Annotated in this window: 54 protein-coding genes (2 of these 54 running past the window's edge); 31 read left to right on the top strand and 23 right to left on the bottom strand. The window is 53.8% G+C overall.

The window, feature by feature from the left end; genetic code table 11:
* From BM395_RS09460 to BM395_RS09425, 8 genes are all read right to left on the bottom strand, one after another.
* Positions 1-60: part of a transposase coding region (locus BM395_RS09460; RefSeq protein WP_141124085.1), annotated on the bottom strand (this coding region is incomplete at its 3' end). Its footprint begins 202 nt before the window's first position; the window shows 60 of its 262 annotated nt.
* A gap of 640 nt (positions 61-700) precedes the next feature.
* Positions 701-856, bottom strand: a complete 156-nt coding sequence (locus BM395_RS23595) for a tyrosine-type recombinase/integrase (protein WP_244528965.1) — start codon at positions 854-856, stop codon at positions 701-703.
* Positions 857-1218: 362 nt separating this feature from the next.
* Positions 1219-1494, bottom strand: coding sequence for a site-specific integrase (locus BM395_RS23590; RefSeq protein ID WP_244528961.1), 276 nt, complete (start codon positions 1492-1494; stop codon positions 1219-1221).
* A 475-nt stretch (positions 1495-1969) separates the two neighbouring features.
* On the bottom strand, positions 1970-2338 hold the full coding sequence (locus tag BM395_RS09450; RefSeq protein WP_090511002.1) for a hypothetical protein: 369 nt from the start codon (positions 2336-2338) through the stop codon (positions 1970-1972).
* Positions 2339-2962: 624 nt separating this feature from the next.
* On the bottom strand, positions 2963-3184 hold the full coding sequence (locus tag BM395_RS09445) for a hypothetical protein (RefSeq protein WP_090510999.1): 222 nt from the start codon (positions 3182-3184) through the stop codon (positions 2963-2965).
* A gap of 334 nt (positions 3185-3518) precedes the next feature.
* Complete coding sequence (locus tag BM395_RS09435) at positions 3519-4160, bottom strand: ParA family protein (protein WP_170860574.1); 642 nt, start codon at positions 4158-4160, stop codon at positions 3519-3521.
* A 74-nt stretch (positions 4161-4234) separates the two neighbouring features.
* The gene (locus BM395_RS09430; RefSeq protein WP_335724045.1) at positions 4235-4546 is read right to left on the bottom strand and encodes a hypothetical protein; all 312 of its coding nucleotides are present in this window, start codon (positions 4544-4546) and stop codon (positions 4235-4237) included.
* An 11-nt stretch (positions 4547-4557) separates the two neighbouring features.
* Complete coding sequence (locus BM395_RS09425; protein WP_090510990.1) at positions 4558-5541, bottom strand: site-specific integrase; 984 nt, start codon at positions 5539-5541, stop codon at positions 4558-4560.
* A 1384-nt stretch (positions 5542-6925) separates the two neighbouring features.
* On the opposite strand from BM395_RS09425, the gene BM395_RS23330 reads away from it, so the two are divergent.
* The gene (locus BM395_RS23330; RefSeq protein ID WP_170860573.1) at positions 6926-7090 is read left to right on the top strand and encodes a hypothetical protein; all 165 of its coding nucleotides are present in this window, start codon (positions 6926-6928) and stop codon (positions 7088-7090) included.
* An 80-nt stretch (positions 7091-7170) separates the two neighbouring features.
* Positions 7171-7950 carry an SDR family oxidoreductase gene (locus BM395_RS09420; RefSeq protein ID WP_090510987.1) on the top strand — a complete coding sequence of 260 codons (780 nt, stop codon included), beginning with the start codon at positions 7171-7173 and terminating at the stop codon, positions 7948-7950.
* Here BM395_RS09420 and BM395_RS09415 read toward each other — a convergent pair.
* The 5 genes from BM395_RS09415 to BM395_RS09395 all read right to left on the bottom strand — a co-directional run bounded on the left by BM395_RS09415 (position 7947) and on the right by BM395_RS09395 (position 14468).
* Complete coding sequence (locus tag BM395_RS09415) at positions 7947-8354, bottom strand: VOC family protein (RefSeq protein ID WP_090510985.1); 408 nt, start codon at positions 8352-8354, stop codon at positions 7947-7949. The genes BM395_RS09420 and BM395_RS09415 overlap by 4 nt on opposite strands.
* A 39-nt stretch (positions 8355-8393) precedes the next feature.
* Positions 8394-8951: a GTP cyclohydrolase I FolE gene (gene folE, locus BM395_RS09410; protein WP_090510982.1), complete on the bottom strand. Its 558-nt coding sequence runs from the start codon at positions 8949-8951 to the stop codon at positions 8394-8396.
* The gene (locus BM395_RS09405; protein ID WP_170860572.1) at positions 8948-9622 is read right to left on the bottom strand and encodes a TetR/AcrR family transcriptional regulator; all 675 of its coding nucleotides are present in this window, start codon (positions 9620-9622) and stop codon (positions 8948-8950) included. The genes folE and BM395_RS09405 overlap by 4 nt, the downstream gene beginning before the upstream one ends.
* Positions 9622-10803, bottom strand: a complete 1182-nt coding sequence (locus BM395_RS09400; protein WP_090510976.1) for an acetyl-CoA C-acetyltransferase — start codon at positions 10801-10803, stop codon at positions 9622-9624. The genes BM395_RS09405 and BM395_RS09400 overlap by 1 nt, the downstream gene beginning before the upstream one ends.
* A gap of 110 nt (positions 10804-10913) precedes the next feature.
* Positions 10914-14468 (bottom strand): indolepyruvate ferredoxin oxidoreductase family protein, encoded by a 3555-nt coding sequence (locus BM395_RS09395; RefSeq protein WP_090510970.1) that lies wholly within the window; start codon positions 14466-14468, stop codon positions 10914-10916.
* A 293-nt stretch (positions 14469-14761) separates the two neighbouring features.
* Between BM395_RS09395 and BM395_RS09390 the strand changes: the two genes are divergently transcribed.
* From BM395_RS09390 to BM395_RS23585, 3 genes are all read left to right on the top strand, one after another.
* Entirely contained in the window at positions 14762-15688 is a 927-nt protein-coding gene (locus tag BM395_RS09390; protein WP_090510968.1) for a quinone oxidoreductase family protein, read from the top strand.
* Positions 15689-15757: 69 nt separating this feature from the next.
* On the top strand, positions 15758-16669 hold the full coding sequence (locus BM395_RS09385; protein WP_090510963.1) for a LysR family transcriptional regulator: 912 nt from the start codon (positions 15758-15760) through the stop codon (positions 16667-16669).
* Positions 16670-16841: 172 nt separating this feature from the next.
* Positions 16842-16994, top strand: a complete 153-nt coding sequence (locus BM395_RS23585; RefSeq protein WP_244528960.1) for a hypothetical protein — start codon at positions 16842-16844, stop codon at positions 16992-16994.
* A gap of 1133 nt (positions 16995-18127) precedes the next feature.
* On the opposite strand, the gene BM395_RS09370 is transcribed toward BM395_RS23585, so the two are convergent.
* The gene (locus BM395_RS09370) at positions 18128-18970 is read right to left on the bottom strand and encodes an SDR family oxidoreductase (RefSeq protein ID WP_090510961.1); all 843 of its coding nucleotides are present in this window, start codon (positions 18968-18970) and stop codon (positions 18128-18130) included.
* A 408-nt stretch (positions 18971-19378) separates the two neighbouring features.
* On the opposite strand from BM395_RS09370, the gene BM395_RS09365 reads away from it, so the two are divergent.
* The 8 genes from BM395_RS09365 (at position 19379) to BM395_RS09330 (ending at position 30615) form a co-directional block, all read left to right on the top strand.
* Positions 19379-21028: a DUF1302 domain-containing protein gene (locus BM395_RS09365; RefSeq protein WP_090510957.1), complete on the top strand. Its 1650-nt coding sequence runs from the start codon at positions 19379-19381 to the stop codon at positions 21026-21028.
* A gap of 30 nt (positions 21029-21058) precedes the next feature.
* Complete coding sequence (locus BM395_RS09360) at positions 21059-22423, top strand: DUF1329 domain-containing protein (protein ID WP_090510955.1); 1365 nt, start codon at positions 21059-21061, stop codon at positions 22421-22423.
* A gap of 130 nt (positions 22424-22553) precedes the next feature.
* Positions 22554-23675 carry a WD40/YVTN/BNR-like repeat-containing protein gene (locus BM395_RS09355; RefSeq protein WP_090510952.1) on the top strand — a complete coding sequence of 374 codons (1122 nt, stop codon included), beginning with the start codon at positions 22554-22556 and terminating at the stop codon, positions 23673-23675.
* A gap of 36 nt (positions 23676-23711) precedes the next feature.
* A complete protein-coding gene (locus tag BM395_RS09350; RefSeq protein WP_090510949.1) occupies positions 23712-26243 on the top strand; it encodes an efflux RND transporter permease subunit in 2532 nt (843 codons plus the stop codon).
* A 47-nt stretch (positions 26244-26290) separates the two neighbouring features.
* The gene (locus BM395_RS09345) at positions 26291-27262 is read left to right on the top strand and encodes a VOC family protein (protein WP_090510947.1); all 972 of its coding nucleotides are present in this window, start codon (positions 26291-26293) and stop codon (positions 27260-27262) included.
* Positions 27259-28077, top strand: a complete 819-nt coding sequence (locus tag BM395_RS09340) for an enoyl-CoA hydratase/isomerase family protein (protein WP_090510944.1) — start codon at positions 27259-27261, stop codon at positions 28075-28077. Before BM395_RS09345 ends, BM395_RS09340 begins: the two co-directional genes overlap by 4 nt.
* A gap of 31 nt (positions 28078-28108) precedes the next feature.
* A complete protein-coding gene (locus BM395_RS09335; protein WP_090510942.1) occupies positions 28109-28930 on the top strand; it encodes an SDR family NAD(P)-dependent oxidoreductase in 822 nt (273 codons plus the stop codon).
* 83 nt (positions 28931-29013) lie between these two features.
* Positions 29014-30615: a phytoene desaturase family protein gene (locus BM395_RS09330; protein ID WP_090510940.1), complete on the top strand. Its 1602-nt coding sequence runs from the start codon at positions 29014-29016 to the stop codon at positions 30613-30615.
* A gap of 80 nt (positions 30616-30695) precedes the next feature.
* On the opposite strand, the gene BM395_RS09325 is transcribed toward BM395_RS09330, so the two are convergent.
* Positions 30696-31340, bottom strand: a complete 645-nt coding sequence (locus tag BM395_RS09325) for a TetR/AcrR family transcriptional regulator (protein ID WP_090511054.1) — start codon at positions 31338-31340, stop codon at positions 30696-30698.
* A gap of 395 nt (positions 31341-31735) precedes the next feature.
* Here BM395_RS09325 and BM395_RS09320 point away from each other — a divergent pair, with 395 nt between their 5' ends.
* From BM395_RS09320 to BM395_RS09300, 5 genes are all read left to right on the top strand, one after another.
* On the top strand, positions 31736-33013 hold the full coding sequence (locus tag BM395_RS09320) for a cytochrome P450 (RefSeq protein ID WP_170860571.1): 1278 nt from the start codon (positions 31736-31738) through the stop codon (positions 33011-33013).
* A 48-nt stretch (positions 33014-33061) separates the two neighbouring features.
* Positions 33062-34093, top strand: a complete 1032-nt coding sequence (locus BM395_RS09315) for a hypothetical protein (RefSeq protein ID WP_090510931.1) — start codon at positions 33062-33064, stop codon at positions 34091-34093.
* 80 nt (positions 34094-34173) lie between these two features.
* Complete coding sequence (locus BM395_RS09310; protein ID WP_090510929.1) at positions 34174-34959, top strand: SDR family NAD(P)-dependent oxidoreductase; 786 nt, start codon at positions 34174-34176, stop codon at positions 34957-34959.
* Positions 34960-34964: 5 nt separating this feature from the next.
* Positions 34965-36236, top strand: coding sequence for an MFS transporter (locus BM395_RS09305; RefSeq protein WP_090510926.1), 1272 nt, complete (start codon positions 34965-34967; stop codon positions 36234-36236).
* A 22-nt stretch (positions 36237-36258) separates the two neighbouring features.
* Positions 36259-36609: a nuclear transport factor 2 family protein gene (locus BM395_RS09300; protein ID WP_090510924.1), complete on the top strand. Its 351-nt coding sequence runs from the start codon at positions 36259-36261 to the stop codon at positions 36607-36609.
* Between the two features lie 69 nt (positions 36610-36678).
* Here BM395_RS09300 and BM395_RS09295 read toward each other — a convergent pair whose 3' ends face one another.
* The 4 genes from BM395_RS09295 to BM395_RS09280 form a co-directional block, all read right to left on the bottom strand.
* Entirely contained in the window at positions 36679-37521 is an 843-nt protein-coding gene (locus tag BM395_RS09295) for an oxidoreductase (RefSeq protein ID WP_090510921.1), read from the bottom strand.
* 79 nt (positions 37522-37600) lie between these two features.
* Entirely contained in the window at positions 37601-38836 is a 1236-nt protein-coding gene (locus tag BM395_RS09290; RefSeq protein ID WP_090510919.1) for an NAD(P)/FAD-dependent oxidoreductase, read from the bottom strand.
* A 20-nt stretch (positions 38837-38856) separates the two neighbouring features.
* Entirely contained in the window at positions 38857-39177 is a 321-nt protein-coding gene (locus BM395_RS09285; RefSeq protein ID WP_090510916.1) for a 2Fe-2S iron-sulfur cluster-binding protein, read from the bottom strand.
* Between the two features lie 28 nt (positions 39178-39205).
* A complete protein-coding gene (locus BM395_RS09280) occupies positions 39206-40468 on the bottom strand; it encodes an MFS transporter (RefSeq protein ID WP_090510913.1) in 1263 nt (420 codons plus the stop codon).
* 386 nt (positions 40469-40854) lie between these two features.
* Between BM395_RS09280 and BM395_RS09275 the strand changes: the two genes are divergently transcribed.
* The 6 genes from BM395_RS09275 to BM395_RS09250 all read left to right on the top strand — a co-directional run bounded on the left by BM395_RS09275 (position 40855) and on the right by BM395_RS09250 (position 46299).
* Positions 40855-41091, top strand: a complete 237-nt coding sequence (locus tag BM395_RS09275) for a ferredoxin (RefSeq protein WP_090510911.1) — start codon at positions 40855-40857, stop codon at positions 41089-41091.
* A 50-nt stretch (positions 41092-41141) separates the two neighbouring features.
* Positions 41142-41900 carry an SDR family NAD(P)-dependent oxidoreductase gene (locus tag BM395_RS09270; protein WP_090510908.1) on the top strand — a complete coding sequence of 253 codons (759 nt, stop codon included), beginning with the start codon at positions 41142-41144 and terminating at the stop codon, positions 41898-41900.
* Between the two features lie 65 nt (positions 41901-41965).
* Positions 41966-42916, top strand: a complete 951-nt coding sequence (locus tag BM395_RS09265) for a VOC family protein (RefSeq protein ID WP_090510906.1) — start codon at positions 41966-41968, stop codon at positions 42914-42916.
* A gap of 1 nt (position 42917) precedes the next feature.
* Positions 42918-43802: a fumarylacetoacetate hydrolase family protein gene (locus BM395_RS09260; RefSeq protein ID WP_090510903.1), complete on the top strand. Its 885-nt coding sequence runs from the start codon at positions 42918-42920 to the stop codon at positions 43800-43802.
* 37 nt (positions 43803-43839) lie between these two features.
* Positions 43840-45408 carry an MFS transporter gene (locus BM395_RS09255; RefSeq protein WP_090510900.1) on the top strand — a complete coding sequence of 523 codons (1569 nt, stop codon included), beginning with the start codon at positions 43840-43842 and terminating at the stop codon, positions 45406-45408.
* 105 nt (positions 45409-45513) lie between these two features.
* Positions 45514-46299, top strand: a complete 786-nt coding sequence (locus tag BM395_RS09250; RefSeq protein ID WP_090510897.1) for an IclR family transcriptional regulator — start codon at positions 45514-45516, stop codon at positions 46297-46299.
* A gap of 8 nt (positions 46300-46307) precedes the next feature.
* On the opposite strand, the gene BM395_RS09245 is transcribed toward BM395_RS09250, so the two are convergent.
* Positions 46308-47498 carry a thiolase family protein gene (locus tag BM395_RS09245; RefSeq protein ID WP_090511051.1) on the bottom strand — a complete coding sequence of 397 codons (1191 nt, stop codon included), beginning with the start codon at positions 47496-47498 and terminating at the stop codon, positions 46308-46310.
* A complete protein-coding gene (locus tag BM395_RS09240) occupies positions 47498-47896 on the bottom strand; it encodes a Zn-ribbon domain-containing OB-fold protein (RefSeq protein ID WP_090510895.1) in 399 nt (132 codons plus the stop codon). Before BM395_RS09240 ends, BM395_RS09245 begins: the two co-directional genes overlap by 1 nt.
* Positions 47897-48034: 138 nt before the next feature.
* On the opposite strand from BM395_RS09240, the gene BM395_RS09235 reads away from it, so the two are divergent.
* The 4 genes from BM395_RS09235 (at position 48035) to BM395_RS09220 (ending at position 51930) form a co-directional block, all read left to right on the top strand.
* The gene (locus tag BM395_RS09235) at positions 48035-48736 is read left to right on the top strand and encodes an SDR family NAD(P)-dependent oxidoreductase (protein ID WP_090510892.1); all 702 of its coding nucleotides are present in this window, start codon (positions 48035-48037) and stop codon (positions 48734-48736) included.
* Complete coding sequence (locus BM395_RS09230; protein ID WP_090510889.1) at positions 48733-49722, top strand: fumarylacetoacetate hydrolase family protein; 990 nt, start codon at positions 48733-48735, stop codon at positions 49720-49722. The genes BM395_RS09235 and BM395_RS09230 overlap by 4 nt, the downstream gene beginning before the upstream one ends.
* Positions 49723-49858: 136 nt before the next feature.
* Positions 49859-51259: an aromatic ring-hydroxylating dioxygenase subunit alpha gene (locus tag BM395_RS09225; protein ID WP_090510885.1), complete on the top strand. Its 1401-nt coding sequence runs from the start codon at positions 49859-49861 to the stop codon at positions 51257-51259.
* Between the two features lie 95 nt (positions 51260-51354).
* Positions 51355-51930, top strand: coding sequence for an aromatic-ring-hydroxylating dioxygenase subunit beta (locus BM395_RS09220; protein WP_090510883.1), 576 nt, complete (start codon positions 51355-51357; stop codon positions 51928-51930).
* A gap of 182 nt (positions 51931-52112) precedes the next feature.
* Here the strand turns inward: BM395_RS09220 and BM395_RS09215 are convergent, their stop codons facing one another.
* On the bottom strand, positions 52113-52862 hold the full coding sequence (locus tag BM395_RS09215; RefSeq protein ID WP_090510880.1) for a DUF2889 domain-containing protein: 750 nt from the start codon (positions 52860-52862) through the stop codon (positions 52113-52115).
* 98 nt (positions 52863-52960) lie between these two features.
* Between BM395_RS09215 and BM395_RS09210 the strand changes: the two genes are divergently transcribed.
* The gene (locus tag BM395_RS09210; RefSeq protein WP_090510877.1) at positions 52961-53761 is read left to right on the top strand and encodes an SDR family NAD(P)-dependent oxidoreductase; all 801 of its coding nucleotides are present in this window, start codon (positions 52961-52963) and stop codon (positions 53759-53761) included.
* A gap of 644 nt (positions 53762-54405) precedes the next feature.
* Here BM395_RS09210 and BM395_RS09205 read toward each other — a convergent pair.
* On the bottom strand, positions 54406-56037 hold the full coding sequence (locus BM395_RS09205) for an ATP-dependent acyl-CoA ligase (RefSeq protein ID WP_090510874.1): 1632 nt from the start codon (positions 56035-56037) through the stop codon (positions 54406-54408).
* Positions 56038-56219: 182 nt separating this feature from the next.
* On the opposite strand from BM395_RS09205, the gene BM395_RS09200 reads away from it, so the two are divergent.
* Both BM395_RS09200 and BM395_RS09195 read left to right on the top strand, forming a co-directional pair.
* Positions 56220-56951 (top strand): TetR/AcrR family transcriptional regulator, encoded by a 732-nt coding sequence (locus BM395_RS09200; protein WP_090510869.1) that lies wholly within the window; start codon positions 56220-56222, stop codon positions 56949-56951.
* Between the two features lie 334 nt (positions 56952-57285).
* Positions 57286-57671, top strand: the start of a protein-coding gene (locus tag BM395_RS09195) for an amidohydrolase family protein (protein ID WP_090510866.1). 679 nt of this gene lie beyond the right edge of the window; only the first 386 of its 1065 coding nucleotides appear in the window; it begins with the start codon at positions 57286-57288; its stop codon lies beyond the right edge, outside the window.

Below are 57671 nucleotides of genomic sequence, written 5' to 3'. Positions count from 1 at the left end.
CACGAGGTCAGCAGCCTCGCGTTTGAACTCAGGGGAAAAGGTACGGCGTTGCTTGGTCATATGACACCTCGTTCTGGCGAGTATTCTCGCCTAAATGAGTGTCCGGTTTCATTAGACCACTACAGGTATACCGTTTCGGGGGGAGCAGACCGCATCCGTTCAGAGCGGATATGAGATGGCGATAGGATCGTTCTGGACATGGCATACCTTGGCTGACTAGATTTTAGTGGCGGATGATAGAAGTAACTTTCAAGCGCGCAGTATTGGCCACAGAGTGATGCTGGTTAGCAGGCACGCACATGTCCATGTCGCAAGCGGGAGCCTTAGCAACCTCATTGAGTCGTGTAGCGGAATATGCAGGCGTTTGTGCATGTAGCCTTTGAGTAGAAATACACACCAAGCCAGTGGGGCCGTATGAAATGACACGAGCAGGGCGACGCGCCAAACTGCCTTCTCAATTAACTCAGCCGCTGATGTAGAGGGTGGGTACCCAAGGTAGCCAAGTCGCAGTGTTATGGCGGAGGCCATGATCACGATTGATTGGCCGCTATAGAACAGCTGTCTCCAAAGCGCGGCGCGAACTGCTTCTGTTGTCCGATACATTATTGATGGCCTCAAGACTTGGGGCCTTCAGGAGAGCATGACCTCTCGGATATGCAACCTGCTCAAGAGTGAGGGGGTGTGCCAAAACCAGATAGTTTTAGAGTTCGTATTGAATTTTGAATGAGGGCGAGTCGCTCGCACGATTTTGGCGGCGATCGTAGAGTCTGGTCATGCTGATGTTGGCGTGCCCAAGCCAGTGCTGAACCTGAGCAATGTCGGCGTGGTGCTCCAATACAATAGTAGCTGCGGTCACGCGCAGGCCATGCACGCCTAATCCAGTTACATCAATTCCTGAGAGTTTCTCTTAATGGCAAACGGCTTTATAAAGTCTGTCGGCGCTGGGGGTTTGACCAGATTTGCTGTCTCTTAGGCTGGTAACCATAAAGCTACTTCTGTCTGCACCATTTCTAGCGTTCTCCAAGTACGCGGCGATGCATTTAGCGGCATCAAACTGAAGCGGAATATAGCTTAGCCGTCCACCTTTACCTTGTATCCGTAAATGCTGAAACCCCTCCCTCTCTGTAGATCGTTATTTTTCAGTAAAGTCACTTCTTGCCGTCGTAGGCCTTGGAATAGCAGCACCGCAAGCATGGCCCTGTCGCGCAAACCTTTCGTTCAATAACGGTCGGGTGCGTTTAGAAGTAACTTCTCCTGTGCATTGTTCAGGGCAGGCGTCTTGCCCACGTAGCTTTCGATACGTGGCCGCCTAATACCGTGCACTGGGTTGCGTGTGTGGCGAGGGCCTCGCTCAATCAGGTAGTCGAAAAGGCTCGCCAGCGCAGCAAGCTTTCGTCTGCTTGTGGCAGAGGATAAACCGGCACTCTCCAAGTTGGCCCGCCAAACCAATACGCGGCTACGTGATATTTCGTGTAGATCTTTGACGGCGCGCACGCCGAATAAAGCAAAAAAGTCTCGAATATCGCAACGATAGGCGCGCCGTGTCTGCTGGTTGTGTAGGTTGGCGAGCCATTCTGAAACTAAGCAGACGACGGAAGAGAGTTTCGTCTGAATTAAATCCGTGTGGTTGGTGCCCTAAAGTTGCTTTTCTGGCTGCATGGCTGGTTATGTCCTGTTTGCAAAGTAGCTTTATGGTCGATGAAATAGGTACCAAGGCAACTCTTGATAACGTGTTCCATCAAGAGTTTTGAGTTACTTACTCGCTATCAAACAGGCTCAGTAATGCTCGCCACAGATGATCAAGTAGCGTGGGCTATGCCAGTGTCGGGAGGGAGAGTTGCGGTGAGGTTTGGAGTCCGATTTCTAGAGCTTTACTGGGAACGGTAAATCAAACGGAAGTGGGGGGACCATTTTTGATGTGGCGTGCGGCTCTGATATAAAAAGTGTATCAGAGCCGCAGTGCGGCTATTTAACAGCAGACCTCATCGTGGAGGCTCTCCAATTTTTCCTGCACCTGTAAAATTCGACGAAGCACCCGTAGTTGTGGTTCGAACTCGAGGAAGATCTCTTTCTGCTCAGCAGTGAGCTCAATGCTGAAGTCGTTGAGCGTGTGATCCAAAATGACTTCGTTAGAGTCGTTCACGTCGTCTAGGAAGTCGATATAGATGTTGCCATCCGTTCCTGTGGTCGAAAATTCCCAGTACGCAATTATTTGACCGTCCTCATGGGTATCGGTACGAAGCCCAAAACAAGTTGTATCGATGCCCATCGCTTGACTCTTCATTTTGAAGGCATCAGCGATTCCTTGAATAACGGGGTTAGTTGCAATTTTAATCATTTTTCACTTCCTATTTGGTTATCTATAAGCACTGCCGATCGGCAATGCTTGAAACCATGGTGCCGAAGAAACTCTGGGAAAAATGGCCAATTGCGTACCGTTTGTGGGTCAGGTGACGAGAAAAGCTTGAAAAGTAGTTTTAGTGTGTCTCCCAGTGATGCCACCTACCGGCTCCAGTGATGTTGAACCGCCGTTGTCGACGATCCCGCATCTAGGTCTATGGCGCATTCACTCTCAGTTGTCGTTGCCCATAGCTGTCATAGGGGCGAGCCTCCCAGGTGCGGTGACTGTGTCAGGGTCCTGCATTTTGCAGTGGATCTATTGCGTGTGATTTGCTAGGACAAAGGACTGCTTAGGTAGCTTCGCCATTATTTCGAGAGTTCAGGTGATCGAGGGTTGATTTCTGATGCATCTCTTAAACTGATCTTTGGTGACGCGCTATTCGAGTACGCTAGGCGGACGTACGACTTTTTCTCCCCTGGGCTATCCACCTTGTGACGATTTGAGCTCAGGTGCATAAACGGGCAGCTGAGGAACTGACTAAAATTCATCGTTATTAATCCACCAATCTTTGCTTGGTAGAAAATGTCAGCCCAAACGTCGAGCTCCTCGTCGCTCATGCCATCAGTTGTATTCATCACTTTTACCTCTCGCATAAAGTTTGAGGAACCCAGAGCGTATAGCCTCACCAGTGGCGAACTCACCGGCAATGAGTGTCGCTGGTTTCCACTTAGCGATCTGGGCTTCTGAACTCATTAAGAACATGGTTCCAGGTGCTGCTACTGCAGCGAACCCAACTGGATAAGCCAACGTTTCCTTTGTTTTTAAGCTCATTTTTGCGGGCATCTTCAACTTCCGAGAGAGTTCCCCCAAATGTGACCTGTGACCTGTGACCTGTGACCTGTGAAGTCATGTTTCCCGTTTGACATTCCCGGCCAGTACGCCTGACTCTATGAGTGCAAGCCGAATCAGCGCGCTAACAGATCTGTTGGGCGCGCTGCTGCGCTTATTCTTCAGTGCCGACTCCTCCAACTGGTGAACCATCCAAGTGGGCAAATTGATCGTTATAGGGCGCATCTGCGATTTGGATGGGTAGTCTGTTCCGCTGTAAGACCTGTCGGCGAGTGTCCGTGAAATGGCCTCCACTTCAGCGGCCAGTTGGGTTGGTTTTCGAGGAGGATTAACCATTCAGGATCTCCGAGAGCAGTTGTTGAATCTCATCAGCTGCAAGGGGGTTCCTACTTTCGAGAACCCCAATTCCCTCGGATATGCATTCGCGATATGCCAGGCGTTGAAACCCTGATGAGTTTGCTAGCAGGAGATTTTCAAACGCGCTGACATAGCTGCAAAAATCACTTCGTTCACGTTGTCGAATCGCTGGGTTGGTTGTCCCCATCGATTGGTAAATCAAGACCTTTAATTCGGGATTCAATTGGCGAAGAGCGCGAACTTGGTCCTCACATTCTTGCAGTGTTTCTAAGTCAAGCTGGGTGCACGCGTGAGGAGAGATAACTACGTCCGCAACGGACATTGCACTAATCAGCTCTGGGCTGTTTCTGCCGGGCACATCAACGATTACAACTTGGTTTTGGCTGCTTAGAACCTTCAGGGCGTCGACCAGGTTTCCTCGTCGCGGTACAACATGAACAAGTGGTGTATGTTGTTTTTGCTGTCGTATTGACCCCCAATAAAGTGCTGATCCCTGCGGGTCCGCATCAACGAGCATCACCTTGTTCATCCGGATTGCAAATGCTACGGCCAAGTTGGTGGCGAGCGTTGTTTTTCCAACGCCGCCTTTATTGCTACCAATAACGATGATCAAGAGTTGATCTCCTATGAGTTGTGATTTATGAAGTCATAGGCATCGTGTCAAGTTTTTTGAAAATGCAACTGTTGCTACAGGCCGCAATCATTGTCAGAGCTGGTACGGCTTATCCAGCTGCCTTGGAGTCTCGGTTCCCAATCCCTGGCTTTCCCGGTCCGCAGAAAAATTATTCTCAGGGTCAGCCAGTATCGATAGCGAGTCTCCTGCGATGAATTTTTGAGGTGGATATCTAGAAACCAGTGCACGTGTTTCCACTTCCATCGTGTTGGATGGTCACGTTTCCAGCGCTCGTTAATAGCCTCTTGAATATTAGTGGCCTGCATGATGTGGCGTTTTTTTGTTTCAGGTGATCCGCTTAGCACGCCATCAAGAAATTCTTTCATGCACATAGCCATTAGGATTTCTTCCCTAAATATGCATTGGTGACTTCCAACCGCTCATGTCCAAGCTCTCGGCTGACGATCTGGCGTGCCTCTCGATTGCACGACCTCGGTAGAATGGATGATTCATCGTCCGATACGCACACGGGAGCGGGAATCCCAGTTAATGCGTGATACCGGCTGCAGGCATAAGCTGCGCGCAGATCATGAAAACGCTGAAGACCATGACCCTTGACGATATTGCGTGCGGCATTAACTGTGCCCCTCAAAAACTCAACGTAACTTTCGGTAGGGGATAGTAGGTTTCGACTGCCTGGTGGGGAGGCACTAATTGCGAACTCTATTGCTGAAAGAACTATGTCCGTTGCGGGTATCCAGCGAGGTGCAAATGCACCAGAGCGTCCACCTTTACAGCCGTCTTGGATGTTGATCTCCCCTAGAGTCAAGGCCTCACGCTTCAGACGTGGTAGGTCCGCAAGGATGGCCTCTCTCAACCGCATACCTGCAGTCCTTGCAAGCATGATTATTGCGGCAACGCGATGAAGGTTGGTATTGATCAGTTCTTCTATCAATGGGTCGAGCTGTTCGAAAAGTAATCCTTGAGGGGCCTTGGTTCGAATGTGACAGCGCTTTTCTCCTAGAACCTTTCCTATCTTGGAGATATGGACATTTGTATCGCCACGAAGAATTTTCATGACCACATTTACACTGGAAATTCTATTTGTTGCAGTACTTACGGAGATGTCACCGTTTTCTAATAAGGCGCGAACATGGGCTGCATACGCATAGAAAATTTCTTGGTTGATACGACGAGCATCTGCAATTTGATGCGTTGTCAACAGCCAGTCGCAGAACAGGCGACAGCGCTCAGAGTGTGCCTGCACCGTCGCGTAATGCCCATCCCCGAAATGTGTGCGGAGGCAATTTTTCATCGAGTAATGCAGCTTGCGGCCGAAGCCGTAGTTTCTGGTATCACGAGAGCCATTTATTTTTGACATGGATATTCCTTGCCGGGTTAAAGGCGAACATTCAGGAAAGTGGTTGTTCAGGTAGAACAGATAACAGTCAGCCAACTCCCGCCGGGGATGTTTAGTGTTAACGCGATATGCGCACTGGCTGATGAGCGAAACTGCGGAGCGCCGATATGCGCCCCTTTGCAATGCATGGCCCTGAAAGCCCATAACGGGCGGCGGGAAGGCTGGCTGCCTGACAAGAACAGCCGCAAAGCTTTTTGAGAGCAGCACAACTGCGGGTCTACGGGTCAGGTAGAGGTCCTCTAGGGACGCAGTTTGTGTTTTGGCACCTTCTAGCTAGCTAGGAACAGGTGATTGTCAGCAGAAATGTCTGAGTAGTGGATGGGGGAAAGCTATAGCCTGCGTGGCTTTGAGCTTTTCCGACCAAGGCCGTCTCTGTCTAAGACAAGTCATTTTCTAGCGTTAGTCGAGACCATGGCTAGGATGGCTATCTAACAGCTTTTTGTAGGAGCTGGCATTTTCCAGGAGATGAAAAAGCCACATTGATGGTCGTTGACGATTGTCAGAACAACGCTGTGAGTATAAGGCTGAATAGGAACGGCGCATTCAGCATGCTGCAGCGTCAGAATATTACCGTTTAGTAGGCAAAATCTTTATTAGGATTGCTATCACGCCGATTGATATCGTATGTGAGCAATTTGATAGGTGCTGGCCCCAGCTCGGGTTGACGATTGCACATGCGTCGTCATTACAGGTCAATACTTTCACAATACTGCAGTTTTTGACAAGCGAAAAAAGCTCAGTTGCACGCTGCTCATATTCTTGGTGATAAGTACCAAAAGGTTCACTTTTGTGCACTTAAATTGTCTGTGAGCAAATGGCTGAAGCTCTGGGAAACCACTCTAGTGCATGGAAGGTTCACATTTGTGAATTTCCTCCTGTGTTCAGCGTTTTGTTAACTGGGCGCGCGGTGAGCAGTAGTCGATTCAAGGGAGATCGGCCAGTTTATTTGACAACTTGACGTGCTGTCTCCTGAAAAGGAATAACTAACTGAGTGAGTCGTCCTCATAACACTGGTCTGGACTGCTCCCGCCTCTTAGACATTTACAGCCTATGCTTGCGGTTAGTTGCTTTCGTATTTGCAGGTCAATAAATGTGAGCAAATTTTACATATATGTTTATATTTAGTGGCCTGGTTAGCGGTATAGTGCTTCCGCTAAAAAGCTAATAACAATGAGGCCAAACCTAATGAGCACTTTTGGCTGGTGGGCGGTGACACTTTCTGACTCTGTGGGTGATAAACGTCGTTGGCTGTGACTTATGGTTACGAGCAATTGATGCTATTTCGCAATACCCAAGGTCAAGCATTTGCGCTCGAAGATCGGTGTCCATACCGACGTGTAGCTACATGTTCGAATCGCAGGACCACGCTGTAGTGCGGCCGCAGAAACAGCGCTACTTCGAGTCGGGTGAACACTCCGACGTGCATTTGCGTTTATACCGGCCGGGCACTCGCTACCGTTATCGGATGGAGCAATTGGCTCAGCGCCAACACGCGAGTGTTCTCGCTTAAGGCAGTGATGCAGAGCCTGGCCACGATATTTCAGACTTGCTTGGCATGAACGATTAACGCATCAAAAAAGGAATACCTCCATGGATTTAGCTATTAGTGGGCGTGTCGCAGTGGTCTGCGCATCTTCCCGGGGGTTGGGCAAAGCCTGTGCATTTGCTTTAGCCCAAGAGGGCTGCGAGGTGTTGATTAATGGTCGCGATGAGGCAACGCTGGCGGCAACTGCTGAGGAAATCTTTCAAGCCTGCGGGCACTTGCCGCGTACGGTAGTGGCGGATTTATCAACAGTAAGCGGTCGTGCAACTTTGTTGGCGCATTGCCCGGTGATCGACATACTGGTGACTAATAATGGTGGCCCAGAGCCTGGACGGCTAGAGGACTGGGATCATGCTGCCTGGATCTCAGCGCTGGAAGCCAACATGCTTTCTGCAATTTTCTTGATTCAGGCAGTGGTAGGCGGGATGCGTGAGCGTGGTTTTGGCCGCATTGTTAATATCACCTCGGCGATGGTCAAGTCGCCGCGTCTACCTTTAGGGTTGTCCACCGCCGCTCGTGCGGGCCTCACGGCCTTTAGCAAAGCGCTGTCGGTTGAGGTGGCGCGCGATAATGTCACTATCAACAATCTGCTGCCCGAGCGCATTGAAACCGACCGCTTGCGCTACATGACAGGGGCATTGGCTAAGCACCGACAACTTACGCTTGAGCAGGCTCGAATCGAAATGCTCAAGCCCATAGCGGCTAGACGCTTTGGTCAGCCAGAGGAGTTTGCTGCTGCTTGCGCATTTTTGTGCTCGGCTCAGGCCGGTTATATCACAGGGCAGAATTTGCAGGTTGATGGGGGTAGTTATTCGGGCTTGATCTAGAGGCTTAAGCGCACTTTCCAGTCGGCTGGTGGTGCTTCGTCGGGGTCAAAGTCTAGCTCTACTTCGGCGCCATTAGGGTCCTGCATAAACAACTGCCATGTGCGCTGGGTGCCCGGCGCACGTATCACTGAAAAAGCCACGCCGTGTTGCTCTAGCTTTAGCCACACTTGCTGTAAGCCCTGAGCACGGAAGGCCATGTGATCGAGCACGCCGCGCAGTGGTTGCGGCATTTTACTCACCAGCACTACGTGCAATACCGCTTGCTTGCCTGCATAAAGCCACAGCCCAGGAACAGGGAAGGGGGGCCGTGGCCCTTCAGTTAAACCCAATATATCGACATAGAACTGCCGTGTTTTATCAAGCTGGTCAGTGACAATGGTGAAGTGATCCATGCGGCTGATCATATGTAGGGCTCACCGTTGTTTGCGGGGTAAGTATGCCAACTAGCGGCTTCGGATGAGCTGCAGGAACTCTTGACGCGTATTGTAAGACTCGCGAAAGCAGCCGAGCATTACCGACGTACACATGTCTGAGTTCTGTTTTTCTACGCCGCGCATCATCATGCACATATGTTTAGCTTCTATCACCACGGCGACCCCAGCAGCTTGGGTGATTTCAGCAATGGCTTCAGCAATCTGTCGGGTGAGGTTTTCCTGGATCTGTAGGCGGCGGGCAAACATCTCGACAATCCGCGCCACCTTCGATAGACCCAGCACCCTGCCGGTGGGTATATAGGCGATATGGGCTTTGCCGGTGAATGGCAGCAGATGGTGCTCACACAGCGAGTAAAGTTCTATGTCGCGGACAATGACCATCTCATCGTTATCTGACTCAAACAAGGCACCATTAACAATTTGGTCAATATCTTGCTGGTAACCATGACACAGGTACTGCATGGCTTTGGCGGCGCGCTTGGGTGTGTCTTGTAAGCCTTCGCGTTGCGGATCTTCGCCTAGGCCTTGGAGTATGGCGTGATAATGGTTGGCTAGTTCTTCGCTCATTTGCAGGCCTTCTGGATATTGCTAATGATTAATTGCGCGGACGCTTTTTTAGCTTGGCGCCTGCATAGGCCGTTCAACACCATGCGGCTAAACAGTGCTGCTAAGTTTTCCAACGGTGGCCGGCCACCATTGGGATACCCAGCGACCACACCGTCGAGCAGGATGTGCATGCTTAGCGCAATCAGGTTGCACTCACTGGCCGGTAAGTCACAGTGGCGCAGAATGCTGGCCAAGTGCTGTGTCTGCAGCAGGCGTATGTGCTCAATTTCGCTCTGTTGTTCGCGACTTAAGCAACGAAACTCTAGGCGGGACAGGGTGTGGCGTTGGTCGTGCAGGCAGTTGAACTGCAGCCGCATGCGCACGTAGCTTTCTAATTGCTCTACGCCGTTAGCCTGCGTAGGCACTTCGGTCTGCAGTAGTTCGAGTAAGTCGCTCTCGTGTTCCTCGATCATCTCGAACAACAGGGCCTGCTTATTTTCGATGTGGTGGTACAACGAGCCCACCTGCATCTGCATCGCGGCAGCCAACTGACGCAGGCTAACGCCGTGAAAGCTGAACTCGGTAAACAACTCCAGAGCTACCTGACGCAGCAATTGCTGAGTATCCACTTCATTAGTTCTGCCGCGGGGCCCTTTGGGCAGTGGCGCGGCCAGTTTTGGACGAGTGCTCATCATTGGCGTTCCAATGCGAGGGCCACGCCCATACCGCCGCCAATGCATAGAGTTGCCAAGCCTTTTTTCGCATCACGCTTGAGCATTTCATGCAGCAAGGTCACCAGAACACGGCAACCGGATGCGCCGATCGGGTGACCAAGGGCAATGGCGCCGCCGTTGACGTTGACCTTAGAGATATCCCATTCAAGCTCTTTACCTACTGAAAGCGCTTGCGCGGCAAAGGCTTCGTTGGCCTCAATCAGATCAAGATCCGCCAGCCTCCATTGAGCTTTCTCTAAGCACTTATTACTGGCCGCTACTGGGCCTATACCCATGATTGCCGGGTCTACGCCAGCGCTTGCGTAAGCCTTGATAGTGGCCAAAACCGGCACGCCCAGTTGTTTGGCTTTGCTGGAACTCATGAGCAGTACAGCTGCTGCACCATCGTTGATTGCCGAGGCATTGCCGGCGGTGACGCTGCCGTCTTTTTTGAACGCAGGTTTTAGCTTGGCCAAGCTATCTGCCGTGGTTTGTCCACGGGGCTGTTCATCGACCGCGAATAGCAGTGGCTCACCTTTATGTTGAGGGATGGCAACCGGCGTGATTTCCGCAGCAAAGCGGCCGACTTCAATCGCGGCGCAAGCGAGTTGTTGGGAGCGCAAAGCGTAGGCGTCTTGTTGCTCGCGAGTGAGTTTGTAGCAATCAGCTAGGTTCTCTGCAGTGATGCCCATGTGGTAGTCGTTAAAGGCATCCATCAAGCCGTCTTGCAGCAGTGAATCGGTTAATTGCGCGTGGCCCATGCGCAGGCCGCTACGCGCTTTAGCCAAGGTGTAGGGCGCCAGACTCATGTTCTCCATGCCGCCGGCAATCACCACCTCGGCATCACCGCAGCGAATCGCCTGAGCCGCCAGGCTGATGGTTTTAAGCCCAGAGCCACAGAGTTTATTGATGGTCATCGCCGATACGCTATGCGGCAGCCCGGCATTCAGCGCGGCTTGGCGCGCCGGGTTTTGTCCGCAGCCGGCGGTGAGCACTTGGCCGAGAATCACCTCGTCAACTTGGGTGCCTTCAATGCCGGCTTTTTTCAACAGCGCCTGAATCACTACGCTGCCCAGCTCCACGGCGCTGGTGTTAGCCAGCGCGCCTTGGAAGGTGCCAATTGCGGTGCGGGTAGCGGCAACTATGACGACGTCTTGCATGTTGAACTCCAACTTGGATTAAAAATGGCGTGGTTACTTGGGGTTAACCACTCCTAGCCATTGGCAGTGAACACCGTGCCCTGCGCGCTGTAACGCGCAGGGGGGGCGATTTATAGCTGGGTGACGGCGATTTTTCCGGTGGACTGGCTGGCATCATGAAACAGCTGGGTTTCGCCATTGCGCCATTTATCCAGCAGCTGCGCCTGGCGTTCAGCCGCGTGACCGAGGAAGCGCTCCTTAACTGGGCCGTAACCGCGAACGCTTTCCGGCAGATCGGCCAGTTGCTGAGCCAAGCCCAGTTTGTCGGTGCTCAGACCGCTCAGAAGCTCATCGAGAATGGATTCGTAATTGGCCTGCCAGCTGCGTTCTATCTTGCGCTCGTGGGTGTAGCCGAACGGATCGAGCCAGGTATTGCGCAGGAACTTCATCTTGGCCATCACTTTGAAACCTTGCAGCATCCAAGGACCAAAGCTGCGCTTTTTCGGCGCCTTGTTGTCATTCAGCAACGGGGGCGCCAAGTGGAAGCGCAGACTGTAATCGCCCTCGAAAGTGGCCTGGATTTTTTCCAGAAATTGACCGTTGGTGAACAACCGCGCGACTTCGTACTCATCTTTGATCGCCAGAACTTTGAAGTAGCAGCGGGCCACGCTTGCCGACAACTCGCCCGGCTGACCGAGTAATGCGCTTTCTGCCGCCACAAACTGCTCGACGCGCTGCTGATAGCGTTGGGCATAGGCTTTGTTTTGGTAGTCGGTAAGGAACGCTACGCGCCGACTCAGGGTTTCTTCCAAGCTTTGCGACAGTACGCGATCGGCGTTTTGTACCTTGGCCTCATCCAGCTTGCGCAGTACTCGAGGCAGATCCACCGCGCTGCGGCGACCCCACGCAAAGGCATTAAGGTTGAAGAGCACGGCAGTGCCGTTCAGCTCTATGGCCTGAGTTAGCGCCGCTTCGCCTACTGGCAGCCAGCCTTTCTGGTAGGCGTAGCCGAGCATAAAAGTGTTGGTGGCAATCGAGTCGCCCATCAATGCGGTCGCAATTTTGCTCGCGTCGATGAAGTCTGCCTGGTTGTGGCCGACCGCTTCGGCAATTTGCGCCGACATGCTGGTGGTATGAAATTGTGGATCTGGGTGTTTCAGTAAATCACCGCTTTCGGCTTGCAACGCGAAGCTGCGAACAAAAGCGCTGGTGATACTTTCTTCACTGTTAACCAATGCATGAGTCACGCCATGACGCAGCTTGGACAAGGTTTCGGTATTGGCACTAACCACCAAATCGCAGCCCAACAGCAGGGCGGCTTCACCTTCAGCAATACGCGGGGCGAACAACTGCTCTTGGCGGGCCGCAATGCGAATATGTGACCACACCGCGCCACCTTTTTGCGCCATGCCAGCCATATCCAGGTTCAGCGTGCCTTTTCCTTCGATAAACGCGGCCATTCCCAGCAGCGCGCCGATGGTGACCACGCCGGTGCCGCCGACGCCTGTCACCAAAATACTGTAAGGCTCACTCAGGTCCATGGTGGCCGGTGTTGGCAATTGCCACACGTCGTCCGGGTTTGCCGCCAGTGCCTTAGGTTTACGTAGGCTGCCGCCTTCCACGGTGACAAAGCTCGGGCAAAAGCCGTTGATGCAGGTGAAGTCTTTGTTGCAGGACGACTGATCGATTTCCCTCTTATTACCGTATTCGGTTGCTACCGAAGTCACCGACATGCAGTTGGATTTACTGCTGCAGTCGCCGCAGCCTTCACAAACGGCTTCGTTGATCATTACCCGGCGAGCCGGATCCGGAAACTTGCCGCGTTTACGACGGCGACGTTTTTCTGCGGCGCAGGTTTGGTCGTAGATGATGGCCGACACACCTTTGAATTCGCGCAGTTCGGCCTGCACTTCATCCATCTTGTCACGGCGCAGAACGGGTACGCCGTCAGCTAGGTCGTGGATGTGTTGATATTTCTCTACATCATCGCTAACCACCACCAGTCGCTGCACACCTTCGGCAGCCAGTTGGCGGCTGATTTGCGCCACGCTGAGCGTGCCGTCCACCGGCTGACCGCCGGTCATGGCCACTGCGTCGTTGTAGAGGATTTTGTAGGTGATTTGCACCTTAGCGGCAATGGCGGCGCGAATCGCCAAAATACCGGAGTGGAAGTAGGTGCCGTCGCCCAGATTGGCGAATACATGCTGGGTTTTGGTGAACGGCGCTTGGCCGATCCACGCCACGCCTTCGCCGCCCATTTGGCTGAAGGTTTGGGTTTGTGGATAGATCCAGGCCGCCATGTAATGGCAGCCGATCCCAGCTAGCGCACGGCTACCCTCTGGCACTTTAGTCGAGGTGTTATGCGGGCAACCCGAGCAGTAGTGGGGCACCCGTTCCATCAAGTTGTTGAACTGCCCCTTGCTGGCTAGTTGCGCATCGAGCACGGCAAGGCGGACCTGCAATGGGCCGTTCTGCTGCAGGCGCAAAATACGCTTGGCTAACGCACGGGCAATCATCGCTGGCGTCAGATCGTTGATTGCAGGGAGCAGCCAGCCGGTGTGGGGCATGCTCCATTCACCTTTATCATCAAACTTACCGACGATGCGTGGGCGTACGTCTTCGCGCCAGTTGTAAAGTTCTTCCTTGAGCTGGTACTCGATCATGTGGCGTTTTTCCTCCACCACAATGATCTCTTCCAAGCCTTCGGCAAATTGCCGCACGCCTTCGGCTTCTAGCGGCCAGACCATGCCAACCTTATAGACCCGCAAGCCAATCTGCTGGGCTAAGGCATCATCGATGCCGAGAATCTTCAGCGCTTGGCACACATCAAGGTAAGACTTACCCGAGGTGATAATACCGATTCGTGCTTTGGCGCTATCCATAACCACGCGGTCGATGCGGTTGGCCCGGGCATAGGCCAGCGCGGCGTAGAGCTTGTGCTCCAACAGTCGTTGTTCTTGGGCAAGTGGCGGATCTGGCCAACGAATATTAAGCCCGCCTTCAGGGAGCGGGATGTCGGGGATAATCGGCTGTACGCGATTGATATCGATATCAACAATGGCCGCGCTTTCAACCGTGTCGGCCACAGCTTTAAGGGCCACCCAGCAACCGGAATAGCGCGACATCGCCCAGCCATGCATGCCGTAATCGAGGTATTCCTGCACGCCGGAGGGCGCGAGCACCGGCATCATCACCGCTTTAAAAATGTGTTCAGTTTGGTGCGGCAGTGAAGACGAGCGAGCGCCATGGTCGTCACCGGCAATGGCCAGCACACCACCAAATTTCGAGGTTCCGGCGGCATTGGCATGGCGAAATACATCACCGCAGCGATCCACGCCAGGGCCTTTGCCGTACCACATACCAAAGACGCCATCGTAGGTTGCGCCTTCGAAAATATTGACCTGCTGAGTGCCCCAGATTGAAGTGGCCGCAAGGTCTTCGTTCATACCTGGATGAAATACCGTGTGGTGCTCTTTGAGGTAGTCACGAGCCTTCCACAACGCTTGGTCAAAACCGCCCAATGGAGAGCCGCGATAACCAGAAATAAAACCAGCGGTGTTCAGCCCATTGGCCAAATCGCGTTGGCGTTGCATTAGCGGCAGACGCACCAGTGCCTGAATCCCGGTTAGCAAAACTTTTCCGCTGTGCTGGACGTACTTGTCATCCAAGGTTGGTGTAGCGCTCATGTTGAGCCTCCAGGCTTTGTTGTTGTGGCGTTGCCAGGAGCACGGCGTGGCCTTGTTGTTTGGCGGAGTCTAGGGAGTGCGATTTGCATCGTAAAATCACAAAAACAACGCGCTGGTATTTGAATTTCAAATAGCCAATGGCGAACGCTTTGTGCGCGAATCGCCATGTGATGTGCTCGGGCTATGTGCTCAGCAATGTAAATATATAGACAGAACTGTAAAAAATGTTCAAGTATTAGCTGTGTCGCACTGCCAGAAATCAAATTGACAACAAAACAGACAAGGAGACTGCCATGCGTGCAGCCATCATTACCGAGCGCAATGCACTGCCCATCGTTGGCGAGTTTCAGCAGCCACAAGCGCAAGACGGCGCCGTACTGATTGATGTAGATACCGCAGGTCTTGGCGGCTGGGATGTACTGGGCGCTTATCGTCTGGGTGTTGAATACCCGTGCGTGATCCGCGGCGAAGGCGTAGGGCGTGCTCCTGATGGCCGTCGCGTGTATTTCGGTGAACGTTCAGTTTTGCCATTCGGTGCTTGGGCTGAGCGCACTTTGGTGCCGCAGGCTGAGGTTTGGAATGTGCCTGATGACGTCGATGATAAAACCGCCATCAGCATGGGCATTGCGGCCACCGGCGCTATCGTGCCGCTTGAAAAGGCCGAAATTCAGAAAGGTGAAAAGGTTTTGGTTTTAGGCGCCACTGGCACCCTGGGTCAGATCGCGCTGCAACTGGCGCGAGGCATGGGCGCTGGCAAGGTGGTAGGGGCTGCGCGTTCTGCTGAAGCATTAGGACGGCTGAAGTCGCGCGGTTTCGCCGATGATGTGGTCACCTTAGGCGGCAGCGATGATGTGGCAGCGCTTAAAGATGCCGCTGATGGCGGCTTTGATGTGGTGCTCGATTTGGTTTGCGGCCAGCCCATGCTGACCTCGCTAAAAGCGACCAACTGGGGCGCACGCATTATGACCATCGGCACCGGTGCGGGTCGTCAAATCAACCTCGATATTGCCGACCTATTGTTCCGTAACCTTTCTTGCATTGGTACCGGCCAACGTCCACCGGCGGACCGTGAACAGATTTGGTTGCGCTTGCTGAAAATCGCCAAAGAGCAGCAAATTCAGGTTGATTATCTTGATTTCACCATCGATCAGGCAGCGCAGGCCTGGGCTGCGCAAGTTGATGGACCTCACGCAAAAATAACTGCCAGCATTCGCCGTTAAAGCCCAAGCTATAGGGCGGTACAGCCTCGGCTTGCGCCCTCTATCCTCCTGCCAGTAGTAACTATCCAGATGACCAAGGGCAAAGATATCTCCATGCGTCAGCTGCGCTATTTTGTGGCCGCAGCTGATTCTGGGCAGTTCTCTCAGGCAGCACTGCAGGTGCATGTATCGCAGTCGGCGATTACTGCTGCGGTGCTTCACTTGGAAGTGACTATGGGGGTGAGCCTGTTCGAACGCCTGCCACATGGCGTGGTGTTGACTGCCGAGGGCAATAAGTTTGCTCAGCATGCACGGCATATTCTCGACAGCCTGCAGGATGCACTTAGTGAGCCGCTGTTTCTTAGCCACGCGATAAAAGGCACGGTGCGAGTTGGCGCTTCTTACACAGTGCTGGGTTATTTTTTACCAGCCTTGTTAGCACGTTTTAAACGTAGTTACCCGCAGGTGGATATTGATCTGATCGACATGGATCGCCACAGCATCGAAGTGGCGGTGGCCAATGGTGATCTCGATCTGGGCGTGGTGATTGTCTCCAATACGCTCAAATCGCACGATTTCGCTCGTCATGTGCTAATTAGGTCACGTCGACAGCTGTGGCTGTCCAGCCAACATCCTTTGATGAAGTCGACCTCGATCAATCTCGAAGATGTAGCTGAGCATGCGTATATCTTGGCCACGGTGGACGAGGGCGACACTTCAACGCTGCGCTATTGGGAATCCCGCGGGTTGGCGCCGCAGGTTGCTTTTCACACCTCATCTATGGAAGCGCTGCGGGGTTTAGTCGCGCATGATTTTGGCGTGACCATTCTGTCCGACATGCTCTACCGGGCGTGGTCATTGGAGGGTAAGAAAATCGAAGTTCGGCCCATAGTCGACGTTATTCCACCGATGGAGTTGGGCTTGATTTGGTTAGCGGATAAATGTTTACCTGAGCCTGCGCAAGCGTTCAGGCAGTTCCTGATTATGGCTTGTGCTTCTTAACGTTTACCGGGATTAGCACGTTCTGTCGGCCAGTTGCCGTAATTCATCAGGACATCGAAGGCTTCGGTCATTTCCTCGGCGCGTGAGGGGTAATCGTCACGTATTCCAGTACCTTAGTTGATACCCTGTTTCTGTGGTGTTCGCGCACCTGAATAATCAGAATATTTTCTAGGTGGCCAAGAATTACGCTCTGGCCTGGGCCGCTGAAAAACGAGGCGGTGAGCTTGGCTTTGCGCTAAACAGCCAGGTACTGATGTCGAGTAGTTCGATGCGGGTGCCGTGTATTCCGGTGACCTTGGTGCTGGGCGTGCCAGTGGCTTCATAGCCGGCGAGAATAAGGTCTTCTTTATCGCGAAAATGCGTATAAAAAGTGGAGTGAGAAACCCCCGAACTTCTTGAGCAAATCTTGCACGGTGATCTCGTTGAACTCTTTCTCTAGGGCTTGGCAGTACATTGCGTCCAGTAACAGTTGACGGGTGCGTTCCGTCCATGCTGCAAGGCGCGATTGTTAGGCGGCGGTGTCGGTAAATTCTGGTGTTAAGTGGGACATTTCGTGTCTCTGCAAGGCTATTTTACTTAAGTGACCACGGGGAAGGTCTGTACGGTGGTACGTCTTACCTGCATTTTGTGAGTATAGGCGTTAGTGGTATATAGAACAAAACCATAGCAAGTGTGCATTGTTATTTGTATTGGCGGACACTTTTGGGGTTCTGCTCGTTCTGGCATAGCTCACATGCTTATACCGTTCCTCCAGCGTGTTAGATCCATTGGAGAACAATAATTATTAGCCACGATCCTACAAATGTCTCTGTTCCTGCGCATATTCCGCCGCATTTGGTACGTAACATCGACCTATGGACCGTGCTCAGAATGCATTGCTCACCCCACTGTTCACGCCAAAAAAGTTTAAGCAGTACAGCGCGTACGACTGCGAGGCTAGCAGCATCAATATCTCACCACGACCAACCCCGTGCTGCCATAGCACCGAGAGATTGCCCGCGGCTAGCAGCTAAGCAAACCCTGCATACGAGATGAGGCAACCGCGATAAAGCTGGGCGATGGCCTTGTATGCCGAACGGGAGTAGCCAGCAGTGCGGTCAGCAGCGGCAGGTTAGCGAGAATCAAGCCCATGGAGTTCACAGTTAACGTGTGTCGGCAAAATACGCCAGCGACTATTACATCGACATCCCCTGCGAACCGAACAGCATGAACTTTGGCAGGTATAGGCGAATCACCCTTTGCAAGCGCCATACCTTAGGCAATAGCATTGGCGAGAGTACCAGTAATGCCGTGAGCTAGCGGTAGCAGGAAATCGCCGTAGGGCCGATAACGCCAACGGATAGACGATTAACTACTGTGCTAGCGGCCCAGGTCAGTGCGGCAAGTACAGTTAAGAGCAAGTTCATACGTGCTGCGCGGCACAATGTTTGGCCATTCCGTAAGCGTTTGAACGCCAGCTTAAGTTGCAGCGTTGCGCGCCATTATAGCGGCAGCGAAATCGCGCTTGAGTGTGGGGAAATAGGCAATCTGCCCGCCCATACCACCGGCAATGTCGATGGATGCGGCGCTGATAAAACTCGCGTACTCGCTGGATAAGAACAGCACCATGCCGGCGACATCCTCAGGCTTGCCGTAACGGCCGATTGGCACCACCTTCATTACCATGGCGTCGAACTCTTCGCGGCTAACGCCCGGGCCCATCTCCTTGTAGTGTCGATCCCACTGGCCGGTATCGATCCAGCCCATATTTAGGCTGTTCACCAAGATATTGTCCTTTGCCAGCGACATACCCAGCGAGCGTGAAAGAGCAATACACGAAGCGCGGTTGATAACTGAAGGAATGCCATCAGGCGTTGGCACTGTGCCAGCGAGGGCGTTGATCTCAATAATTCGCCCCCAGCGCTGCTGACGCATATGCGGAACCACTGCCTGAACAAAGCGGAAATGACCCATTTGCAACACATTGGCGTGTTCAAGAATGGCTTCGGGGGTGAGGCTATCTAGGTTGCCACTGCGACCTTGGCCGGCATTATTAACCAAAATATCCACGCCGCCCCATATCTCGACCACCTCGGAAACGAAGTGTTGAACACCCACGGTATCGGTCACGTCCACCACACGGGCCAGCACTGCTTGGGCGTTTTGTTGCAGCTGCGCAGCTGCGCTATTTACCGCATCAAGGCTTCTGGAGCAAATAGCCACGCGGGCACCTTCTTGGGCAAAGGCACGGGCTATGGCTAGGCCTATACCCCTTGAAGCTCCTGTAACGATGACGCGTTTACCATTCAGGTCGATGTTCATTGCAGGTCCGCTCCTGTTGTTTTTGTCTATTGGGTACACGAGATGACGTGTGCGCTTGGATGGACATTAAAACCTAATGCGCACTTAGATCAAATCATAATTGAACAGTAAGCATTTTTGTGTGCAATATGTTCCAAGGCAACGCTATCTACACTGACCTGCCCAGCACCACCCTTTTGAGAGCGTTGCATTTATTGTTCTGTATAGAGAATTGAAATCTTTATGTGGAATTTTTTATTTTTCTCGGTTAATTTAATTTCAAGCCGCGAGGAGCACTACCGCTAGGGCAGAAGCAACACCACCCGAGAAGGCTTAAGCGAGGTGCTTAGCAGCGACACGTTACAGAGGCTGAAGTAGTTCACAAAACCTCACATAAACGACTGAAAATAAAAACAAAAGGTGGCTTGTATGAAAGATACGACCAAGCAAGGTCTGCACTTGTTCAGCCGCAGTGCGATCGCACTCGCTGTGCTTGGTAGCATGGGCATCGCGCATGCTGCTTCGTTCGACCTCGGCAACTCTGATTACCGTCTGCGTTGGGACAATACGGTGCGTTACAACCTGGGTATGCGTATGGAAGACCAGGACGACCGCATCATGAATACCCCTACCTACGACGAGTCGGATGGCAAGTTCGATAAAGGCGATATCATGACAAATCGCCTTGATCTGTTAACCGAGGTGGATTTCTCGTACCGCAAGGACTGGGGTGCCCGCGTTAGTGCTTCAGCTTGGTACGACAATGCTTATGATGATAACAGCGTAACAAGCAATGTCGGCGGCCAGACCAGCTACGAAAACGGCAAGTACAGCAGTGAGGTAAAGCGCTATGTAAATGGTCCATCAGGCGAAATACTCGACGCTTTCGTTTGGACGAACCTGCAATTGGGTGAAACCCCAATCAACATTAAAGTTGGTCGTCATACCAATTATTGGGGTGAGGGTCTGCTGATTGGCGCGCACGCCATGTCTTACTCCCAGGCGCCGATTGATGGAGTCAAAGCCGCTACCAGCCCTGGTATTGAAACAAAAGAAGTGTTTCTGCCTATTGGTCAGGTTTCGGCCAAGGCCCAAGTAAGCGATAACCTGTCGATTGCTGGCCAATATTTCTATGAGTGGGACTACACCCGTATCCCTTATGGCGGTACTTACTTTGGTGGCGCCGACTTCCTGTTTGAAGGCCCGGATCAATTACCAGCGGGCCCTGGGGCATTCAAGCGGACAACATCCAAGTATGGCCGCGACAGTGCCAACTGGGGCGTGATGGCTAAGTACAACTTGGAGGCGATCGAGTCGACCTTTGGTTTGTACTACCGTGAATTTGACGATTACCAACCTTGGCTTTCGCCGCAAATCAACGCAGCTGCTGGCGAGTACCGCGTAGTTTATCCGCGTGGTGTGAAAATGACGGGTATCAGCTTTGCGCGGGTGTTTGACTCGGTATCAGTTGGCTCTGAACTTTCATACCGCCAAGACGGAGCGTTGAATGCGGTCGGCGTGAGCACCCTAGATAATGAAGGACCGCGCGGCGACACCCTACATTTTGTCGCCAACGCTGTTTATGGCGTACCGCGCAACTTTATTTCCAATAACGGCACCATCGTGGGTGAGTTCGTTTATAGCCACTTGGACAAGGTGACTGAGCACGAGGAGCTCTATAAGTCTGAGGGCAGTAACAACTGTATTGATCCACGTGTGGGCAGGCCGGGATCTGGCGATAAATCAGATGGTTGCTCTACCCGTGACTACTACGCGATGGCCGTTAACTACACCCCTCAGTACCTGAATATTTTCCCCTCTTGGGATCTTGATGTGCCGCTAACGGTGAACTATGGCCTGCACGGTAACGCTGCTTCTGCCGGAGGTGGCAGTGAAGGTGCCATGTCGTGGTCTGCCGGCTTGAAATTTACCTACCAGCAGCAGTATGAGTTCGGCCTGCGTTACGCGGACACTCTCGCTCAGCCTAAGAACCTGGCCAACGGTACCGTTGCAGGCAACGGCGGCGTCGGTGGTACTGACCGCGGCTGGCTGGCATTCACGTTCAAAACCTCCATTTAAACAAATCCAATAAAAACGGAGCCCGTCTAAATGAAAAGACAAATTGCGTTATCCGTTGCACTGCTTGGTTTCGCGACTTGCAGCCTGGCTGCAGTCAGCCCAGAGGAAGCCGCGCAAATCGGTAAAACACTCACTGCATTTGGTGCAATTCAGGCGGGCAACGCCGAAGGCACTATTCCTCCCTATGAAGGTGGCCTGCGCAAGGCGCCGCCAGACTTCAAGCCTGACAGTGGCTTTTGGACGGACCCGTTCCGCGATGAAAAACCGCTGTACCGCATCACCTCGAAGAATATGGCGCAATACGCTGACAAGCTCAGCGAAGGGCAGAAAGAGGTTTTAACCAAGTACCCTGAGTACTACCTCGACATTTACCCCAGCCACCGCACCACGGCTTACCCGCAAGACGTGCTGGATGCCACCATCCGCAACGCCACTGGCTGTAACCTACTGAAAGATGGCTTGGCAGTAGATGTTGCTTGCCGCGGCGGCCTGCCGTTCCCGATTCCAAAGAACGGTAACGAGGTGATGTGGAACCAACAACTGCGCTACAAAATTGGTCACGGTTACTCCACCACCAGTTCGTCGAACAGCTGGGTGATGGATGCCAACGGCGAGCGGACCAAAACCGCAGAGCAGGCTACTTTCGAAGAGCAGCCGTACTACCAAACAGCTCAGGATGATCGCGATCCGAACATTTATGCGCGGGTCTATTCGCTGAACAACTACCCAGCACGTCGCGCAGGCGAAGTGGTTGGTATAACTGACTATTTAGATTCTGTTGAAAAACCGCGCCGAGCCTTCAGCTACTCGCCAGGCCAGCGTCGGATTAAATTGGCTCCAGAGTTGGCTTTCGATACGCCTGTAGCCAGCCAGGGCGGCGTTACCTTGTTCGACGAACTGCAGATGTTTTCGGGCAGCCAGGATCGCTTTGATTATAAGCTAGTTGGCCGTAAGGAAATGTTCCTGCCGTACAACGCCTACAAATTCTACTTTGAGTGCAAGCAGGATGAGCAATTCATGCCTCATCACGCTAACCCAGCGTGCGAGCGCTGGGAATTGCACCGTGTGTGGGTCGTTGAAGCCACGCTCAAGCCAGGTAAGCGTCACGTTTACAGCAAGCGTACTTATTACCTTGACGAAGACACCTATGGCGTAGGCCTGTACGACGCATGGGACCAGAGTGGTGCGCTGTATCGCGCGATCTTCCTCAGCGGTGTGCAGCTGTACGACATAGATCTGCCATACAACGTTAAAAACGTGGTGTATGACTTCAATAAGGGTATGTGGGCGCTGCTCAACGACGGCTTGAAGGGCGGCTACAAGTTCTCTGCCACTCCACGTTCTGAGCGACAGATGAACCCAGAAGCGATCGTTGCTCGCGAAACCCAGCGTTAATTAACGCGTAATAGCTCGCGGCTTAGCCTGCGCAGCTCAGTAGTAAAAGGTTGTTCACGCCTTACCTGCCGGGTAGCACATGCTGCTCAGCCGGTGAGGCTGACGATCTGGCATGGTGAGGATAAAAATAATGATTAGCCAACGCCTTGCTCGAGCTAACAGCCCCTTTGGACAGTTGCTCAGCAGCTCCGTTTTTTCCTTGTTGCTAGCGGCCTCAACACAGGCCTATGCAGCAAGTACTGTCATTGATCCGCTGACTGAGTCGGCGCAATCGTTCAACAATCCGCTGACCTCGCCGCTGATTGGCGTTACCCGTGTTGGTGAGATGCTGGTGAGCGTGGGCCCGCGTGGCCTGATTCAGCGCTCCAGCGATAACGGCAAAACCTGGCAGCAAGTGCTAAGTCCGGTTGCCAGCGACTTTGTGCAAGTACGCTTCAGCGATGCCAACAACGGCTGGATAGTCGGTCACGATGCTGTTGTTCTGCACAGCAGTGACGCCGGTGCCACCTGGGTGGTGCAAATGGACGGGCGCAAACTGTTCAGCTTGCTCAATGATATCTATGGCAAGCGTGCCGAGCAGGGTGATCCAGCCGCTGCTGACATGATGAATGAAATCAGCCGCGCCATGCGCTCTTCGGCTACTCCTGATGTAATGCCAGCCGCTTTATTCGACGTACTGTTCGACGCCAAAGGGCAGGGTTTTGCTGTGGGCGCATTTGGCTTGATTCTGCATAGCGATGATGCAGGTAAAACCTGGCAGCCATGGGTCGAGCGCGCAGATAACGACCGCCGTATGCACCTTTATGGCTTGGCCGAGCGTGATGGTGTGTTTTTCATCAGTGGTGAGCAGGGCTTGCTAATGCGCTTAGACGCTGAGCAGCAGCGCTTTGTCAAAATCGATACGCCTTATAACGGCACCTATTTTGGCGTCGCAGCCTTTGACCATCTGCTGTTGGCCTACGGGCTGCGTGGCAATCTGTTTGCCAGTCGTGATGATGGCCAGCAATGGCAGCAACTGGAAACCAACCTTAACAGCAGCCTAGTGAGCATCGTCGAGCAGGGTTCCGCGTTGGTGGTGGTTAGCCAAGGCGGGCAAATGGTCAGCGTTGATCGACAAAGCCTGAATGTCACACCACTTGCCAATAAGCGAGTGGGTGAGGTGAACGCGGCAAGTGCCACTGGTCAGGTCGGGAGCCTAGTGGTAACGCAATTAAGCGGCGCTAAGGTAATCAGCATTGCCCAAGCGCACTAGCCCCTGTTGGCACGACCCCCTTACGAGTATTAGAAAATGGTAGAGCAAAAATTCAACAGCGGAATGCCAGTGATTGCCAACCTAGAGGACTTCGACAAGACGTCTGGCGGTTGGTTTGAGCGGGTTATTTTCAATAACCGTATTCTGGTTGTGGTTGCCTGTCTGCTCGCCACCTTGATATTGGGTTTTTTTGCCACTCGGCTGCAGGTAAATGCCAGCTTTGAGAGGATGATTCCGAGCTCCAGCCCGTACATCAAAAATTACCTAGCGTATAAAGATCAGTTGCCTGGCTTGGGTAACAGTATTCGTGTGGTGGTGGAGAACAAGACCGGCGATATCTACGACGCCGATTACTTACTGGCACTGCAAAAGGTCAACGACACCCTATACCTGATTCCTGGCGTAGACCGCTCTTGGATGAAGTCACTGTGGATGCCTATCGTTCGCTGGAAAGAAGTTACTGAGGAGGGCATCGAAGGTGGGGCGGTGATGCCATCGGATTATGACGGCAGCGAACAATCGATCAAAACCCTGCGTCGCAACATCATGCGTGCAGGGGTTATTGGCAGCCTGGTGGCCAACGACAATAAATCGAGCATGATTGTCGCCCCACTCCAGGACACCAACCCGAAAACCGGCCTGCCGCTTGATTACGGCGACTTTTCCAAGCAACTCGAAAGCCAGCTGCGCTCGATGGAGAGCGACAAAATCGGCATTCACATCGTTGGCTTTAGCAAGCTGGTGGGTGACCTGATCGACGGCTTGTATTCGGTTATGGTTTTCTTCGGCGCTTCGGTACTGATTGCCGGCCTGTTTGTGTACTTCTATACCCGCTGTCTGCGCAGCACGCTGCTGCTAGTAGGTGTGGCGGTAGCTGGGGTGGTATGGCTGCTGGGGATCATGCAAATCCTTGGCTACGACCTAGATCCTTATTCGATTTTGGTGCCGTTTTTGATCTTCGCCATCGGTATCTCCCATGGCACACAGAAGATGAATGGCATCCTTCAGGATATCGGTCGCGGCACCCATAAGTATGTAGCGGCGCGCTATACCTTCCGCCGGCTGTTCCTCACCGGACTAACCGCGTTGCTGACCAATATCGTCGGTTTCGCCGTGCTGGTGATTATTGATATCCCGGTTATTCGCGATTTGGCGTTGACCACCAGTATTGGTGTGGCGGTACTGATTTTCACCAAGCTGTTGCTGATTCCAGTTGCGCTGTCTTACTTGGGCGTGAGCAAAAAGGCGGCGCGCTTTGCCATTGCCAAAGACCAAGCCGGTGAAGCCAATCGAGGTTTTCTTGGGCATATCTGGAATGGCCTCGACCGCTTTACCGGGCGGCCAACGGCGACTGTCGTGATTGCTTTGTCGCTTGTCGCAACAGTGCTCGGTAGCGTAGTGATGATGGACCTGAAGGTCGGTGACCTAGATCCGGGTGCACCTGAGCTGCGGGCAGACTCACGCTACAACCGTGATAACGCCTACATCACCAGTCATTATGGGCTTTCCAGTGATCAGTTTGTGGTCATCATGACCAGTGACGAAGATAGCTGCCGCCTGTATTCGACCCTGCAGCGCATGGACAAACTTGCGGTACGCCTAGCCCAGACTCCTGGAGTACAAACCACCCAGTCACTGGCTGAGTCGGTACGCTTTATCACCTCGGGCATGGCGGAAGGCAGCCCCAAATGGCTGACTATCAGCCGTGATCAGGCGATTACTAACTCGGCAGTTGATGCCGCGATGATTTCGTCACCCGGCATCACCAACCAAAAGTGCTCGGTGACGCCGATTATCGCCTATCTAGCCGACCATAAAGCCGACACGCTAACCCGCGTGTTGCAGGTGTCTGAAGAGTTTGCTCAGCAAAATAATACCGCGCCGGGCGCTGAACAACCTGTGCAGTTCCTGCTGGCTGCAGGGAATGCAGGTATTGAAGCTGCGACCAATATCGAGGTGGAGAAGGGCATCATCACCATGTATTTGGCGGTGTATGGCGCTACTGCCTTGCTCTGTTTGCTGACCTTCCGCAGCTGGCGCGCGACCGTCGTGGCGCTAATTCCGCTGATCATGACCACCATCATCTGCAAGGCGCTGATGGTGTGGCTGGGTATTGGTCTCAAGGTTTCCACCTTACCAGTGATCGCTGTCGGCGTGGGGGTCGGGGTGGATTACGCGCTGTATTTACTTAGCGTACAGCTAGCGGTGCAAGAGCGTGGTGCAAGCTTGGCAGTGGCCTATCGCCGCTCGCTGGACTTCACCGGTCGAGTGGTCGCATTGGTTGGTCTGACCATGGCCGCCGGAGTAATCACTTGGGCCTGGTCGCCGATCAAGTTCCAGGCCGATATGGGCATCCTGCTGACCTTCATGTTCCTGTGGAACATGCTTGGGGCACTGATTTTGATCCCCGCACTTTCGCACTTTTTGCTGAACCCTAAAGGCAACTCCAAGCTGGCGCAAACTCTCGACATGGAAGATGCCCACGCGCAGCAGGAAAACCGCAAAAGCGCCGACGAAACACCTAACTACTCATTGAGTGAGCACGCCGTAACCGGGCGTGCGTACTAATAAATAAGCCGGGCCTAGACCCAGGTCAGTAATTGTAGGAGTGAGAGATGTTCGAGTTATTGATGAGTGCCGACATGATGGTTCCAGACCCGGACGGCATGACGGAGAAATTGGTCGACAAGCTCGGTATTTTCAAGCACGAACGCTGGCGTCAAGCGTTCGATAACCACCCGTACATTGCGCATTTTCTGCGCGTGCACAAATCGTTGGCAGTGTCGCCAACGCGGATCGAGCCGCAGTGGCACCTCGACCAGCCTAATCCGGGTGATCCGCTGTTCCACGACTTTCTGGAAAGTCTCAAGGATTTCCAAGGCCACCATCGCCCGATGCTGACTCACTCCATCGTGTTGGCCCTGCATGGTGACAAGTTTGACGCGCTGGTGGACAAACTGATGCGTCGTCGCCTGCCATTCCGTATGGCGCAGCGAACCCCAGAAATGCCGTTCGACCGTCTGTGGTTGGGCGCCACGCCGGAAAAGCCCTATTACCAGCCCTCGGTGGATGGCGGCCTGTGCATTGAAATCATGCCTACAGAGCCACTGCAGATGCCGGCAGAAACCTACCAATTGCCGCCCATGCAGCCGCGTGATCAGCAACCTGGAGACATGGTGCGCGTAACCGCTCGTGGCTTCTTGGTGCGTGATTTGGAGGAAACGTTGCGTAAAGTTTCGACCAACCTCGACTGGGAGCCAAGTGGCCCGGTGGAGACTATCCGCAGTGAAGGCTATCGCCGTGCGCGCATGGGCTTCACCGTACCCAATAGCGCCACATTGGATGTGCTGGAAGCCACTTACTGGAACACTGACGCCGGACACTATGTGAACAACTGGGGGCCGGGCCCGTATTACATCCGCATTGGCGTTAATAATCTGGCCGCAAAGGCCGAAGATTTGCGTGCGCGCGGTACCAAGTTCGAGTGGATCGAGTCCTCCGAGGCTGTAGGTGGCCGCTCGTTGATTAAGATCGACCCGCAAGAACTCGATGGCCAGGTGTTCGAGTTTGAGGAGTGCACTGCATGAGCGCAGAGCAAATCCAACTGACTTCACCGGTGATCAACGACGCTGTGCGCCTAGAGATCGACGGCATGGTGGGCTGGGTAGTATTAACTCGACCCGGGCAAATTAATGCCATTAACGACGCTATCCGTGAGGGCGTGCCGCAGGCACTGGCGTTGTTACAGAATAATCCTAGCGTTCGCGTCATCGTTTTTCGCGGTGAAGGCGAGCGCGGCTTTTGTGCCGGCGCCGATATCAAGGAACGCCGGGGCCCAGAGAGCAGCTTGCAAGTGCGTCAGCGCATGGAAAACGTGCGCTGGATCGAGTCACTGGACGCCGTTTCTAAGCCAGTGATTGCCGCTATCCATGGCTATTGCATGGGTGGCGGCATGGAATTGGTGCTGGCTTGCGATATTCGCTTTGCCGCCCCCAACGCCATTTTTGCACTGCCGGAAACCGGCCTTGGTTTAATTCCAGGTGGCGGCGGGACGCAACGTTTATCGCGTGTGGTCGCGCCAGGCCAAGCACTAGACATGCTCCTCACCGGTGACCGCATGACCGCCGAACAGGCACAGCGCATCGGCTTGGTTAGCCGCGTTGCCAGCGACAACGCAAAGTTGCTGGAAGAGGTGCGCGAATTTGCCCAACGCATTGCCAGTAAGCCGCCTACTGCCTCGGCCTTTGTTAAAAAGGCCGCGCGTGCGGCTCTGGAGTTGGACCTTAAGAGCGGCTTGAACCTAGAGCTGGATTTGTTCGCCTTGCTGGTACCGACCAAGGATGCCCGCGAAGCGGCTCAAGCATTCAGCGAACGGCGCGAGCCGCGCTTTACCGGCGAATAAACCACCGGCTGAAAACAATAAGGAACAGGGCATGAGCACAGGAAAACTTGCAGGGCGCGTGGCAATCATTACCGGATCTGGTGGCGGTTTAGGCGCTGAATGCGCACGCGTGCTAGCGTCCCATGGTGCCAGTATTGCGGTGGTCGATATCAATTTTGACGGCGCTACGGCGGTGGCGGAGTCGCTGATGGCCGAAGGTCATCAGGCCTTGGCCGTGCGCACCGATGTGTCCTCTGAAGACGATGTCAAAGCGATGGTCAGCCAAGTTAAACAGCACTTTGGTCGTATCGACATATTGCACAACAATGCGGCGATCCTAAATGCTGAGCAACGCCAACTAGACCGCGACTTCGTCAACCTCGATATGCAAGCGTGGGACCGTGCAATCGCCGTTAACTTACGTGGCGCGGTGCTGTGCACCAAGCATGTGATTCCGGTGATGCTGGAGCATGGTAAAGGCTCAATTATTTTTGCGACATCAGGCCTCGGTGTACAGGGTGATATGTCCCTGACCGGTTATGCCACCTCAAAAGCGGGCTTGTTGATGCTGCCGCGTATGGTCGCCTCGCAGTATGGCAAGCAAGGTATTCGCGGTAATGCGGTGCAGATCGGCCTGGCGCCTTCTGAGCACGCGATGCCAGAGCCGTTGCTGGAGATTTTGCGTGATAACCACTGTACGGCGGAACTTGGCACGCCTCGGCAGATTGCCGACGTAGTGGCGTTTTTGGCCTGCGATGAATCGTCGTTTGTCACCGGCACCACACTGGTCGCCGACGGCGGCTTTAGCAGCCACACGCCATCGCTGGTGGCCATGCGCTCGCTGTTTGCGCAGATGGGCCGCACGGGCATGTAACGCGGCCATAAATTTTGACCTTCTTATTTCCAGCCACTGCCCCAGCATGGCGCGTTGGTTGAACTTCGCTATGGATGTATTGGATGAATAACAACCAACAAGAAGCAAACACAGACTTCGATGTGATCGTTGTCGGCGGCGGTAGCAACGGCCTGTCGGCAGGTTGCTACTTAGGTATGGAAGGCAAAAAAGTGCTGCTGCTGGAGGCATTGGGCAAAGTCGGCGGTATGGCTTCATCCGGTTATCTGATACCTGAGGCGCCGCAGCATCTGGTGCACCCGTGTGCGCTGGATATGATGTCGATGCGCGTGCATTGCCATGTGCAAGAAGAGTTGCAACTGGAACGCCACGGTCTTAAATCGGTTGAAGTGGCCCCCGGTTATGTCTATTTGCACCCGGATGGCCAGTCGCTGATTTTCTGGCGTGACCGTGAAAAAACCGCAGCAGAGATCCGCCGCTTCAGCAGCAAGGACGCTGCTGCGTTTCTTGAGTTTATGAAAGTCATCGACATGTTTTTGGACATTGCCTTGCCGATGATGCGCGTCGACCCAGCCAAGACCAATCTGCTGGTGAAACTGAAAGTTTTGGCAACGGCAATCAAAAACAAAGCTTTAAAGCCTGAACTGATGGCTTTGATGACCGGTTCTGCGCAGCAGGCAGCACGCGAGCGCTTTGAGCATCCGGTGACTATTTCTGCCATGTGTGCACTCACCGGCTTAGCGGGTGATATCACGGCCGATGGCGGCGGCATCTATTACGCACTGCTGGGCTTCTTGCATCGTTTCGGCGTCGGCCGGGTTGTTGGCGGCATGCAGCAATTGAGTAACGCTATGCAGTCACGCCTAGAAGAGCTAGGCGGGCGGGTTGAAGTGAATGCCAGTGTTAGCGAAATCGTCGCTAAAGATGGCCGGATTAAAGGCGTAAAGCTGGCTGATGGTCGTGAGTTTAGCGCCCGTGTGGTGATTGCTGGGTGCCACCCAAGACCTGCGCTGGAGATGGTCACCAGTGGCGAGATTCCCAAGCATTTGCTCACGCGTATCGCCATGGCGCCGGCCAATGGCAAAGGCTCGGGCCCGCTCAAGGTTGATCTTGCCTTGCGCGGCCAGATCTCCCTGCCACGCTTTGCCGCCGCGCGCGCTGATGGGGTCGATCTGCGTAAAACGGTGATGTTGATTGGTACTGAAGAAGCCGTGCTGGAAAACTTCGCCGCCTGCGCCCGTGGCGAGGTGCCTAAGCTGCCGTACATCACCGTGGCCGCACCCAGCGCCATTGATCCCTCGCAGGCGCCAGCAGGTCAAGATGTGTTGTACGTCTACCCGCCGGTGATGCCAGTGAAGCCTAATGAGGGCTGGGATGCGCTGCGTGAGCGGGTTGCCGATCAAGTTCAAGAACAGCTGTACGACTACATCGACGGCATTAAGGACCAGGTGATTGGTCGGCGAATTGAAGCGGCGCCTGACTTCACTGAGCGACTGAATACGGTGAATGGTTGTGTGGTGCATATCGACACCACCTCGATGCGCTCCAGCACCATGCGTCCGGCGTATGGCTTAGGCGGTGATACCCTGCCGGTAGACGGCTTGTACCTAGGTAGCGCTGGTATTCACCCGGGCGGCGGAGTAAACGGCATGGCCGGGCGACTGGCCGCTAAGCGTGTGAGCAAGTACTTGAAGAACAATCGCTGAGTGATACACATTAACTGCGGCCTATTGCGCGCCGCAGCGCTTGATATGACGCTGGCAGTGTTAACAACTGCCAGCGTTTTTTATGCGCCTAGGGAAATGCTCGCCAGAACGAAATCAGCCGAGTACTGGCGCCATGTCCCGATGCCTTCTTCTGAGTCGGTGTCTAGGCCCGCTAAGGCCGACATCGAGTAGCGATTAGTGAACCAGCCGGTGGTTATCAACGAGGCGCTGGCCAAGAACAAGCGTGGGTTGACATCGGCTCGAAAATCACCACAAGCCGCGCCGCGCAGCAAGATAGAGTCAAGCTTGGCAATTAACGCCGGTGCCAGTTCGAGGAAGCGATTACGAGGCGTGACATTAGCATCGTGGTAGCGGATGCCCTCTAGGGCCAAGCTGCCAAGAAAGGGGTCAAATCGGTATTGGTCAAAGAAGTGATTAAGCACTGTGCGCATAGCTTGGACAGGCGGCAGCTGTTCGACATTGAGGTTCACCAGTTCGGACATGATGTTGTCCGAAGACTCATCCAGTACTGCGATGAAGATACCTTCTTTGGAGCCGTAGTAGTGATAGACCAACTGCTTGGTAACCCCAGCTTCGCGCGCGATTTCTTCCACGCGTGCGCCAGCCAAACCTTTGCTCGCGAACTCCACACGAGCAGCTGCCAGCAGGCGGTTAATGGTGTGGCGTTTACTTTGCTCGCCACCTTCAGCGGTTTTACCTTTGATCGCCACTTTGTGCTCCTCATGCCTCATGCCTGCAGACCGCGTAACTCATAGCTTGACGCACTTTATTTGGGCCTTCGTTTGACCCTGAGTCAAACGAAACGAAGTACCGCTCAAGGCGCTAGCGCTTACCATCGGTTGACTGGCTCAGCAGGGGGTTGATCACACCTGCCGGGCTGGTAATAGCTCAAGAGTAGGCGGCGCTTACCGGCCATTCTTGCTGCGCTGAGTAATAAAAACAAGAGACTCGTCGATGCCATGCCTGCGCTTTGCTAGCCCTTGGTTTTCGACACCGTTACAGCTATTGCGATGTGTTATCGCGGGTCTCCTTGGTATCCAAAATTGCTGCGGGCAACCCGTGTCAGCGTGCAGCGGATAGTTAACAATAGGGAGTCCTGATGAGCAACGAAAACGCAGCACTGGATTTGGCAACCGCTTATTCCACAGTATCTGAAATGTACCGCGGCACAGACTTGGATATACATGAGGTATGTCGCGAACAACGTCTGAAGTCACCTATCTATGAAGGCGACTTTATCACTCAGTTCGGTGTGCCCACTAATGCTGGGATCCAACAGGGGACACGTCCAACTTACGCATTGTTCAAGTATCAAGATGTAATGGCCGTTCTGCGCGATGGCGCCACTTTCACTAGCGGATTTATTGCTGAAGGCCTCGGTGCTTTTTTCGATGGCCTGATTATTTTGGCTATGGATGGCGACGAGCACCGTAAAGTGCGCGCTTTGTTGCAACCCGCTTTCATGCCGGAAACCGTGAATAAATGGCGTCCTGAAATTGACCAAATTATTCGCGACGATTATATCCAGCCAATGTTGGCGGCGAAGAAAGCCGATCTGATGAAGTTCGGTTTGGAGCTGCCGATTCGGGTTATGTACGCGCTGATGGGGTTTCCCTCGGACGATTCCTCTAAATACAAACAATACGCAGCTTGGGCACTGGCAATTGTCGGTGGTAACCAAATTGATCCGAGCAAAATGGATGAAGCTCGCCGTCAGGCTGGTCTTGCAGTTAAAGGCTTGTATGACGCGCTGGCCGAAGTGGTGGTCAAGCGCCGTGCAGAGGGTAGTCAGGGCGACGATGTTGTCGGTCGTTTGCTGCGTGCCGAATATGAAGGCCGCACGCTGGATGATCACGAGGTCATCACGTTTACCCGTTCATTGCTACCCGCTGCCGGTGAAACCACCACGCGCATGTTCGGCTCGGTCATGACCTTACTGCTAACCACGCCAGGGTTACTTGAGCGGGTTAAAGCTGATCGTTCGCTGATTAGCAAGCTGATGGACGAAACCACACGTCTTGAACCAGTTGCCACTTTCAAAGTGCGTGAAACCGCCAAAGAAGTTGAATTTCATGGCGTGACGATCCCTAAGGGCTCATTCGTTCAATGCATGGTGGTGTCGGCTAACCGTGATGAGGACGCGTTTGAAAACCCAGATGTGTTCGATATCGACCGTAAGCCAAAGCCTTCTTTCGGCTTTGGGTTTGGCCCGCATATGTGCATTGGCCAATTTGTTGCCAAGGTTGAAATCAGTTGCGCGATTAACGCCATTCTTGACTTGCTGCCCAATCTGCGTCTGGACCCAAGCTTGCCAGTACCGAAAATTGCTGGTGCCCAATTGCGCGGCGTATCGACTCTGCCGGTGATCTGGGACTAAGCCTCACGTATTTGATCTTTGCGCCTACCAATAACAAAAGAGGGCAGTATGAGAACGTTCAAAACTATTCCAGAGCGCGGTGATTTCGGCTTCCAGCAATTGGTCGGCCCGCACAAAGTTACCGGCGCCGCTATGGCGGGCGAGCGCAACTTTTTTGGTTTGCAGTTGAGCAAGAGTTCGCCGTTTGGTTCGGTGCGCGATGAAGAGGGCAATATTTATTCGTTCGTGCGCTCGCTGATGGCACCTAACGGTACACCAAACCCGACTAAATTTTTCTACCTCAATAACCATGTCGACAACGTCAATCTGCGCATGGATTTCGCGAAAATGGCCAAGCAAGCGCTGACGCCAATGCCCGTGCAAACGCTGGAAGGCGACACCGTGCGCTGGACTAATCAGCCGGGCGAAGCGGGCAACGGTTGGGAAATTACCGCTAACAGCGAGCGCCTAACCTGGAAAGAAGAAGGTCTGTTCCATCTCGAAGGCCAACTGCTCGGCCCGGGTTTGCAGTGGTATTTGCCTGGCGTGGAGTGGGGTACGTTTTACGTTTCGCAACTGTGGAGTATTGCAGGCGTTTGCGAAGGTCGCCCGGTTAAAGGCGCTATGGCGTTGGATCAGTTTTACATGGCTGAAGGCGGCGCTATCCACTTCAAAAAAGATCTAGTGGTCAATAACAACAAGCACGTGATCTGGTGGTCGTTTGTTACCGTTTACAAGGACGGAACGTGGGACACCGGCTCCTTTATGGTCGGCCACGACCACTTGGGTTATGCCATTTTCAACAATGAAAAAGGCGAAGTACGGGTAACTACCGACATCGAAGGGCAAACGGAGCACAAGGATGGGAGTTACTTCCTCAAGTCCGCCAAGATCGTGCTGGAAGGCAAGGAGCAGTGGGAGTTCTTGCCGGATGAGAAGGGCGAGATGATCGACTTTGTTGGCGGCTTCCCGATTACCGCGCAGCAAGAAGGGCGCTGGCGTCGTGTGGGTGATACTCGCGAGCCATCGCATTGGCTGGGTTGGGGTGAGTCCGATCGGCGTAACGGTTCCGCACGCAACGTTCCTGGCAAAGACCTCTAGAGCCGCTAGTTGTACCTAGCCGCAATCAGTGGCTGGGTACAGCCATGCACCCGAGTTCATAACAATAATAAGGACGCACGATGAGCTTTCGCGACAAAGTGGTACTGATTACCGGCGCCGGCAGAGGCATGGGCCGCGTTATTGCGCTGGCATATGCACGTGAGGGGGCCAAGATCGTGGTTTCCGCACGCACGGCTAAATACGGCGAACAAACGGTAGAGCAGATTCAAGCGCTCGGCGCGCAGGCGTGCCTTGTGGGTGGCGATATTGCCGACCGTGAAGCGATTAGTTCGATGGTGCAGGGCGCTGTAGAGCGCTTTGGGGGCTTGGATGTTGTTGTGCACTGCGCCGCAGATACCAGCCATGGGCTTATGGCGGAGATGCCAGACGACACCTTCGATCACATCGTGCGCAGCAACATACAGTCGTTGTTCTGGCTGGCTAAAGACAGCGCACCTTATTTGTCAAAGGCTGTGGACAAGGGCCGTTTGATTTTTATCTCATCAGGCGAGGCCAATCGCAAATACACCCCGCGTTTAATTGCCTACAGCGCAAGCAAAGCCTTTATGAATGCCTTCGCTCGTGGTTTGGCTGTGGAGTTTGGGGTGATGAACATCCTAGTCAACGTGGTTGAGCCGGGGCTAATCGGTACTGATCATATGTTCGAAACTCTAGGCGGCGACCTGGCGCATAAATTGGCCGAAAACTTCCCGGTAGGACGCTTGGGCGAATCAGCCGATATTGCCAATGCAGTACTGTTTTTAACCAGCAACCAAGCGTCTTATATCACTGGCACCTCGTTGTTGGTGGACGGCGGCGCCACGATGGTGGCGATGCCCAAGGTAGAAGATATTCTCAAGGGCTAATAATCATGGCTGATTCAGCTGAGTTCAAACGCGGTTGGCGCGTTGTAGTGCTGGGCCTTGTCGGTATTTCTACGAGTATCTCGGCCGCTCTACTGTATGCCTTTGGCACGCTGGTAGTGCCGCTTGAGCAAGCCTTCGGCTGGAGCCGTGGCGAGTTACAAGCTTCGATTACCTTTCTGTTTGCTGGGGTGGCGATATCCACCCAGGTGGTTGGCTGGCTCTATCGACATTTCGGTTTGCGCCGGGTGGCTATAGCCTCCATTGGGCTGCAGATAACAGGGTATTTCGCAATTACTCAGATTCAGGGGTCGATTGGCTGGCTGTATTTTGCCTTTTTCATGATGCCAATCGTTTGTGCCGGCACCATTGCGATTACCTGGACGCAACTTGTCAATCTCTGGTTCGAACGCAATCGCGGCTTAGCCTTGGCGGTGATTCTATGCGGAACAGGGTTGATGGCCATGCTGCTGCCGCCATTGCTATCGCAGTTAATCGCAGCCTATGGCTGGCAAGCCGGCTTTATTGCCCTAGGTGTCATGCCGCTGGTTTTCACCTTGCCGCTTTCTTTATTGTGGCTGCGCCTTCCTGGCGAAACCATAGAGCGTGATGCGCAGACCAAGCAAACGCTTGCACAAGCCAGCGGATTCACCTTTAAGCAGGCTGTGCATTCTTGGTTGTACTGGGGCTTTAACATGGCGCTGATCTTATCAGTGTCACTCACGGTCGGAATGGTCACCAATATAGTGCCGATGCTGCAAAGCAAGGGTTTAACGGCCCAAGCTGCGGCTCAAATATTTAGCTCTTTCGGAATTTCGATCATCTGTGGGCGCTTGCTGGTGGGATATCTACTGGACCGTTACTCGCCTTCGTTGGTGGCCGCTGTGAGCTTGGTCCTGCCGGCACTGGGTTGCCTGATTTTTTTGTTCGCCGGTATGCACAGTACCGCGCTGCTAGTGCTGGCGACGTTGTGTATTGGCGCCAGCGCTGGGGCTGAGTTTGATTTGGCGGCTTTCTTAATGGCGCGTTATTTCGGCCTCAAGGATTACGCCAGGATCTTCGGCCTGCATCTGTGCTTGATCACCATTGTTTCTGGGCTTATGCCCATGTTTTTTGGTTATTTGTACGACATTAACGGTAGCTATTCAGCTGTACTGATCTGCTGTTTGTGCTGCGCCATTATCGGACCGGCAATTTTGCTGTGGCTCAATATGGAGCGAGTATTTTTCGCCCGGCAGCGGCTCACACAGCCATCCCCGCAACCCATAAAAAACGCCTAACTACACAGAGGACGAACGTGAGATGAGCATGGATAAACACGTTATTGAAGAGTTTTTACACGGCCAGGTTGAGTGCTGGAACAATGGTGATAAAGAGGGTTTTTTTGCTCACTATCGCCAAGTTGCACCCAACGGATTGAGCATTGAATACGTCGGTAAGCCGCAGCACGATGCTTGGCTAACACTTGAGGGAATGTGGGCGCAGCAGCAACCGAAAATTCGTATCGATGTGCGTCAATGCATCGTTAACGCTAACGAAGCCGCGTGCCAACACCTGAATGCGTTCCGTGAGCAAGACGGCGGGATTGATACGATCGAAACCTACCGCTTTGAAGACGGCAAATTGTTCGTGCGTTACTTCATCAATATGTAAGCCGCCGAGCATCACGGCACATCGTTACCCGCCTTGCAGAGATACGTAAGATGGGTAGCGGCGCGGTGTTTAGCCGGGGTTAAGTATATCGGTTGAATACGACAGCTCCTGGTATTGCTCTATGTCACTGAGCATCTTGTTCAGCTTGGCGTTGACTTGTTGGTACGCATCCGAGCCTGCCAAGTAGCGCAGCGGAGGTGACTCACTCGCAGCCAGTAGCACCAAGGCTTCACCGAGCTTTGCCGGATTGCCAGTTTGCTTATGGTTGTAAGCGGCTGATGCGTTTTTGACCTGCGCGGTGAGCCTGACATAGTCCGCCAGGCCGCGCTGGCCAAACACTGCTGAGCTTGGGTCAAGGAAATCGGTACGGAACACGCCGGGTTCGACCAAGGTGACCTTGATACCGAACTGCGCTACTTCGAGTGCCAACGATTCAGAAAAACCTTCTACGGCGAACTTCGACGCGCAATACAACGCGGCGCCGCCCATGCCCAGAATGCCACCCATGGACGAGATATTAAATATCCGGCCACTTCGTTGCTGACGCATGACGGGTAGTACCGCACGGCAAACGTTCAGCACGCCAAATACATTGGTGGCAAATTGCTGGTCGGCGTCGCGACTGGTGTTGTCTTCGAACGGTGCTAACTGGCCGTAGCCGGCGTTATTGACCAATACGTCGATACGACCGAAACACGCGACGGCGCTTTGCACCGCGCTGAGCGCTTGGGCTTCATCGCTAACATCCAGCGGCACCGCTAGAACACGCTCGCCATAGGCTGCGAAAACTTCCTGCAACGCCTCGATACGACGACCGCTAACCACGACGTTATCGCCATTGGTCAGCGCCGCTTTTGCAATCGCGGCGCCGAGCCCTCTGGCTGCGCCGGTAATGAACCAAACTTTATTCATGGCAGGGTTCCATTGCTAACCCGCAAGTCAGCCTCAGCCCAAACAGTGCGTGGGCTGAGGTCTTAGTTGGCGCAGGTATTTAGTCGCGGTTTTCGGCTTCCCACGCTTTCAGGTCAAAGCCTACGGCGGCGGCTTCAGCGGCAGTTAGCTTTGGCGCACGGGTAAGGATTTTGCGCGCGGCCATGTGGTCACCCATGCGGTTACAGGACTCGACAGCGACTAGGCGATCATTACGGAAACACAATACCGACATCTTTTGTTCAGCGGCGTCACCCAAGATAACGGTGCTGTCATAACCAGAGCTGAGGCCGGCAATTTGCAGTTTCAAGTCACCTTGGTCGGTCCAGAACCACGGCAGGGCACTGTAAGGCGCCGACTTGCACATCAAACGTGCGGCAACGGCTCGCGCTTGGTCGACGGCGTTTTGCACGGATTCCAGGCGCGTGTGTTGTTCGCCGTTATGCAGGCAAGGGAAGCTGGCCACATCACCCAAGGCAGAAATTTTCGGGTCAGATGTAAGCAGGTTGGCGTCAACCTTAATGCCATTTTCAATCTCCAGCCCAGCTTCGGTAGCCAGCTGCGCGTTGGGGATAACGCCGATGCCAAACACGACTAAGTCTGCTGGCAGGCTACGGCCATCGTTGGTTTGCACCGCTACGACCTTGCCATTGTCGCTATCGATGCTGCTCAGGCCCTGGCGGAAATCAAAGCGCACTCCCCAGTTTTCATGGGCCTGACGGAACAGCTCGGACATTTCTCGCGAAACGGCGCGAGCCATGGGCCGCTCACCCAGTTCAAGTACGTGCACCTTGGCGCCCAGCGCCGCGGCTACCGCTGCGAATTCCAAGCCAATAAAACCGGCGCCCACCACCACGACATTGCGTGCGCTGCGTACCAGCGGCGCCAAGGCATCGGCGTCGGCTTTGGTTTTGATGCCGAACACTTGCGGTAAATCGGCGCCAGGCACCGGCAATGGGCGATTGTGCGCACCGGTGGCCAGAACCAAGTGGTCGTACTTGAGGGCCGCACCGGATGCTAGCACCACACGATGATTCTGGCGGTCAATAGCGGTGACTTGATCGTGCTGCAAATCGATGCGATTAGCGGTGAAAAAGTCGCTAGGTCGAAACAACAGGTTGGTTTCCTGAATCTTGCCGAGCAGATACGCCTTGGACAGCGGCGGACGCTGATAGGGCAGGCCGGGCTCATCACCGATGAGGCTGATGCTGCCTTCGAAACCTTCCTGACGAAGGGAAGCGGCTACCTGAAAGCCAGCTTGGCCGGCACCCACAATAACGACTGAGGCGAGGGTCATGGAAACTCCTTAAAGCGTAGTCAGAATTGAGAGGAGGGCAGATGCAGAACCATGCCGTCCATTTCTTCGCTGATGATTAGCTGGCAGCTCAGGCGGCTATTGTCACGACGCTCGAAGGCGTACTCGAGCATGTCGTTTTCCATGCCTTCGGCTGCCTGTAGCTTGCTCACCCAGGCGTCATCGATATAGGTGTGACAGGTGGCGCAACTGCAGGCGCCACCGCAGTCCGCGGTGATGCCGGGTAGGGATGCAAAAGTAGCAGCTTGCATCACCGACTGGCCTACATCGCCTTTAACCTTATGCTCGGTACCGTTGTGTTCAATAAACGTCAATGTGGGCATGATTTGCTCCGATTATTGTTAGGGGGGATCAAGAATGGCTAGGTAATGGTGCTGCACTAAAGCGCGGCACTCGACCTAGGGTTAGAAGCAATAAGGGCCCGACCAAGCAGCACGCTGCGCTGTAAACCAGCATCGCGTTATAGCCGCCGGTAGTTGCCAGCAGGTAAGCAAACAGCAGGGGGGCCAACGCTGAGGCAACGGTATTGAGACCCTGATGCACGCCAAATAGGCGGCCGTATTCACGCAGCCCGAAGTAGCGAGCAATCAGAAATGCGGCGATATCAAATTCTGCTCCGGCACCAAAGCCGACCAACACTGCTGCGAACATCAGCGGGGCAAACTCAGTGGTACCGCTCAGGTAGATAAAGCAACCCACTGCGGGCAGCACCAGGCTGATCGCGGAAATTGCTGGTGGCCATAGTCGATCAAGTAAATAGCCAATCAACATGCGGCCAAAGATCAGCGATATCCCAAAGCAGCTGAAGATGATGCTGGCATCGCTTGCAGAAAGGCCTTTGGCCTGCAGCATGGGCACGGTACTGGTGACCATGCCGACAATCGCTGAAATCACTAGACCTAGCGCCAAGTTGCAGGTCCAGAACTTTAGCGAGCCCATGCCTTCGCGAAAACTTACCCCAGTTAATTGCACTGGGGCTGCGCCGCTGTGCTGGGCGTCATTGGCAGTGGGCAGTTTGAACCACAACAAAATCAATGGCAGCAACACCAGTAGATTGAGCAGGGCCAGAATCACAAAAGCGGCGCGCCAATCCCACTGCTCAATACCCCAGGTCATCAGGCGCGGAATGGTCGCGGCGGTAATGCCTGTGCCAGACAGGCCGATGGCTAGAGCGAGGCCACGATTTTGGTCGTACCAAAGGCTCAGCAGTTGAGTCCAGGTCACGGCCAGCGCACCCATGCCGACGATTGGCAGAATGGCAAAGGCGATATACATCGACCAGATCGACTGAGTCAGTTGCGTGGTTGCCAGATAACCGCTAGACAACAGCACTAGCGAGATCACGGTCACCCGTTTCATGCCGAAACGCAGGTTGAACCAGCCAACCAGTTGCAATGACACGACGGCGCCGCCAAATAGGAAGGTGATGCTGGCTTGTAGTTCGCTCTTGCTCCAGCCAAAGGCATCGCCCAGGGGCACTACTAGGGTGCCAAAGCCATAGAGCAGCGCCGCGTTAATACTGATGGCAACGCCGGCGACAGCCAGCAGCAGTATCTTCCAGCCTTGCCGGAATTCCTGGAGATCAATAGCTGCTTCGTTTTTCGACGTGAGCATGGAATTGGCTTCCTTATAGGTTTTGTTGAGCCAAGCGCTGCATGGTGAAAAATACCGGTGCCGCATGGTTGTTGTATTTACCAGCGGCGGCGAGCTGGGTGTTCAGGCTAAAAGCGCAAATTTGCCCATGTCCAGCTCAACCATCTGACTCAGCGACCAATGATTTGCCTGTGCTGACAACATCGTTAGCTCACTGGTCTGATACCCGCCGCGTTCGTTATTTGCCGGTTTTTCGTTGTTTTGAGCCACTACTCACTGCAGTCTGGCGGTAACCTCATGCCAGCACCGCAAGATTTAGCTGAGCATATATGCGTTAAAAACTAATTGCACATAAAATAAATAAGTGTTCATAATTTACCAGGCCTGAACCTGATTGGAAAATAACAATGACTACAGAAAAAGTGCAATTCAAAGCCGTAGCCGACCGTAGTCGCTGCTGTGGTTACGGCCTGTGCGCCGCTATCTGCCCTAGCGTCTATAAGCTGGATGACGATGGCTTGGTGTATATCGATGTTGCCCACGTGCCGCCGGAGCTTGAGGAAGAAGCGCGCGAAGGCGCTGCGGCGTGCCCAGCTGAAGCGCTCTGGCTCGAACCAATCTCAGATTCTGACGGCGCTGTTTAACTGGCTCTGTGCTGGGCGTAAGCCGATCACCCCTAGTTGAGGATGCACAGATGGGACGTCTACAAAACAAAGTGGCCCTGATAACTGGTACCGGTGGCGGTCAAGGCCGCGCTGCTGCGCTGCGCTTCGCCCGTGAAGGGGCGATTGTGGTGGGTTGTGATTGCATTGCCGAAGGCCATGAAGAAACCGCAGCGCTAATGCGCGCAGAAGGTTTCACCCTGTATGGCACGGCACCTGTCGACCTAGGTGATCACGAACAGGCTAAGGCTTGGATTGACGCAGCCGTTGCTGAACATGGGCGCATCGATATTCTTTATAACAACGCCTCTGCTGCACGCTTTGGCTTGGTCAGTGAGCTGTCGATTGAAGATTGGCACTACACCATTCGTAATGAAGTGGATCTCTTGTTCTACACCACTAAATACGCCTGGCTGCACTTGGCCGAACAGCGTGGGGTGATTATCAACGTATCGTCTACGGCTGCTTGGGGCGGCTCGAAAGTCGCCGGTATCTCGGCGCACTCGGCAGCCAAAGGCGCGGTTGTTTCCTTTACCCGGCAATTAGCGGTAGAAGGCGCACCGTTTGGTATTCGCGCTGTCAGCTTGAGCCCAGGCTTTGTGGCAACGCCCGGTACCCGCCCGTTTCTGGAAGACCCAAAAGTGCGCGCTTTGCTCTTGGATGGTGTGCTGATGGATCGTCCAGGCGAGCCGGAGGAGGTGGTGAATCTCGCGGTATTTGTGGCCTCAGATGAGGCTTCATTCATTACTGGATCAGATTTTGTTATCGACGGTGGCCTGCTCTCCGTCTAGTTGAATAGCGTTACGACAGATGCCATTGGCATCGTTTCATCTCGAACAATAACAAGGTGAACAACGTGGACATCATCGGCATTGGCTACATGGGTTTCGAAACCCCTAATATGGACGCATGGCGTGAATACGGCCCAGAAGTGATGGGTTTTGGCATCGGTAAGAGTCCTGAGAGTGACCCCGATTCGCTGTATTTTCGCATCGACGACCGTCGTCATCGTTACGCCTTCCACCCTGGCAAAGTTGATCGTATTGCGTATATCGGTTGGGAAGCGGTCGGCCGTATGGCCTTTGAAGACGGCATCAAGAAACTTGCCGCCGCCAATATCGAATACACCCGTGGCAATGCCGAGCTGTGTGAGAAGCGTGGTGTGCGCGAGCTGGTCCGCTTCCGCGATCCGGTGGGTTACCAGCACGAATTGTTTTATGGCCAGAAGTGGCTGCCCCGTTCCTTTCAACCGGGGCGCTCGCACAGTGGCTTCTTAGCCGATGAGCGCGGTGCCGGGCATGTGGTGCTGATCACGCCGGATTACACCCCTGAGCTGGAAGATTTCCTGCTCAACGTGATGGGTTTTAGCTGGTATGGCGCAGGCGCTGGTAAAGGCCGCACTGGGTTCTTCCGCGCCAAGCTTAATCATCACACCAGCCACGATATCGCCTATGGTCACGGGCCAGGCCGTATGGGTGTGCAGCATGTCGGCTTGTTTGTGAAAAACGTACGCGATGTTGGCGAGACCTACGACATCGTGCGCAAGCGTGAACTGCCGATGATGATGACGCTCGGCCAACACGCTCAAGACCCGCACCTGTCGTTCTACCATTTCAACCCATCAGGCTTTGCCTTCGAAACCATTGCTGAAATTGAGCCGTGGCAGGGTGATCCCTTTGAACTAAATCCGGAAAAACTCAGCCTCTGGGGCCATGAAATGGTTGGCCCAATCCTTGGTCCTAGCGTAAAGACGCCTGAAGAAGTGCTCTGCCCGGAGTATTTGCCAACGTACCTGGCCAAGCGCTGAAATGCGCGTGGCTCGGGTAGCGGTAGGGCGTGAATCGTTCTGGGCGTTACTGGATGCCGAAACCGCTAGCCTGCGGCGCATTAATGCGCCGTTCGCTAGCTGGGCTGGGCTGGTGCCTGCTACCGCACGTGAGGCGCTGGAGTTATCAGTTGAGTGCATGGCGTTATCAGCAGCCCGGCTATTGCCGCCGTTAGAGCCGGGCAGCAGGGTGTTTGGGGTTGGCCTTAACTACCTTACTCACCTCAAACGACTGGGCAGTGAGGCGCCGGCTCACCCGCTGGCTTATATGAAGCCTGAGTCAGCGCTGATTGGCGCTAATGACGAAATCAATTATCCGCCGCTAACCCGTCAGCTTGATTACGAAGTGGAGTTGGTGGCGGTGGTTGGTCGGCCACTGTTGGATGAGCCTCGGGCGAGTGACTGTCTGCTGGGTTATACGGTGGGCAACGACATCAGCGCCCGCGATGCCGGCAAGCAAATTGGGCGTTTGGATCTGCTCACGCAAAAAGCCATGGACCGCACCACACCGGTCGGTCCGTGGATTGTTACCGCCGATGAACTGGGCGTGGTCGGCCAACCTGGTTTGACTATGCAATTGTGCGTTAATCAAGAGCTGCGCCAGCAAGACAACACTCGTCAGATGATTTTCGCTCTGGATGAGTTGCTCAACTACTTAGATGCGCGCATTAGCCTGCGCCCCGGAGACTTGGTATTTACCGGCTCCAGCCATGGCGTGGGCTTGGAAACTGGGCGCTTTCTGCAGCCTGGCGATTGCATCGAGGCTGAAATTAAAGGCATCGGCCAGCTGCGTAATCAAGTGGCAACACCGAGGCAGCTAAGCCCTGCGCGCGCAGTCGGGCGACTAGGCCAGCCGCTGGCTGAATAAACATTGCATATTTAACGGTTCACGCTGAGGAAAGATCATGGGCGAGGGGTCGGCTTGGGCGCCGTTTAGCAACAAAGCCTTTCGTGGCTTATGGCTGGCTGGTGCGATTGTTAATCTGGCCATCTGGATGCAGACGGTGGGCGCTGCGTGGATTATGACCACGCTAACACAGTCGGCGGCCATGGTTTCGTTGGTGCAAACTGCCGTGACTTTGCCGGTTTTTCTGTTTGCTTTTCCGGGCGGGGTAATTGCCGATCTGGTCGATCGCCGCCGCTGGCTAATCATTACCCAAGCCATAATGGTATTTGCCGCTATGGTGCTCGGCGCCTTGGCCTATACCGCTTACTTAAATACTTGGGGACTGTTGGGTTTAACCTTCGTGCTGGGTACGGGGAGCGCCTTGGGCATGTCGGCTTGGATGGTCGCCATGGTCACGGTATTGCCTCGAGATCAGGTGCCAGCAGCGGTGTCGCTCAATGGAATCGCGGTAAACGCCACGCGCGCTTTAGGCCCGGCGTTGGCAGGTGCGTTGATCGCTTATTGGAACACTACCTCGGTATTTGTGGTCATCGCTTTGTGCATGTTCGGCGTGATGCTGTTTTTGTTTCGCTTGCCACCCGCGCCGCGTGAAAAGGGCTTGCCGCCAGAAACGCTGATCGGCGGAATGCGCAGCGGCTTGCGTTATATCCAACATTCTGCGGTGTTGTTCAGTGCCCTAAAGCAAGTGTTGGTGTTCACCTGCGGTGCCAGCGCTTTGTGGGCACTTATGCCGCTTGTGGCCAAACAAGAACTGGTAATGGATGCAGGTGGCTATGGCTTATTAATGGCATTTCTTGGTGGTGGCGCGGTGCTCGCAGCGCTCAATTTGCCGTATTTGTGCCGGGTACTGAGCCTGCGCCGGCTGATTTTATGCGGGGTTATTGCCTTTTTTGCTGCCACGTTTACCGCAGCCCTATCGCATAGCCGAGGCTTGGTGTGCGCCATGATGGTGTTCGCCGGTTTCGGTTGGATGGCTGTTAATGCGACCATTTCAACGGTGGTGCAAACATATGCAGCCGACTGGGTGCGTGCGCGAGTTGCATCGATTTATGTCCTCATTCTGATGGGCTCGATGGCTGCTGGTGGTGTGGCTTGGGGCGCTTTGGCGGAATATTTGGGGCTGCAGCAAACACTATTGTTATCTGCTGCAGCGCTGTTGGCTGGGGTATTTATAACGCGCAGTGGGCGAGTTGAATTAGGTCAAGAGGCCGACTTTGCCCAAGCGCTCATCAGCGACACGGCGCAGATTGTCGATTCGGCTTCGCACACGGAAGGGCTTGTAGCGGTCGAGATCGTTTACCAGGTGCCAGCCGAAGACCTCGATGGCTTTCTGGACACTGTGTATGCCCTGGGCAAATCCCGGCAGCGCAATGGTGCTAAGAGCTGGGAGCTATTTAGAGACATGACGAGTGACCATCAATACATCGAGCGATTTATCGTGATGTCGTGGCTAGATTATTTGCGCCAACAAACCCGTGTAACCCAAGCAGATTATCAACAGGAGTGCGCGCTAGCGCGGTTTCGCCGAGAAGATCTGAAAACCCGACGTTTGATACTCCAGTCTTGAATACAGAAATGTGCAGCTTTGTTGAGTTAATTCCGTATTAAAAGTTTTTGGAATGGAAGATTCTCAGTTTAGAATGCTGGCAACATTTAATTTTTGAGATATGTCATGGACTCCTCTGAGGTTGGCGACAGCTCTAAATCGGCTAATGCGGTCATCGTAAAGCCCGTTTCAAACGCAATTCGCATTCTGAGACACTTAAGCCAAATCGGCACTCCGGAGCGTTCTGTAGATATAGCAAGGCAACTGGCGATCAATCCCAGCACGTGCTTTAACATTCTGCGCACGCTGGTGAATGAAGAGGTGGTCGAATTTAGTGCTATGTCCAAGCGTTATTCGGTTGGCTTGGGCCTTGCGCGTTTAGTTGAACAATTGGTCACTCAGGGTAACCGCGTGCAGCTGGCTAAACCTTTATTGCAAAATTTGGCCGCTCGTTTACGGGTTACCATCACTTTGTGGCGACGTATGAGCCCAGATCGAATTGTTATTGTCAGCTCGGCAGCAAGCCCCACAGATGTGCGTATCGATATGGCCGAGGGACAACGCTTGCCCATTCTTATGGGGGCCAGCGGTCGTTTATTTGCGAATCAGATCAATCTTGATGATCCTGATATTCAAAGTGCGTTCGAAAAAATTCGCTGGGCACGACCGATGCCACTCGATACTTATCGCGAGGAAGTGGAGTTAGCAGCCGAGCGCGGCTGGGCTATGGATGATGGGCATTTTTCGGTGGGGATTCTCGCAGTAGCTGCACCTGTCTATTCGCCTTCACGCAGCATCGACTTTACTGTTTCTGCAGTGATGTTTCGTGGCCAACGAGATGAAGAAGGCCTTGCCGACTTGGGCAAGGCACTGATCGAGTTTTGTGATGAGGTGGCCTGCGTTCTCTACTAGATCTCAGGTTATTCGCGCACCAATAACAGGCTCCCGCCGAGTGGACCACCGCCTGCTGCTACCGTTGTGACTCTGTTGTTGGTCGTTTGCCGTCCTTCGGCGCGTCCCCACATCTGCAGACACGCCTCGTGAAGGTAGCCCAATCCATGGGTGCGTCCCCCAGATAGCTGCCCACCATTGGTATTGATTGGCAGGCTGCCATTGAGCGCGATACGCGTTCCACCTTCGACAAATGTACCGCTTTCGCCCACAGGGCAAAGGCCCAGAGCTTCTAGCCAGATCATGGTCAAAATCGAAAAACCATCGTAAAGCTGTGCGCTATCAACGTCTTGCGGGGTGTAGTCAGTGCGTGACCACATCATTTGGCCGACATCAAAGGCTGCCATTTTGGTTAAAGAAATTTGGTCCCATGACCACGGTTGATTCAGTGCCGCGCCCATTGCTTCAATACGAATTGGCCGATTAGGTTGGTCTTGGGCAATATCGCGGCGCGATAGGATAATAGCGGTCGACGCATCGCAGTGGACATCGCAGTCGAACATGCGTAGCGGCGTGGAAATCATCCGCGACTCCATGTAGTCGTCCAGAGTCATTGGCGTGCGGAACAGTGCTTTAGGGTTGCGCATGGCGTTCTGGCGGCAGGTCATAGCGATTTGCGCCAGTTGCTCTGGGCGGGTGCCGTACTCATGGAAGTGACGCTGGGCGTACATAGCCATCAGGTTGATACCCGATAAAACATTGAAGGGTGTGAACCATTGCCAAGCGTAGCTACTGTCGCGTCCCTGTGTTTTGTTGGTCAAAGCACCAGCTTGTTTATCCACCAGTCGTGCTGAGGCTTCGGTAATGGTACGAAAGACTAGTACGTGTTTGCACAATCCCGCAGCAATCGCCATAGCACCGTTGATTACACCGGCCAGAGGCCCTGGGCCTTCGTAGCCACCGCCAAACCAGTTGACGTTGAGGCCTAGCGTGCTTTTTAGAGCGCTGGGGCCTACCGGTGAAAACGCGTTTCCATTGTTGTTGTCGCCTGGCCAGCAGGCCACGCCATCGATGTCACTGCGCTGCAAACCAGCATCGTTGATGGCTTCTAGGCAAGCATCGAGGGTTAGGCGCATTGCTGACTTATTTGACGGTCGGCCGACTTCCGATTGACCGATGCCGGTGATGACTACGTCTTTTTCGTAATGGTGATCGATCATCATTGCGCCTTCTCAAACAGCGGCAGCCACACGTCCTCAATGTTGAGAAAACTGACTTGCACCGGCAAGCCGATATGCACATCTGTGACGGGGATGCCCACTACGTTACTGACGAACTGCAAACCTTGCTGCTCAACCAACTCAATAATCGCCACCACATAAGGCACCTCGATTTCGGGGCTCCATGGCTGATGATTGACCGTATAGCTAAGCACTGTGCCTTTCCCAGAAACAGCCGTAGGCAGCACCTTAAAGCTTGCACAATGCGGGCAGAGTGGGGCTGGCGGATGAAAAAATAGGCTGCAGGCGGTACACCGGTGAATCCGCAATTCGGCCAGTTCCCCCCCTTGCCAGAAGGCGCGGTTGTCGGCGTTGAGTGCAGGTAATTTTCTTGGCATCAGCTGTCCGCAGGAAAATGTTTAACTTGAAGTCACACAGTATCATTTGTACAAATATTAGAAAAGTGTCATATATATTTGACTTGATCGGGTCAGAGCAAAACGTTCTGCACCTCAAAACAACAAGAGGATTTCGCTATGTCCCTGCCACTATTGGACAAGAGGGTAGTCGTCACCGGTGGGTTTGGAGCGCTCGGCAGCACGCTAGGTCAGCTTTTATTGGCACGCGGTGCGCGTGTGGCACTGGTCGACCGTATTCAAGCGCCAGCAACGCTGCTTGATACACAAAACTTGTTGTGTGTTGATGGCGTCGATTTGACCTCGGCAGAGTCTGCACAGGCAGCGTTTGAGCGCATCAGCAGTGAGATGGGCGGCATTGATTGTTTGGTCAATGTGGCTGGCGGCTTCGCCTGGGAAACAGTCGAGCAGGGCAGTCTTGATACTTGGGACCGCATGTATCAGCTGAATGTGCGCACTGCTGTTGTTAGCTCGCAAGCGGCTTTGGCGCATCTGCTGGGCTCAAGCACAGGGCGAATCGTCAATGTCGGCGCCTTGGCCTCTGTTAAGGCGGGCATGGGCATGGGCGCTTACAGCGCTTCCAAGGCAGGCGTATCACGCCTAACAGAAGCCTTGGCTGAGGAGCTAAAAGACCGCAACGTCACGGTTAACGCGGTGCTGCCAAGCATTATCGACACACCGGCCAACCGTGCCGATATGCCAGATGCCGATAGCAGCCGCTGGGTAAGCCAAGATGCGTTGGCGGCTGTGGTCGCGTTCTTGTTATCAGACGACGCCGCTGCCGTTACAGGCGCACTGCTACCTGTGAGTGGTCGCGTATGAGGTTAGTTACTTTTACCGATGCACACGGGATGGATCGGGGCGGTGTATTGCTTAATCAAGATCAGTTAGTGCTGGATCTGCAAAAGGCCCATCGCGCCCTGAAAGGGCAAGATAGCCCAGCGTTAGTCAGCATATTGGCCTTGGTTGAGGCCGGCGAGTCGGGCCTTGAGCTTGCACGTGGCCTAGTTGCCAAGGCGCCTGCTGATGCGGTGCTTGAGCGCTGCGAGGTGAAATTACGTGCACCTATTCAACCGCCCCCGCAGATGCGTGACTGCTCATGCTTTGAGCTGCACCTGCGGCAGAGTTTTGCCGCTGCGCGCCGCGCCCGAGCGCTGCGTACTGAAGACCCAGAAGCTACGTTGAAAGCGATGAATACGCGGGCAGATGACCGGGTTATAGAGACGTTCAACAAGCAACCGATCTATTACAAAGGCAATCGTTTCGCGGTGATTGGCAACGACGATGAGTTCCTGTGGCCAAGCTTTAGCCGCGCCATGGATTTCGAGTTGGAATTCGGTTGCTACATCGGTAAAAAGGGCAAAGACATCAGTCGTGACGCGGCCCGTAGCCATATTGTTGGTTACACCATCTTTAACGACATGAGTGCCCGTGATGCTCAGGCACTCGAAATGCCGGGCATGCTGGGGCCAGCCAAGAGCAAAGATTTCGATACCGCCAATATCATGGGGCCTTGCTTGGTGACCGCCGACGAACTCGGTGATCCATATGACCTGAATATGATCGCGCGGGTAAACGGCGAGGAGTGGGGGCGCGGCAACACTCGCGACATGCGCTGGCAGTTTGAAGATGTCATCGAGCACGTTTCGCGCTGTGAAACTCTATATCCCGGTGAGTTTCTCGGTTCCGGCACGGTCGGCAACGGATGCGGCTTGGAACAACTGCGCTATTTGAAGCGTGGTGATGTGATTGAGCTAGAAATTGAAGGCATTGGCGTGCTGCGCACCCAGGCTGGCAACAAGGGTTGAGGCGGTAACTCAGCTCTGGATGCTGCTAGAACAGCTTCACTTACAATTCTAGTGTGAATTCTATGTACAGAAATCAATAAAGTGTCTTATATTCCGTTGCAAAGTACCGCAGCGAACCCCTGAGTAGGAGGCAATCATGCTAACAAGAAAAAGCCCCGTTTTGTCTGATGGAACCAAAGTCAGCGATCTGATCTATCCATCCACCCGCGAAGTGCAGATGCGTGTGCTGTCTGACCGCGAAATTTACGAGCTGGAGATGGAGAAAATCTTCGGCAAGATCTGGGTTCTGTTGGGCCACGAGTCTGAGATTCCCAATTCCGGGGATTTCATGGTCCGCGACCTAGGGTCCGATTCCGTGATTGTGGCCCGCGGCAAACAGGGCGAGGTTTATGTCAACCTCAACGTGTGTCCGCACCGCGGCATGCGCATCAGCAGTGCTGACTGTGGCAATACCCAAGTTCACAAGTGCATCTACCACGGTTGGGCTTTCCGCCCGAACGGTGACTTCGTTGGCTCGCCAGTTGAGCGCGAGTGCATGCACGGCAAGATGATGGCCAAAGAAGAGCTGGGCCTGAAAAAGGCTCGAGTTACGGTTTATGGTGGGCTGATCTTCGCCACTTGGAACATTGAAGGGCCTTCGTTTGAAGAGTTTCTGGGTGATGCCAAGTGGTATTACGACATGCTCTTCTGCCGCTCTGACAAAGGTATGGAGGTGCTCGGTCCACCGCAGCGCTTCGTTGTTAACGCCAACTGGAAGACCGCTGGCGAGCAATCAGCTGCCGATGGTTTCCACACGCTAACGCTGCACCGCTGGTTGGGTGAAGTAGGTAACTACGCGAAAAAAGGTGAGGGTGAAACTGCCGACCTTAGCCCTGAAATGATTGGCGTAGAGATCAGCTCGCCCCATGGTCATGCCCTGCGTTGCATCGATTTGGCGCGCAAAATTAAGCGTTTAACGGGCCTCGACCCTGCCGAACTCACCGTAGAGCAAAAGCTTCAGGCGTTGCCGCCAGCGGGTATGACTGCCGATATGGTTGAGCAGTTGTCGCGTAATCTCAGCGAAGATCAGCTCAAAGTACTGACCACTATGCCGCCGCAAGTTGGAGGTATGTTCCCAAACATCCTCTTTGGTTTTGTTTACATTCCGCAGCCAGACGGCAGCGTAGTGGGCTCCATGACTCTGCACGCCTATGTGCCGCAAGGACCAGATAAGCTTGAGTTCGTTAACTGGGTATTTGCCGAGAAAGACGCCTCGCCAGAGCTGCGCGATAAGATGCTCAAGCAGACCATTCAGCTGTTTGGCACCTCGGGCATGGTTGAGCAGGACGACTCCGACACCTGGCCGCACATGACCTTAGCCGCCAAAGGCACTATGGGTCGTAAGAGCACGCTGAAGTATCAAGCCTGCTTTGAAACAGGTGCGCCAGAGGGTTGGCCGGGTCCTGGTATAGTCAATGAAGGCTTTACCAAAGACGATACTCAGTGGCACTGGTGGTTGTACTGGCACGAACTGATGACCGCCTCGGACGAAGAATAATCGGCCGTAAACGTCAGCGCACTAGCGACTCTATTTAATGGGGTCGCATTGCGCTAGCAGCATTAACAAGTACAAGAACAAGTGAGGAGTGACTCATGGCTGAGGTTCAACAACGCGGCGTGGAGGATATCCAGCCGGGTTCCCCTGTCGGCACCAAGCGGGTACCTGTGGGCTCGCCAATTTACAATGATGTGGTGACCTTTCTTTATGAAGAAGCCACGTTACTCGACCAGATTCGCCTGCAGGAGTGGGCCGAGCGCCTGGACACCGATCTGGTGTACACCGTGCCTTTACGCCAGACTCGCGTGTCGGCTGAACTTAGCGCGACCATCGTGCGTAGCGTGCAGCACTACCACGATGACTACCGTTCGATTATGGGTCGTATCTTGCGCCTTTCCGGCAAAAGCGCTTGGGCGGAGGATCCACCCTCGCGCACACGCCGCTTGGTCACTAACGTATTCGTTGAAGAAACAGAAAAGGCTGATGAGTTTGTAGTCACCAGCTATCTGTTGCTAACGCGTAGTCGATTCAAGGACCACCACGTAGATATCATTAGCGGAGAGCGACGTGATGTTTTGCGCTTGAGCGAGGCAGGCTTCAAGCTTGCTCGCCGGGAAGTGATCATTGATCAGGCAGTACTCGGAACCCCAAATCTGGCGGTCTTCCTGTAACTGCTGTAGCGACACTCTGGCTTGAAGCTGGGCGCTTATTTCTGGCTCCGCTTCTTGCTCAGAGTGGCGCATCTACAGCTGCATTTACACCTACACGTAGATCTACACCGCGATAAGCAGCATTGGCGCTTAAGCGGTCCGCGACTTATTGCATATAATCCTCGAAGCCTTTTGCTTATTACTTATGGCCTATCGCCGTGATCGCGAAGCCAAACCTGATCTTCTGCGCACAGTGCGTGCGCCTCATCGGTGAAATCCCAGGTTGAGCCTTGCATGCGAAGCGCTTGTTCTGCACGTTCAGGTTGCTGGGTGTAGCAGTGGCCGGTTGTGATGGCATGAATTTGCGCGTCTAAGTTATACGCCCGCCCCATTGAAATAAGCGTGCAGCGGCGCAGCAGCAATGCCGCCTCGGCAGCCTCTACAGACAAATTACTGATTGCCCAGCGAGCCATACCTTCACGTAAATTTATCCCCGCGTAAGGGATTGGGCCTTCGATCTGCGTGCCATTTATTTGCCAAGATAAGTAAGGCCTATCGTCGCGCAATAGTACTGCGCGGGTGCGTTGATTAACGCGCTGGCCAACGTTTATGTCATAGCGCAGTTGTACTGCGCCTCGCGCCGCCGCCGCGATTGCCAGGCCGGCAAGATCCAGTAGGTGTGTGCATTGATGGCTGGCGTCGGTTTGTCGAGTGACCGAATGCGCTACCTGACTCATGGGCATGCTCAGTAGGTGTTGCAGTTGTTCGCAGGCTTGCGGGCATAGGCTGTAAGGGAAGCGAATGGCTTCACCGTCTACCGCACTGACAACTCCGGCGTTATGCCGAACCCGGACCCTGAAGTGATGGAAGTCGTCTTCCAGTGTGGCGCGAACCTCGCCGGATTGCTCGGCGTAGCTGGCTACTATTTCCACTCGGCGGCGAAATACAGTCATCCTCAATATCCTTGTTGTAATGCTGTTTCGGTTGACGAAATCGGTTATATTTGAACACTATAATAAATAATGTTCACTAAAAATAAAAAGGAGTGGCTATGGCGCTGCTAACTAACCAGGTTGCGGTAATCACTGGTGCCGGTGGAGGAATTGGCCGCGGCATCGCGTTGAGCTTTGTTAAAGAGGGTGCCGCAGTCGTTGTCGCTGAACTTGATAGTACTAGTGGTGAGGCTGTCGTCGCGGAGCTAAAGGCGCTGGGCGGCCAAGCGGCCTATATCAAGACCGATGTGTGTAGCAAGGCAGATATCGAAGCTGCTATACAGTTGGCCGTTGATGAATTTGGCGGGCTCGATATCCTAGTTAACAACGCATTCGCACCCACGCCCAATGTGCTGCTGGAAGAAAAAACCGACGCTATGTTGGAGCAAACGCTGAGCTCCACCGTTTGGGCTGCATGGTGGGCGATGAAGGCGGCTTTACCCCACATGAAGGCTCGCGGGGGCGGTAAAATTATCAATTTCTATTCCATCGATATCGAAATCGGCGCTTGGCTACATGGCGATTACAACACTGCCAAGTCGGCGATTGTCGGTCTGACCCGCAGCGCAGCTTCTGAGTGGGGGCGGTTTAATATTCGCACCAACGCCATCGCCCCGACTGCGATGGGCGCAACGTTTCACAAGCTGGCTGCGGAGAATCCTGGTTTTGCTGAAATGTCCGCATCCATGCGGCCGCTTGGGCGTTGTGGTGAGCCGGAGGCAGATATCGGTCCGGTAGTGGTTTTCCTCGCTTCAGACATGTCGCGCTTCGTCACCGGCGAAACCATACATGTCGATGGTGGGCTGCATCTGCCGGGTTACAACTCGCGGCCAAAAGGTATTGCTGTTCGCGAATACTAAAAATGCAAGGCACATAAAGTGCGGCTAGGTCCGCAATGCAGTTCACTTAAGCATTGGTGGGCGTGACGAGAAACAGCCATTCACTGATGTAAAGGCTTCGCGACTGAAGTCGCTCCCACAAGCTGGTGGTGAACCTGGTTTTGTCGCTTAAGCTTTGATGTTTTTAGACAATCGAGCCGGCGGTAAAAACCTCAATCCAGTCAGAAAGCAGAGCGCAGGGGTAGCGAGGCAGGACACCGATTGAGGCGCGCCGGGACAGGAGCGTCCCGTCGTGAAGTGCCCCGGAGCGGCGCCGCAACGAAGGACGTCGAATCGCGTAGCAGCGAGAGCCAGATACTGGGCGCGCTTTTTCTTTGTTTACTTTCTCTATTGCGCGATCAAAGAGAACAGTGACTCGCCGTAAATGCGAAAGAGGGCGGCCTGGGCCAGTAATCTGCGGTGGATCAGCACATGAGGGCAAGTCAGCGGATGGGTACCGCTAAGCCTATCCTAGGTGTGCACGAAGCTGGCTAACCCGCAAAGCGTTTGTTCAACATCAATCACTGGGTTTGCAGTGGCTCAAGCTCACTACGTTTTTAAGCATAGCGAGCTTGAGCTGTACTCGCGCGTGGGGGATTTGGGTGGTGCCCAAACGCTTTCCCCTGTTACTTTTTGGAGACGGTGATGGAGGTTGTTTCCAAATCCCATGTTGTCGCCGTTTTGCCTTCATCTCTGAGCTGATATTTCAAAACCCGACCCTGTGGGTTCTTTGGCAAGCTGTCGCGGAACTCAATGTAGCGGGGGAGCGCGTAGTAGGGCACAGACTCTGCTGCCCAAAGAAACAAATCTTCGGGCTTTAAGGTTGCACCTTCGTGCAGCACGGCGGTGACCTTAACGTCGTCTTCGCCTTTATCCGACGGTACGGCATGCACGGCCACCTCGGATAATGCAGGGTGAATGGCAAATGCCGCCTCCATCTCAAAGCTAGAGATATTCTCGCCACGACGGCGAAGGTAGTCTTTTTTGCGGTCGACGAAGTAGAAGAAACCCTCATCATCAAATTTGCCGATGTCGCCGGTGTGGAACCACATGTTGCGCATCAGCTTTTGCGTGTCTTCCGGGCGTTTCCAGTAACCCTGGAACATGATGTCAGGACGCAGTGGGCGCACAACGATCTCTCCGGCGGTGTTTGCTGGTACTTCGTGGTCGAGGTCATCAACAATGCGCACATCAAAATCATCAATACGTTTACCGGACGACCCTGGGGCAGCATATTCGCCAGCCGCCAGCGAGGTGATAACGCAGGCCTCGGTGAGGCCATAACCATTACCGCCGACCAATTTGGTGCCGAAGCGCTCACGCCAGATCTGTTTAGTTTCTTCGGTATACGGATTACCGCGTGCAGTATGTATTTGGCCGATGCAGCGCAGCATTGCATCGTTGTCTGGGGCTTGCGCAAGTAGGCCGCCCATGCCGCCAAGAATAGAGGCGATGGTCGCGCCGGAGCGTTCTACTTCAGGCCAAAAATTAGAAACCGAGAAGCGCGGCAGGATCGCTGCGCGTGCGCCGACCAGTATGCTGGCGATAATCGATACGCACAGCGCGTTCATATGAAACAACGGCAGCGGCGTAATGGTCACGTCATCGGCGGTGGCTGGCCCGGCACGCAATTGTAGGCGGGCAAGATTGCACATGAAGTTGTAGCTAATCATGCAGCCCTTGGAAGGCCCAGTGGTGCCAGATGTATAGATAAGGCAGGCGAGATCAGATGGCTGCGGCTTATTAGCCAGTGGCGTGGTATCGCTACCGCGAAACTCGTCTAGCGGCGCGATGCGGATGCTGCATTCGCTGGCTTGTTCTAGCACGCCGCGATGCAGGATGTGTTGCACGTCGTGCAGTTGCTCGGCAAGCGGCGTAATGCGCGCTAGATAGGCGGCCTCGCAAATAACTATCGAAGTTCCGGTATCGGCAATTTGGTGGCGAAGGAACTCACCTTTCAATGCAGTATTAATCGGCACGCTGACTGCGCAGAGCTTGTTGATTGCGAGCCAGGTGGTTACGGCGTCGATGTTGTTATCGAGCATCGTCAGTACGGTGTCGCCGGGGTTTACCCCTAGCTCCGCCAGTGCATTAGCCATTTTGGTCGATAGTGAGTCAACTTGTGAATATGTGTACAACTCTCCGCTGAAATCCAGCAGAACCTTGTCTGGATGCCGCTCCACTGCACGATCTAATGCTGAAATGACAGTGTCTCGTTCTCCCACTGCCCAGGTCTCTGGATTTCCAGTGCTGCCCATGAGTTTTCTCCGTTTAGGCAGCCTCAAAGGATGATCTGCCTGATTTTGTTTTGATGAGAGAATAGGATTCTAAATACAAATTCGCTAAATGTCTTTAGCTATAATTTGAACATGTTGAGTTATTTCTGCATATATTTTGTGCTAATGTCACTTATCTTAAACCCTGACGAGCCCTGAGATTCATGCCAAAAGCCGCCGCCCAGAAAGCAGACGCTTCACTGCCACCTTCTAAAGCAAAGAAAACCGCTGTGTCAGATACTGCTCTTGCCACGGCTAAGCCGGCCGTTCGCCGAGCAGCATCGAACAATGTCTCAGGGGCTAAGGTGAAGCCCAATAAACGTTCTGAAGAGACCATTGCCAACATTCTTAAAGCCACTGAAGAAGTTGTGTTGATGTCTGGGGCTGAGCGCATATCGATCCTTGATGTGTGTCAGGTAGCGGGAGTTTCTCGGGGTACGTTTTATCGTTACTTCTCGTCGCAAGACGACCTTTTAGATACGTTTTCGCGGCATAAGCGCGAGAGTTTCCACATCTCGCTAACCCAGGAGCTTGGCAGGATCAGCGATCCTGAGGCGCGTTTAAATGCCTTGTTTGCCTACCTCGACAACTACCTTGAGCAAAGCCGTGCGCGCCGTTTGCTGGTCGTTGCGCCGGATTACGCTTTGGGCTTTTTCCGGCGTATTTTTCACGATTCCATCGTTCGATTTCAGGATGGATTGGGCATCGTGTTTGATGAGTGGGACGAAAATTTAGGTGTACGCCTTGACCGCGAATTAATTTGCGAAATGATTATTCGTTATGTCTTGAGTGAAATTCTTGTGCCAGAGGCCGCCAGTCGCCGCCTGTTCCCTGTGCGAGTGAAGAAGTTATTGGGTGCATTGATCATGGGTTCCACTGCGAGAACCCGTCGATAGCCTTGCATAGCTCTCACGTTATGATCGAAGCCCCCGCCAGTCGGGGGCTTCGCGTTCTCGCTGGATGATATTTTCCGCTGGTTTCCTGTCACCTAACCTTTCTAGATGAACACATTTCATGGTTCTGGCTGTCTGCTTGATGGCTCTAGAACGGGATTCTTCGTGCTTTAAAAAAATAATATGAACAGTTTTTTGATTTATGCTCAAATTGAATTTAAGATCTGGCTTGGCAGCGAGCCTTTTGGCTTGCCTTTCTCATGGCAGATTTGCTCTGTCTTCATAAAGGCATCGCGCTAACAACCAACAATAAGTGCCAACTTTGAGGTACCAAGAAATGCTTATCGATCTTCACGCTCACGCTCCGCATCCGGGTTACTACAGCCAGCATCCGCATTGGGGGCCGTTCTTCGAACAGCACGCAGATGGCGACATCAAACTGCGCGTAGGTGATTGGATTCTCGGTCTCGGTTCGCCCGAGCGTAAGGCTGCTGTGCGCTCTGGTAATGGCCCGAAGTTGGAAGAGTATTTCGCTCGCTGGGCCGACCCAAAAGTGCGCTTGGCTGGCATGGACGCAGCAGGGCAGAACCTGCAGGTCGTCTCCGTACCGTCGCATTGCTATATGTACTGGACTGAAGCTGAGTTCGCGGTGCCGTTCGCTCGTAAAGTCAATGAAACCCTGGCCGAGTATTGCTCCGCTGCACCGGACCGTCTGATGTTCTG

The organism is Pseudomonas marincola (assembly GCF_900116605.1).
Taxonomy (GTDB): domain Bacteria; phylum Pseudomonadota; class Gammaproteobacteria; order Pseudomonadales; family Pseudomonadaceae; genus Aquipseudomonas; species Aquipseudomonas marincola.
This window is presented reverse-complemented; position numbering and strand designations above follow the sequence as displayed.

What these genes read in the sequence shown, in the direction of transcription:
- BM395_RS09280 (WP_090510913.1), bottom strand. Translation starts at nt 40,468, where the DNA reads ATGCTCACGTCGAAAAACGAAGCAGCTATTGATCTCCAGGAATTCCGG.
- BM395_RS09385 (WP_090510963.1), top strand. Translation starts at nt 15,758, where the DNA reads ATGACCAAGGGCAAAGATATCTCCATGCGTCAGCTGCGCTATTTTGTG.
- BM395_RS09205 (WP_090510874.1), bottom strand. Translation starts at nt 56,037, where the DNA reads ATGGGCAGCACTGGAAATCCAGAGACCTGGGCAGTGGGAGAACGAGAC.
- BM395_RS09355 (WP_090510952.1), top strand. Translation starts at nt 22,554, where the DNA reads ATGATTAGCCAACGCCTTGCTCGAGCTAACAGCCCCTTTGGACAGTTG.
- BM395_RS09275 (WP_090510911.1), top strand. Translation starts at nt 40,855, where the DNA reads ATGACTACAGAAAAAGTGCAATTCAAAGCCGTAGCCGACCGTAGTCGC.
- BM395_RS09310 (WP_090510929.1), top strand. Translation starts at nt 34,174, where the DNA reads ATGAGCTTTCGCGACAAAGTGGTACTGATTACCGGCGCCGGCAGAGGC.
- BM395_RS09220 (WP_090510883.1), top strand. Translation starts at nt 51,355, where the DNA reads ATGGCTGAGGTTCAACAACGCGGCGTGGAGGATATCCAGCCGGGTTCC.
- BM395_RS09235 (WP_090510892.1), top strand. Translation starts at nt 48,035, where the DNA reads ATGTCCCTGCCACTATTGGACAAGAGGGTAGTCGTCACCGGTGGGTTT.
- BM395_RS09370 (WP_090510961.1), bottom strand. Translation starts at nt 18,970, where the DNA reads ATGAACATCGACCTGAATGGTAAACGCGTCATCGTTACAGGAGCTTCA.
- BM395_RS09225 (WP_090510885.1), top strand. Translation starts at nt 49,859, where the DNA reads ATGCTAACAAGAAAAAGCCCCGTTTTGTCTGATGGAACCAAAGTCAGC.
- BM395_RS23330 (WP_170860573.1), top strand. Translation starts at nt 6,926, where the DNA reads ATGTTCGAATCGCAGGACCACGCTGTAGTGCGGCCGCAGAAACAGCGC.
- BM395_RS09320 (WP_170860571.1), top strand. Translation starts at nt 31,736, where the DNA reads ATGAGCAACGAAAACGCAGCACTGGATTTGGCAACCGCTTATTCCACA.
- BM395_RS09315 (WP_090510931.1), top strand. Translation starts at nt 33,062, where the DNA reads ATGAGAACGTTCAAAACTATTCCAGAGCGCGGTGATTTCGGCTTCCAG.
- BM395_RS09200 (WP_090510869.1), top strand. Translation starts at nt 56,220, where the DNA reads ATGCCAAAAGCCGCCGCCCAGAAAGCAGACGCTTCACTGCCACCTTCT.
- BM395_RS09285 (WP_090510916.1), bottom strand. Translation starts at nt 39,177, where the DNA reads ATGCCCACATTGACGTTTATTGAACACAACGGTACCGAGCATAAGGTT.
- BM395_RS09290 (WP_090510919.1), bottom strand. Translation starts at nt 38,836, where the DNA reads ATGACCCTCGCCTCAGTCGTTATTGTGGGTGCCGGCCAAGCTGGCTTT.
- BM395_RS09295 (WP_090510921.1), bottom strand. Translation starts at nt 37,521, where the DNA reads ATGAATAAAGTTTGGTTCATTACCGGCGCAGCCAGAGGGCTCGGCGCC.
- BM395_RS09420 (WP_090510987.1), top strand. Translation starts at nt 7,171, where the DNA reads ATGGATTTAGCTATTAGTGGGCGTGTCGCAGTGGTCTGCGCATCTTCC.
- BM395_RS09365 (WP_090510957.1), top strand. Translation starts at nt 19,379, where the DNA reads ATGAAAGATACGACCAAGCAAGGTCTGCACTTGTTCAGCCGCAGTGCG.
- BM395_RS09395 (WP_090510970.1), bottom strand. Translation starts at nt 14,468, where the DNA reads ATGAGCGCTACACCAACCTTGGATGACAAGTACGTCCAGCACAGCGGA.
- BM395_RS09360 (WP_090510955.1), top strand. Translation starts at nt 21,059, where the DNA reads ATGAAAAGACAAATTGCGTTATCCGTTGCACTGCTTGGTTTCGCGACT.
- BM395_RS09340 (WP_090510944.1), top strand. Translation starts at nt 27,259, where the DNA reads ATGAGCGCAGAGCAAATCCAACTGACTTCACCGGTGATCAACGACGCT.
- BM395_RS09345 (WP_090510947.1), top strand. Translation starts at nt 26,291, where the DNA reads ATGTTCGAGTTATTGATGAGTGCCGACATGATGGTTCCAGACCCGGAC.
- folE (WP_090510982.1), bottom strand. Translation starts at nt 8,951, where the DNA reads ATGAGCGAAGAACTAGCCAACCATTATCACGCCATACTCCAAGGCCTA.
- BM395_RS09445 (WP_090510999.1), bottom strand. Translation starts at nt 3,184, where the DNA reads ATGCCCGCAAAAATGAGCTTAAAAACAAAGGAAACGTTGGCTTATCCA.
- BM395_RS09245 (WP_090511051.1), bottom strand. Translation starts at nt 47,498, where the DNA reads ATGATCGATCACCATTACGAAAAAGACGTAGTCATCACCGGCATCGGT.
- BM395_RS09430 (WP_335724045.1), bottom strand. Translation starts at nt 4,546, where the DNA reads ATGAAAGAATTTCTTGATGGCGTGCTAAGCGGATCACCTGAAACAAAA.
- BM395_RS09240 (WP_090510895.1), bottom strand. Translation starts at nt 47,896, where the DNA reads ATGCCAAGAAAATTACCTGCACTCAACGCCGACAACCGCGCCTTCTGG.
- BM395_RS09230 (WP_090510889.1), top strand. Translation starts at nt 48,733, where the DNA reads ATGAGGTTAGTTACTTTTACCGATGCACACGGGATGGATCGGGGCGGT.
- BM395_RS09300 (WP_090510924.1), top strand. Translation starts at nt 36,259, where the DNA reads ATGAGCATGGATAAACACGTTATTGAAGAGTTTTTACACGGCCAGGTT.
- BM395_RS09450 (WP_090511002.1), bottom strand. Translation starts at nt 2,338, where the DNA reads ATGATTAAAATTGCAACTAACCCCGTTATTCAAGGAATCGCTGATGCC.
- BM395_RS09425 (WP_090510990.1), bottom strand. Translation starts at nt 5,541, where the DNA reads ATGTCAAAAATAAATGGCTCTCGTGATACCAGAAACTACGGCTTCGGC.
- BM395_RS09210 (WP_090510877.1), top strand. Translation starts at nt 52,961, where the DNA reads ATGGCGCTGCTAACTAACCAGGTTGCGGTAATCACTGGTGCCGGTGGA.
- BM395_RS09215 (WP_090510880.1), bottom strand. Translation starts at nt 52,862, where the DNA reads ATGACTGTATTTCGCCGCCGAGTGGAAATAGTAGCCAGCTACGCCGAG.
- BM395_RS09250 (WP_090510897.1), top strand. Translation starts at nt 45,514, where the DNA reads ATGGACTCCTCTGAGGTTGGCGACAGCTCTAAATCGGCTAATGCGGTC.
- BM395_RS09260 (WP_090510903.1), top strand. Translation starts at nt 42,918, where the DNA reads ATGCGCGTGGCTCGGGTAGCGGTAGGGCGTGAATCGTTCTGGGCGTTA.
- BM395_RS09415 (WP_090510985.1), bottom strand. Translation starts at nt 8,354, where the DNA reads ATGATCAGCCGCATGGATCACTTCACCATTGTCACTGACCAGCTTGAT.
- BM395_RS09270 (WP_090510908.1), top strand. Translation starts at nt 41,142, where the DNA reads ATGGGACGTCTACAAAACAAAGTGGCCCTGATAACTGGTACCGGTGGC.
- BM395_RS09255 (WP_090510900.1), top strand. Translation starts at nt 43,840, where the DNA reads ATGGGCGAGGGGTCGGCTTGGGCGCCGTTTAGCAACAAAGCCTTTCGT.
- BM395_RS09405 (WP_170860572.1), bottom strand. Translation starts at nt 9,622, where the DNA reads ATGAGCACTCGTCCAAAACTGGCCGCGCCACTGCCCAAAGGGCCCCGC.
- BM395_RS09400 (WP_090510976.1), bottom strand. Translation starts at nt 10,803, where the DNA reads ATGCAAGACGTCGTCATAGTTGCCGCTACCCGCACCGCAATTGGCACC.
- BM395_RS09350 (WP_090510949.1), top strand. Translation starts at nt 23,712, where the DNA reads ATGGTAGAGCAAAAATTCAACAGCGGAATGCCAGTGATTGCCAACCTA.
- BM395_RS09390 (WP_090510968.1), top strand. Translation starts at nt 14,762, where the DNA reads ATGCGTGCAGCCATCATTACCGAGCGCAATGCACTGCCCATCGTTGGC.
- BM395_RS09330 (WP_090510940.1), top strand. Translation starts at nt 29,014, where the DNA reads ATGAATAACAACCAACAAGAAGCAAACACAGACTTCGATGTGATCGTT.
- BM395_RS09305 (WP_090510926.1), top strand. Translation starts at nt 34,965, where the DNA reads ATGGCTGATTCAGCTGAGTTCAAACGCGGTTGGCGCGTTGTAGTGCTG.
- BM395_RS09335 (WP_090510942.1), top strand. Translation starts at nt 28,109, where the DNA reads ATGAGCACAGGAAAACTTGCAGGGCGCGTGGCAATCATTACCGGATCT.